48 protein-coding genes (1 of these 48 only partly in view) are annotated in these 48,734 nt (G+C 45.7%); 8 read left to right on the top strand and 40 right to left on the bottom strand.

All coding sequences use genetic code 11. The features are described 5' to 3' along the window. Positions 1-404: 404 nt before the first annotated feature. Complete coding sequence (locus tag AC1DLM_RS17815) at positions 405-752, top strand: DUF3889 domain-containing protein (protein ID WP_477570720.1); 348 nt, start codon at positions 405-407, stop codon at positions 750-752. Here the strand turns inward: AC1DLM_RS17815 and AC1DLM_RS17810 are convergent. From AC1DLM_RS17810 to AC1DLM_RS17790, 5 genes are all read right to left on the bottom strand, one after another. Beyond that, positions 747-2,066, bottom strand: coding sequence for a replication-associated recombination protein A (locus AC1DLM_RS17810; RefSeq protein ID WP_441989953.1), 1,320 nt, complete (start codon positions 2,064-2,066; stop codon positions 747-749). The genes AC1DLM_RS17815 and AC1DLM_RS17810 overlap by 6 nt on opposite strands. Positions 2,067-2,211: 145 nt before the next feature. Then, positions 2,212-2,964 carry a tRNA threonylcarbamoyladenosine dehydratase gene (locus tag AC1DLM_RS17805; protein ID WP_441989954.1) on the bottom strand — a complete coding sequence of 251 codons (753 nt, stop codon included), beginning with the start codon at positions 2,962-2,964 and terminating at the stop codon, positions 2,212-2,214. Positions 2,965-2,988: 24 nt separating this feature from the next. After that, positions 2,989-4,770 carry an aspartate--tRNA ligase gene (gene aspS, locus AC1DLM_RS17800; protein WP_477570719.1) on the bottom strand — a complete coding sequence of 594 codons (1,782 nt, stop codon included), beginning with the start codon at positions 4,768-4,770 and terminating at the stop codon, positions 2,989-2,991. A gap of 43 nt (positions 4,771-4,813) precedes the next feature. Beyond that, positions 4,814-6,079 (bottom strand): histidine--tRNA ligase, encoded by a 1,266-nt coding sequence (hisS, locus tag AC1DLM_RS17795; protein ID WP_477570718.1) that lies wholly within the window; start codon positions 6,077-6,079, stop codon positions 4,814-4,816. A gap of 431 nt (positions 6,080-6,510) precedes the next feature. Beyond that, positions 6,511-6,819, bottom strand: a complete 309-nt coding sequence (locus AC1DLM_RS17790; protein WP_056610440.1) for a winged helix-turn-helix transcriptional regulator — start codon at positions 6,817-6,819, stop codon at positions 6,511-6,513. 157 nt (positions 6,820-6,976) lie between these two features. On the opposite strand from AC1DLM_RS17790, the gene AC1DLM_RS17785 reads away from it, so the two are divergent. Beyond that, positions 6,977-7,369, top strand: coding sequence for a DoxX family protein (locus tag AC1DLM_RS17785; protein ID WP_056610438.1), 393 nt, complete (start codon positions 6,977-6,979; stop codon positions 7,367-7,369). 298 nt (positions 7,370-7,667) lie between these two features. Continuing rightward, positions 7,668-7,988: a hypothetical protein gene (locus AC1DLM_RS17780; protein ID WP_477570717.1), complete on the top strand. Its 321-nt coding sequence runs from the start codon at positions 7,668-7,670 to the stop codon at positions 7,986-7,988. Positions 7,989-8,087: 99 nt separating this feature from the next. Here AC1DLM_RS17780 and AC1DLM_RS17775 read toward each other — a convergent pair whose 3' ends face one another. The 10 genes from AC1DLM_RS17775 to AC1DLM_RS17730 form a co-directional block, all read right to left on the bottom strand. After that, on the bottom strand, positions 8,088-10,055 hold the full coding sequence (locus AC1DLM_RS17775; RefSeq protein WP_477570716.1) for an FAD-dependent oxidoreductase: 1,968 nt from the start codon (positions 10,053-10,055) through the stop codon (positions 8,088-8,090). Positions 10,056-10,190: 135 nt separating this feature from the next. After that, positions 10,191-10,364: a hypothetical protein gene (locus tag AC1DLM_RS17770; protein WP_157256822.1), complete on the bottom strand. Its 174-nt coding sequence runs from the start codon at positions 10,362-10,364 to the stop codon at positions 10,191-10,193. Between the two features lie 84 nt (positions 10,365-10,448). After that, positions 10,449-10,889 (bottom strand): D-aminoacyl-tRNA deacylase, encoded by a 441-nt coding sequence (dtd, locus tag AC1DLM_RS17765; protein WP_441989958.1) that lies wholly within the window; start codon positions 10,887-10,889, stop codon positions 10,449-10,451. A gap of 22 nt (positions 10,890-10,911) precedes the next feature. Further along, positions 10,912-12,990, bottom strand: coding sequence for a RelA/SpoT family protein (locus AC1DLM_RS17760; protein ID WP_477570715.1), 2,079 nt, complete (start codon positions 12,988-12,990; stop codon positions 10,912-10,914). Positions 12,991-12,999: 9 nt separating this feature from the next. Beyond that, positions 13,000-13,512 (bottom strand): adenine phosphoribosyltransferase, encoded by a 513-nt coding sequence (locus AC1DLM_RS17755; RefSeq protein ID WP_057311658.1) that lies wholly within the window; start codon positions 13,510-13,512, stop codon positions 13,000-13,002. Next, on the bottom strand, positions 13,509-15,959 hold the full coding sequence (gene recJ / locus AC1DLM_RS17750) for a single-stranded-DNA-specific exonuclease RecJ (protein WP_477570714.1): 2,451 nt from the start codon (positions 15,957-15,959) through the stop codon (positions 13,509-13,511). The genes AC1DLM_RS17755 and recJ overlap by 4 nt, the downstream gene beginning before the upstream one ends. 66 nt (positions 15,960-16,025) lie before the next feature. After that, positions 16,026-16,976, bottom strand: a complete 951-nt coding sequence (locus AC1DLM_RS17745; RefSeq protein WP_441989961.1) for a cation diffusion facilitator family transporter — start codon at positions 16,974-16,976, stop codon at positions 16,026-16,028. Between the two features lie 65 nt (positions 16,977-17,041). Beyond that, positions 17,042-17,968, bottom strand: a complete 927-nt coding sequence (gene secF, locus AC1DLM_RS17740) for a protein translocase subunit SecF (protein WP_441989962.1) — start codon at positions 17,966-17,968, stop codon at positions 17,042-17,044. Then, complete coding sequence (secD, locus tag AC1DLM_RS17735) at positions 17,958-19,193, bottom strand: protein translocase subunit SecD (protein WP_477570713.1); 1,236 nt, start codon at positions 19,191-19,193, stop codon at positions 17,958-17,960. Before secD ends, secF begins: the two co-directional genes overlap by 11 nt. Before the next feature lie 98 nt (positions 19,194-19,291). Further along, positions 19,292-19,576 (bottom strand): post-transcriptional regulator, encoded by a 285-nt coding sequence (locus tag AC1DLM_RS17730; RefSeq protein WP_441989963.1) that lies wholly within the window; start codon positions 19,574-19,576, stop codon positions 19,292-19,294. Between the two features lie 203 nt (positions 19,577-19,779). On the opposite strand from AC1DLM_RS17730, the gene spoVB reads away from it, so the two are divergent. After that, positions 19,780-21,345: a stage V sporulation protein B gene (gene spoVB / locus AC1DLM_RS17725; RefSeq protein WP_477570712.1), complete on the top strand. Its 1,566-nt coding sequence runs from the start codon at positions 19,780-19,782 to the stop codon at positions 21,343-21,345. Between the two features lie 11 nt (positions 21,346-21,356). On the opposite strand, the gene AC1DLM_RS17720 is transcribed toward spoVB, so the two are convergent. Both AC1DLM_RS17720 and AC1DLM_RS17715 read right to left on the bottom strand, forming a co-directional pair. Next, positions 21,357-22,043 (bottom strand): DUF421 domain-containing protein, encoded by a 687-nt coding sequence (locus AC1DLM_RS17720; RefSeq protein WP_441989965.1) that lies wholly within the window; start codon positions 22,041-22,043, stop codon positions 21,357-21,359. A gap of 104 nt (positions 22,044-22,147) precedes the next feature. Next, positions 22,148-23,476 carry an ArsB/NhaD family transporter gene (locus tag AC1DLM_RS17715; RefSeq protein WP_477570711.1) on the bottom strand — a complete coding sequence of 443 codons (1,329 nt, stop codon included), beginning with the start codon at positions 23,474-23,476 and terminating at the stop codon, positions 22,148-22,150. 181 nt (positions 23,477-23,657) lie between these two features. Between AC1DLM_RS17715 and AC1DLM_RS17710 the strand changes: the two genes are divergently transcribed. Beyond that, positions 23,658-24,038, top strand: a complete 381-nt coding sequence (locus AC1DLM_RS17710; protein ID WP_441990030.1) for a TIGR04086 family membrane protein — start codon at positions 23,658-23,660, stop codon at positions 24,036-24,038. 95 nt (positions 24,039-24,133) lie between these two features. Continuing rightward, positions 24,134-24,973, top strand: coding sequence for a phosphatase PAP2 family protein (locus AC1DLM_RS17705; RefSeq protein ID WP_477570710.1), 840 nt, complete (start codon positions 24,134-24,136; stop codon positions 24,971-24,973). 61 nt (positions 24,974-25,034) lie between these two features. Here AC1DLM_RS17705 and yajC read toward each other — a convergent pair whose 3' ends face one another. From yajC to AC1DLM_RS17665, 8 genes are all read right to left on the bottom strand, one after another. Then, a complete protein-coding gene (yajC, locus tag AC1DLM_RS17700) occupies positions 25,035-25,343 on the bottom strand; it encodes a preprotein translocase subunit YajC (protein WP_056610408.1) in 309 nt (102 codons plus the stop codon). A 15-nt stretch (positions 25,344-25,358) separates the two neighbouring features. After that, a complete protein-coding gene (gene tgt, locus AC1DLM_RS17695) occupies positions 25,359-26,498 on the bottom strand; it encodes a tRNA guanosine(34) transglycosylase Tgt (RefSeq protein ID WP_173115401.1) in 1,140 nt (379 codons plus the stop codon). Positions 26,499-26,547: 49 nt separating this feature from the next. Further along, positions 26,548-27,627, bottom strand: coding sequence for a tRNA preQ1(34) S-adenosylmethionine ribosyltransferase-isomerase QueA (queA, locus tag AC1DLM_RS17690; RefSeq protein ID WP_441989968.1), 1,080 nt, complete (start codon positions 27,625-27,627; stop codon positions 26,548-26,550). A 9-nt stretch (positions 27,628-27,636) separates the two neighbouring features. Beyond that, a complete protein-coding gene (locus tag AC1DLM_RS17685) occupies positions 27,637-29,856 on the bottom strand; it encodes a SpoIID/LytB domain-containing protein (protein ID WP_477570709.1) in 2,220 nt (739 codons plus the stop codon). Between the two features lie 167 nt (positions 29,857-30,023). Then, the gene (gene ruvB, locus AC1DLM_RS17680; RefSeq protein ID WP_441989970.1) at positions 30,024-31,031 is read right to left on the bottom strand and encodes a Holliday junction branch migration DNA helicase RuvB; all 1,008 of its coding nucleotides are present in this window, start codon (positions 31,029-31,031) and stop codon (positions 30,024-30,026) included. A gap of 32 nt (positions 31,032-31,063) precedes the next feature. Next, positions 31,064-31,693, bottom strand: coding sequence for a Holliday junction branch migration protein RuvA (ruvA, locus tag AC1DLM_RS17675; RefSeq protein WP_056610398.1), 630 nt, complete (start codon positions 31,691-31,693; stop codon positions 31,064-31,066). Further along, a complete protein-coding gene (gene ruvC, locus AC1DLM_RS17670) occupies positions 31,690-32,190 on the bottom strand; it encodes a crossover junction endodeoxyribonuclease RuvC (protein ID WP_441989972.1) in 501 nt (166 codons plus the stop codon). Before ruvC ends, ruvA begins: the two co-directional genes overlap by 4 nt. Before the next feature lie 222 nt (positions 32,191-32,412). Then, complete coding sequence (locus tag AC1DLM_RS17665; protein WP_477570708.1) at positions 32,413-33,075, bottom strand: BofC C-terminal domain-containing protein; 663 nt, start codon at positions 33,073-33,075, stop codon at positions 32,413-32,415. Between the two features lie 517 nt (positions 33,076-33,592). On the opposite strand from AC1DLM_RS17665, the gene sigW reads away from it, so the two are divergent. Then, entirely contained in the window at positions 33,593-34,204 is a 612-nt protein-coding gene (sigW, locus tag AC1DLM_RS17660; protein WP_056610392.1) for an RNA polymerase sigma factor SigW, read from the top strand. A gap of 71 nt (positions 34,205-34,275) precedes the next feature. Here sigW and AC1DLM_RS17655 read toward each other — a convergent pair whose 3' ends face one another. The 5 genes from AC1DLM_RS17655 to AC1DLM_RS17635 form a co-directional block, all read right to left on the bottom strand. Continuing rightward, the gene (locus AC1DLM_RS17655; RefSeq protein WP_477570707.1) at positions 34,276-35,553 is read right to left on the bottom strand and encodes a LysM peptidoglycan-binding domain-containing protein; all 1,278 of its coding nucleotides are present in this window, start codon (positions 35,551-35,553) and stop codon (positions 34,276-34,278) included. A gap of 198 nt (positions 35,554-35,751) precedes the next feature. Beyond that, positions 35,752-36,618: a prephenate dehydratase gene (gene pheA, locus AC1DLM_RS17650; protein ID WP_441989975.1), complete on the bottom strand. Its 867-nt coding sequence runs from the start codon at positions 36,616-36,618 to the stop codon at positions 35,752-35,754. Continuing rightward, the gene (gene thrB, locus AC1DLM_RS17645) at positions 36,615-37,592 is read right to left on the bottom strand and encodes a homoserine kinase (protein WP_441989976.1); all 978 of its coding nucleotides are present in this window, start codon (positions 37,590-37,592) and stop codon (positions 36,615-36,617) included. The genes pheA and thrB overlap by 4 nt, the downstream gene beginning before the upstream one ends. Positions 37,593-37,761: 169 nt before the next feature. Then, positions 37,762-39,048, bottom strand: a complete 1,287-nt coding sequence (locus tag AC1DLM_RS17640; protein WP_477570706.1) for a homoserine dehydrogenase — start codon at positions 39,046-39,048, stop codon at positions 37,762-37,764. A gap of 34 nt (positions 39,049-39,082) precedes the next feature. Continuing rightward, positions 39,083-39,535, bottom strand: coding sequence for an ACT domain-containing protein (locus tag AC1DLM_RS17635; protein WP_056610603.1), 453 nt, complete (start codon positions 39,533-39,535; stop codon positions 39,083-39,085). Between the two features lie 197 nt (positions 39,536-39,732). Here AC1DLM_RS17635 and AC1DLM_RS17630 point away from each other — a divergent pair, with 197 nt between their 5' ends. Further along, positions 39,733-40,242, top strand: a complete 510-nt coding sequence (locus tag AC1DLM_RS17630) for an NUDIX domain-containing protein (RefSeq protein WP_441989978.1) — start codon at positions 39,733-39,735, stop codon at positions 40,240-40,242. 65 nt (positions 40,243-40,307) lie between these two features. On the opposite strand, the gene AC1DLM_RS17625 is transcribed toward AC1DLM_RS17630, so the two are convergent. From AC1DLM_RS17625 to AC1DLM_RS17580, 10 genes are all read right to left on the bottom strand, one after another. Then, entirely contained in the window at positions 40,308-41,291 is a 984-nt protein-coding gene (locus tag AC1DLM_RS17625) for a C40 family peptidase (protein ID WP_441989979.1), read from the bottom strand. Positions 41,292-41,451: 160 nt separating this feature from the next. After that, entirely contained in the window at positions 41,452-42,528 is a 1,077-nt protein-coding gene (locus AC1DLM_RS17620) for an anthranilate phosphoribosyltransferase (RefSeq protein WP_477570705.1), read from the bottom strand. Between the two features lie 161 nt (positions 42,529-42,689). Beyond that, on the bottom strand, positions 42,690-43,994 hold the full coding sequence (obgE, locus tag AC1DLM_RS17615; RefSeq protein ID WP_477570704.1) for a GTPase ObgE: 1,305 nt from the start codon (positions 43,992-43,994) through the stop codon (positions 42,690-42,692). 15 nt (positions 43,995-44,009) lie between these two features. Further along, entirely contained in the window at positions 44,010-44,765 is a 756-nt protein-coding gene (locus tag AC1DLM_RS17610; RefSeq protein ID WP_441989982.1) for a Spo0B domain-containing protein, read from the bottom strand. A 188-nt stretch (positions 44,766-44,953) separates the two neighbouring features. After that, the gene (rpmA, locus tag AC1DLM_RS17605; RefSeq protein ID WP_477570703.1) at positions 44,954-45,268 is read right to left on the bottom strand and encodes a 50S ribosomal protein L27; all 315 of its coding nucleotides are present in this window, start codon (positions 45,266-45,268) and stop codon (positions 44,954-44,956) included. A 4-nt stretch (positions 45,269-45,272) separates the two neighbouring features. Next, the gene (locus AC1DLM_RS17600) at positions 45,273-45,626 is read right to left on the bottom strand and encodes a ribosomal-processing cysteine protease Prp (protein WP_441989983.1); all 354 of its coding nucleotides are present in this window, start codon (positions 45,624-45,626) and stop codon (positions 45,273-45,275) included. An 11-nt stretch (positions 45,627-45,637) separates the two neighbouring features. Then, the gene (gene rplU / locus AC1DLM_RS17595; RefSeq protein WP_028555793.1) at positions 45,638-45,949 is read right to left on the bottom strand and encodes a 50S ribosomal protein L21; all 312 of its coding nucleotides are present in this window, start codon (positions 45,947-45,949) and stop codon (positions 45,638-45,640) included. 156 nt (positions 45,950-46,105) lie between these two features. Next, a complete protein-coding gene (locus AC1DLM_RS17590; protein ID WP_477570702.1) occupies positions 46,106-47,269 on the bottom strand; it encodes an Rne/Rng family ribonuclease in 1,164 nt (387 codons plus the stop codon). 23 nt (positions 47,270-47,292) lie between these two features. Beyond that, positions 47,293-48,168 (bottom strand): M50 family metallopeptidase, encoded by an 876-nt coding sequence (locus AC1DLM_RS17585; protein ID WP_477570701.1) that lies wholly within the window; start codon positions 48,166-48,168, stop codon positions 47,293-47,295. Beyond that, a protein-coding gene (locus AC1DLM_RS17580; RefSeq protein ID WP_477570700.1) for a peptidoglycan DD-metalloendopeptidase family protein crosses the window boundary here: on the bottom strand, positions 48,161-48,734 show its 3' portion. 296 nt of this gene lie beyond the right edge of the window; only the last 574 of its 870 coding nucleotides appear in the window; its start codon lies off the right edge, out of view; its stop codon occupies positions 48,161-48,163. Before AC1DLM_RS17580 ends, AC1DLM_RS17585 begins: the two co-directional genes overlap by 8 nt.

The raw sequence follows: 48,734 nt of genomic DNA, 5'->3' as shown, positions 1-48,734 counted from the left end.
TTGATGCGTTGCTCATCATAAAGGATATTGCTTTTCATACATTTCATTCCCCCTCACCGATATTGTACCTTATTGCATATTGATGACTCCAATCCAATTAGGGGGCTTCAGAGTAAATGCTCTGAATTAACTGGAGGAAATCCAGCTATTTGGATTTTGAGGGGATTTTCCCAAGAATTAGCTGTACAAAATACAGTTAATCGATGCAAGTAGCGGATAAGCAAAGGAATTTCATATCATCGAGCCACGCAACAGGTTCGGATTTCGAGCTAAAATACCAGGCTTTACAACTTTGTATTTGCTGTTATTTACCGTTCACTTTGGCGCATGCAAGCTCCGCCTGTCGCACACGCTAAGCTCGAAAGGTGTGAGCGATACTGAGCAAAATCATAGCTATTTTACTCATGTTTGGCTTCAGCTGGGTAGGATCTTCATCTGCACTTGCAGTAGACGCCAACCAACATGGCAATGGCGGTCAGACCGTAAGGGCGCCTATACAGGACCCCTCTTATGCCAAGTGGAGCCGTCTTGCTTTTCACGAAGCTGGTAAGGTGTACACGTTGCTAGATTACAAATATATCGGAAAGTCCAACGTGGCACCAGGTGTCGTACAACAGCAGTTCCGCTTCTGGGTCAAAAAGAATGGCGCTGAATTCCCACTCATCGTCTCCATTCGTTATGATCCCGTTACAGAAAAGGTATTTACCATTCTTATGGAGCAAGAAAATAGAGGGACTCTACGGATTCTATGAATCTGTAGGCGTCCCTCTTCTTTTATGCTGATTAAGCTTCATCTTCTCTTCTGTGCCTTGATTGGTTGCCGCGAAAATCACTTCATGCTGAATCTCATCCGGCAAGTATTGTTGTCGTACGAAATGCCCTGGGTAATTATGCGGATACATATAGCCTTTATGACCGAGCTTTTCCGCACCTTTGTAGTGTGTATCACGCAGATGCAGCGGAACTTCCGCTGATTTCACCCGCTCCATCAACTCCTGTGCACGCATGATGGCGAGCGGGATCGAGTTGGACTTCGGACTTTCCACAGCGAATAAAATTGCCTGGGAAATGATGTACTTCGATTCCGGCCAGCCGATCTTATGGTAGGCATCCATCGCCGTAACCGACTGAACCATCGCCTGCGGATTGGCGAGTCCGATATCTTCACTGCAAGCGACGATGAGACGCCGCAAGAAGGTCATAGGATCCATGCCGAGCTTCTCGACGGCATAGAGGAACCAGAACAGCGCGGCGTCGCTAGAGCCGCGCACGCTCTTGTGAAAGGCGGACAAGACGTCATACTGCGTCGACTCGTCCGCTTTCACGATCGGGCGGCGGATCGACTCCTCCGCCACCTCGCGCGTGATATGAACCGTGCCGTCCGGTTCAGGTGAAGTCGTCAGCGCTGCGAGTTCCAGCGCGTTCAGGGATCGGCGGATGTCGCCATTGGCCATCTGCCCGATATGCTGCAGCGCCTCCTCGTCCACGTGGAGGCGCATGAAGCCGAGCCCCTTCACGGGATCGGCGATCGCTCTTCGCATAGCGATGAGCGCATGCTCCGCCGTGAGCGGCTCGAGCTGAAACAGCGTCGAGCGCGACAAGAGGGCCCCGTTCACATGGTGAAAGGGGTTCTCTGTGGTCGCCCCGATGAAGATGAGGATGCCCTGCTCCACAGCAGGAAGCAGCGCATCCTGCCGCGAGGTGTTGAAGCGATGTACTTCGTCCAGAAACAGCGTCGTTTTACGCCCGTACATCGCTTTAGTGCTTTTGGCCAGCTCAATGATTTCACGAACATCCTTCACGGAAGCATCCACTGCATTGAGCTTCATAAATTCGCCTTGGGTCCGATTAGCGATAATGTTCGCTAACGTCGTCTTCCCTGTCCCTGGAGGTCCGTAGAGAAGAATCGAAGTCACTTGATCAGCTTCAATCGCCCGTCGGAGGAGCTTGCCTTTGCCGACAATTTGTTCTTGGCCGATATATTCATCCAATGTCGTTGGCCGCATCCGGTCGGCGAGCAGCTTGCCCACTGGATCTTGGGATGACGCATATGTAAACAAATCCATGATTAGTTTCCTTTACTTGGTGCTAAAAGTTGGTCTGTCCATTATACCTTGCCTGGATTGGCATGTCATGTCTAGTCAAATAAAAAACTCCTTCCAATGCGAAAAAAGGGACACCCATTTTCACGGGCATCCCTCATTGCTAAGATTACTTCTTCCCACCAATCGCAAGCAAATCCTTCACAGCTGCACTCACCATGATAAGCCCCGCTACAGGAGGTACAAAAGAATTACTCGCAGGCGGCTGCTGCGCCTTACGTCTATCAGGTGCATCTGCAGGCACGATTTGCTCTGTAACGTCTTCCCGTGGCTTCATTGGCTCTTCCATCGAGAATACGACCTTCACGCCCTTCTTGATGCCTTCCTTGCGCAATCGTTGACGAATCACGCGGGCGATCGGATCCATACTTGTCTTCGAAATATCAGCAATTCTAAATTGCGTAGGGTCCATTTTATTGGCTGCACCCATACAAGAAATCATCGGAATTTTGCGTTCAAGACATTGCTTGATCAGATGAATCTTGTAGGAAATCGTATCACTTGCGTCGAGTACATAGTCGATCGGATAAGCGAATACTTGCTCATACGTTTCTTCTGTATAGAACATCCGGAGAGAAATAACGTCACACTCGGGGTTTATCAAAAGGATACGGTCTCTCATCAGATCAGCCTTAGGCTGACCTACAGTTGTCGTAAGCGCATGGATCTGACGGTTAATATTCGTGATATCGACAACATCCTTGTCGATTAGAATTAAGCGTCCAACGCCAGATCTTGCCAAAGCTTCAGCCGCTATGGAGCCGACACCGCCAATACCGAGTACAACAACGGTACTATTTTTCATTATTTCTAGACCCTCAGGTCCAATCGATAGTTCAGTGCGCGAAAATTGGTGAAGCATGGGAACACTTCCTCTTCAAAGTTCTTAGGCTTTCGCAGCAGGCTGCTTAAGCGCTAAGCGAATCGATAGTTGTTCTAGTTGTTTGTCGTCAACAGTTCCCGGAGCGTCCATCAACAAGTCTGTTGCGCTAGCTGTTTTCGGGAATGCGATCGTTTCTCTCAGGTTCGTACGGCCTGTGATTAACATTACCAAGCGGTCAAATCCGAAGGCAAAGCCACCGTGTGGAGGCGTACCGTATTCAAATGCTTCCAGCAAGAAGCCGAATTGTTCATACGCTTCTTCTTTGGAGAAACCTAGCGCTGTGAACATTTTCTCTTGCACATCACGTTGGTAAATCCGCATGGATCCGCCGCCTACTTCGTAACCATTCAAGACAAGATCGTAAGCTTGCGCACGAATTTGACCTGGATCTGTATCGAAGAAATGAATGTCCTCTTCGTTCGGACGAGTGAACGGGTGATGTTCAGCCACATAGCGTTTCGCGTCTTCATCATACCCAAGAAGTGGGAAGTCTACGACCCAAGCATATTTGAATACGGAATCATCGATAAGACCTAGTTGACGACCGATTTTCAGACGAAGGTTACCTAGCACATCAGCAACGACTTTCTTTTTATCCGCAGAGAATAGAAGTAGATCTCCCTCTTCTGCGCCCAAACGCTCGGTCAACGCTGCGATTTCAGCTTCGTTGAAGAATTTCACGATAGGCCCTTTGAATTCGCCGTCTTTCACTTGAATCCAAGCAAGACCTTTCGCGCCGTAACGGGCTGCGAATGGAAGAAGATCGTCGATCTCTTTACGACTCCAAGTCCCACAGCCTTTGGCATTAAGAGCTTTAACCTGACCGCCACCGTTCACTACGCTCGCGAATACTTGAACACCGGAAGTGGACACGATATCGGATACATCTTTCAACTCAAGGTCGAAACGAAGGTCCGGCTTATCGGATCCGTATTTCGCCATTGCATCCGCATGGGTAATCCGTTGGAACGGACGCTCGATTGTAACGTTAGCTGTTTCTTGCATCAATTTCACAACAAGCTCTTCGAGAATATCAAGAAGCTGATCTTGAGATAGGAAGGAAGTCTCGATGTCGACTTGTGTGAACTCAGGCTGACGGTCTGCACGAAGATCTTCGTCGCGGAAACAACGAGCGATTTGGTAGTAACGCTCAAGACCACTAACCATCAACAATTGCTTAAAGATTTGTGGGGATTGTGGAAGTGCAAAGAACTCACCAKGGTGCACGCGGCTTGGTACCAAGTAATCACGAGCGCCTTCTGGTGTACTTTTTGTCAAAATCGGTGTTTCCACATCAATGAAGCCTTGAGAGTCCAAGAAATTACGGAACACGTTGGATGCTTTGGAACGCAGCATCAACGTACGTTGCATTTCCGGACGACGTAGGTCAAGGTAACGATATTTCAAACGAACCGCTTCATCCACTTCCACGCCATCTTCGATGAAGAACGGAGGTGTTTTCGCTGCGTTCATGATTTCAATATCGGTTACTTGAATTTCGATTTCACCTGTCGGGATGTTTTTGTTCACTGTTTCAGCATCACGTTCTACGACTTTCCCTTTAACTGCAAGCACGTATTCATTACGTGCACGGTCTGCAATCGCCAATGCGTCGCCAGAGAAATCCGGGTTAAACACCGTTTGTATTAAGCCACTGCGATCGCGTAGGTCGATGAAAAGAAGGCCGCCAAAGTCGCGTCTTACTTGCACCCACCCATTAAGTATTACCGTTTCGCCTACATGGGCTTTTGTTAGCTGCCCACAATGATGTGTTTTGAGCATCATGATTGTTATTTCCTCCTCGTAGTGTCCATATTGGTGTAGTTGTTTATTCGAATAGTGTCTTTGCAGCGTTTGAAGCAAGATCCACTAAACTTAGCGTGATTTGATTTCCTGTTTCCATCTTCTTCAGCGTAATTTCGCCGCGTGCCAACTCATCGTCACCAAGAATCGCCACATAAGTAGCTTGGAAACGATCAGCGGACTTCATTTGAGCCTTCATCTTACGGCCCTGATAGTCCTTCTCTGCTTTTAAACCTTGAACTCTAAGCTGGTGCAGAAGTTTTGTAACTTCTTTCTCCGCGGCTTCACCTAGACCAATCAAGTACACATCAAGCGGCTCAGGCTTCGGAATTTCAACCCCTTGCGCTTGCAATACGAGAAGAATACGCTCTAGACCAAGTCCTAAACCTACACCTGGTTGATCTGTACCATGTCCACCGATCTGTTCGACTAGACCATTGTAGCGTCCGCCTCCACCAATCGTGTCGATCGCACCGATACCTGCTGCCTTATATTCAAACGCAGTGTGCGTGTAGTAATCCAGACCACGCACAAGACGAGGGTTAATACGGAATGGAATCTCCATCGCTGTTAAGTGCTCTTGTACCTGTGCAAAGTGAGTGCTGCACTCTTCATCCAAGAACTCCAGGATGTCAGGTGCGCCTACACCATGCTTTTGATCGATTTTGCAATCGAGAATACGCATTGGATTACGGTCGTAGCGCGACTGACAATCCTTACATAGCTGATCCTTCACTGGAGCAAAGAAAGCCTGCAACTGTTCACGATAAGCCGTTCTAACCGCAGGTGTGCCCACGGAGTTAACCTCCACGGTTACCTCTTTGAGTCCAATCTCTTTATAGAACGTGTAGCCAAGCGCGATCACTTCTGCATCAATGCTTGGATCCACGGAGCCGAAAGCTTCAATACCGAACTGGTGAAACTGGCGGTATCTCCCCGCTTGCGGCTGTTCATAGCGGAACATAGGTCCCACATAAAACAACTTTGTCAGATCAGGGATACCATACAGTTTGTTTTCCACATACGCTCTAACGACCCCCGCCGTACCTTCAGGGCRAAGTGTCATGCTGCGGTCACCTTTATCCAGAAAGGTATACATTTCTTTTTCGACGATATCTGTTGTTTCTCCAACCCCGCGCGAAAAAAGCTCAGTACTCTCGAAAATTGGCGAACGGATTTCTTTGTAATTAAAACGTTGACACAAGTCTCTCGCTTTGGACTCTAGGTACTGCCATTTCTCCACCTCGCCTGGAAGCAGATCTTGTGTACCTTTCGGCTTCTGAATACTCATCGAAGTAACCTCCCTTTTTCTCTACTTACATGCCTTTCTAAAAGCAAAAAATCCCCCATCCCCGACTTACGTCAGGGACGAGAGATTTGATTAACAAATTCACCCGTGGTACCACCCACATTCAGCATGCTATGTTGCTTGCTTACGCAATCAAACACATCTTGCTCTTTGCGGTTAACGCCCGCTATTCGCACAACTACTACTTAGCACATTAACTCATGGCTGTTCCCAGTTGGTCCTCGGGGAGGTCTGTTCATTCACTCATCATGGGAAGCTTGCAGCCTAGGCTTCCTTCTCTGTACATGTGGGGGCGAATTACTGTGTCCCTTCAATGGATCACATTCGTATGGAATTACATTATGGTTATTGTAAACATTGGTAAGGGCAAAGTCAAGAGACAACCATACTTACTATGCGCCCTCAACCTATATTTAGTTAAAAGTGTCCGCCCATTTCTGTACTTCATCCATAACAGGCTGAAGTCCTTTCCCTTTAGGCGTTAATTCATACTCAATCCGTACCGGCGTCTCTGGATAAACATGTCGAATAATAATCTCGGCAGCCTCGAGCTCCTTGAATCTTTCTGAGAGCATGCGATCACTCATACTTGGGATTAATACGGAGATATCTTTAAACCGCTTAGGCCCGGATAGCAATACATTCACGATAAGTCCTGTCCAACGTTTTCCCAGAAGTTCGAATGCATGCTCGAATTTGGGACATAGTTGATCATTTTCCATCTTAATCATCTCCTTCGAGTTCTTGCCGATTACGGCACCAACCACTTCTGTAATAACTATTTTAACATAGTCGCTTGACAAAAGTAAGTGCTTCGTAATAATATACTAACATAAAGTAAGTTGTTAAACAAAATATATCAATAGAGGAGATGTTAGTATGGCATTAGGACTTCTTATTATTCGTTTGGTGATTGGGTTAACGATGGCGGCACATGGTACACAGAAATTGTTTGGTTGGTTCGGTGGTTATGGACCCAAAGGTACAGGCGGATTCTTCGAATCCATCGGGATCAAACCAGGTGTCATGATGGCGGTTGTTGCTGGTTTAATCGAATTAGGTGGCGGTCTGCTCTTCGCCGCTGGTTTATGGACTGAAGTTGGCGCAGCTCTTATTATTATTACAATGATCATGGCTATTATTAAAGTTCATGGCAAAAACGGCTACTGGGTAACTTCCAATGGATTTGAATATAATTTAGCTTTACTAGTCATTGCGCTTGGCGTTGCCTTAATCGGTGCTGGTGACTATTCCATAGATGCACTTATGTAATAAATAAATTCGTAAACCGTCCAGCTTAGACTGTGGCGGTTTTTCTTTGTATACAAAGAAAATAGCCTGCAGCACGGGGCAGCAGGCTTTCAAAGTTTATATTTTAAAGGGGGTCGACTATTAGTATATCCCTCCTAGATTAAAGGAACATGAAGCTCGTATTACAATTTGATTACACCAAAATATCGTTTACTTTCAAGCATTTTCATTTCGTTTCATTCGTATATTCAGGCTATTTTCACATATACATGTACAACAAGGCGGATGGCCTTGAATATAACATCTGGAGGCTGTAACAATGACACTACAAAACGAGTTTCAAGAGGAACGTCAAGATCTCGTGGTGCTTTTCTCTGAAGAATCCGAAACCGAAGCCGAAACTGCTGACGATGAAGTAGCTAACGAAGAAGCAGCCGAAGAAGAGGCCATTGAAGAGTTAGATACGGATGCTGAAGAATCGGAAGAAGAAGCGGCTGATGAGGAAGAAGCAGAAGCTGAGGAATCAGAGGAAGCTGAAAGCGAAGAATCCGCAGACGAGGAGGCAGAAGCTGCCGACGAAGAAGAATCAGAGGAATCCGCTGAAGCAGAAGCGGACGAAGAAGCTGCCGAGGAAGACTAAGAAATGTAACCGTCATCATCTTTACACTCATCGCCAACTACAAACTAAGAGCCTTACAGCCACATCTCCTGCGGCAATAAGGCTCTTTATTGATGTAGGCTAAGGCTTACCTGTCAAACCAATCTTAACGTCACGAATCATCATGTACATGTCTGCATTGGTCAGTTTTTGCTTATCTGCAATGCCATTAATCGTAGTTGCTGTTAGCAGTTTCCCCTCAACGAGCTTCGCTTGCGCTTCAGCAGCCGTGCCCTTAATGCCAAGTGCTTGCGTGAAGGTATAGCTAGCTTGCTCGAGAGTCAACGGAATTTTGTCCGCACTGTCCATCTTCGCGATGGCTTGGTTAACATCGCCTACAAATGCATCCGGCTTCATCTTCCTTGCGCCACCAACCACATTGACCATTCTCTTCGGATTGGCCGCGTCGTCTAGACGGAAGTTATTATCATAAGCACCAGATGCCAATCCAAGCATCATTGCCGTTTTCAAACCTTCGAATGACTTATGTTCCATAAATGGCTGAGGTTTAATGGTCATCGGCTGAACTTCCATGCCTTGCTTGTTCAACTGAGCCTGCAGCTTCGCTATCATGTCCTTGGATGCAGAAATCTGACGGAACGTCATATTCTCTGCTTTCGCCAAACTCACCGCAGCTCCAGCTGCCTCACCCTCTGCCATGCCCGTCGGCATAACACGAGCACTTCCATGTGGCAGTGTATCATAACTTGCCGCTCTGCCTACAACGAGTAAACCATCAATCTTCTGTGGAACGATACTGCGGAATGGAATTGCGTATTGTTTCGGCTTACACACGACATTACCTGAGTCTGTAGGCGCTATACGCTGGATATCAACGGGATAAGATCCGAAGCCAATGCGATCCCACTGATCTGCATTTGTACAAACATCGACGATACTCAATCGGTATTCACCCTGCATATGTCGGGTCTCCCTCACATAAAGCTCGGGTGCTGAACCATCGAGCTCAACGGTTGAGAATTCCGGGAACGTTTTCTGCATATAAGCAACAATATTCGGCAGTTCCTTCTTCCCAATGTCGAATGCTTCTTGAACCGACTTCGGATCAAAGGTGTCTACGCCAAAAATCTGTAAGGCATTAATTAACACCGTATTGTTATTTTGCCTCCCCATATTGAGGCCTCTCATTTTGGCTCTATCCTTGTTAAGTGCAGGATAATTGCTCATTTCACTGTATCCAAATACACTCACATCTGTAACACCCGTACCCGAATTGTCATCCCCATTCAAACGGTTGGCCATCAATTTCCATACTTCAGGTGTGACATTCTTCAATCGAAACGCCAGTGTGACGGCCATTTTCGATTTTGGATCTCCGATATCCTCATGTCCCATGGTAAAAGGAACCCCTGCTGCTGCTGCGAAGTCACCATCTTGTGTCGCATCAATGACGGACGCGGCTTTGACAACTTGCGTACTGCCATTCTCAAGTGTGATCGTCGCCCCCTGCACCGCATTTTTATTTTGCGATAGCAGCGGATCAATTTTCTTCGTTTTCATCAAGACATCGATATTCTTTTCATTCTTTACGGCATCGTAGAAGGCATTGGCCGCTGTATTCACATCGAAGGAATCGCCTTCCGTTTTGGCATACCATTCCGAGAAATACCCTTTATTCCATACATCATCCTTGCCGAGCAACGTTTTGCTCGTGGAATAATTCATGTCCAAGGAGTTAATCCAGCCGAGCGTCATCAATCCGCCAAAGATCTCACGATCCCGACCATCAACAAGCAGCGTGCTTAATCCATTCCGAGCTGACGAAACCGCTGCGGCAATGCCCTCCGGGTCCGTACCAATTACAATGACATCATAGGCTTCTTTCGCCTTTTTTACCGATTTCACTTCTTCAAGGGCTTGTTGCTGATCACTATGTCCTTTGGCGCCGTTCTTATGGTGATTATATTGATAGTACATGGCGGCTGTTGCAGCAACCAGCGTAAGTACAATCAATACTACCATTAACCATAGCCAACCTCTGGATGTGGATTTGTTACGATTTGAATTTGCCATTACGACTTTAAGCACCCACCTTATCTCCTGCATGTCTTACAATAATTMCATAGGCTAGTTTACCACAATTTGATGGAGGAGAGAAATTCTACCTTTGGTACAAATAAAACCACGCAGGGCTGGTGAACAGCACACACGTGGTTTTATGAATTACCGGAACGATTTCTTTGGGATACTCTTCATTTTTTCCTGATCAGAAGTGAATTCTGCACTGATTTCAACATCCGCAAAGGCATTTCCTTGACTCATCCGCTCAGCCATAGAGGAATGGAACAATTGCTGTATCGGGGCAGTCATCATCTTTTCTTTGATGGATTGACGCATCTGTAGGCTCCTAACCGCTAGTTTATACTTGTCTAGTATAACCAGTGACTAGGCTGCCTATCCTGAATCCTTCGCCCAAGTAGCTTATTTGCTATCGATCATCAAGGTAACAGGTCCCCAATTCGTCAGGGAAACATCCATCATTTCACCAAATGCACCCGTTTCAACTTGTAACCCCTGCTCTCTGAGCATTCTGTTGAATTCCTGATACAATGGTTCTGCTTGTTCTGGCCTCGCTGCTGACATGAAATTAGGCCGCTTGCCTTTGCGACAATCCCCATATAGCGTAAATTGTGACACTGACAAAATGGCTCCCCCTGTCTCAAGGACAGACAAATTCATTTTACCTGTTTCGTCTTCAAAAATTCGAAGCCCGGCCACTTTATCCGCAAGATACTTCGCATCTTGTTCGGTGTCTTCATGGGTRATGCCAACCAACAGCATAAGCCCCTGCTCAATGCGACCGATCGTTTGATTATTGAACGTTACTTCCGCGCTCTTACAACGTTGAACAACAACTCTCATCGTTCCTAAATCCCCTTACTAGCTAGGTCTGCATAATCCTTTGAACGGAATAAATATCTTTGACGCGTTTTATTTTTTCGACAACAGATTGAAGATGATCAATATTTTTTATCAAAATCGTCATATGAATCGTCGCCATTTTGTTCTTATCGGAACGCCCAGAAACAGCTGAGATCATCGTCTTGCTCTCGGATACAGCTTGCAGCACTTCATTTAAGAAGCCGCGGCGATCATGGCCTGTAATCTCAATTTCCACATTGAAATTAGACTCAACAGCCTCTGCCCAATCCACTTCAATTACCCGTTCTTCCTCGCCCATACTCGTCGGAATGTTCGTGCAGTCCGAGCGATGAACAGAAACACCGCGTCCTCGAGTAATATAGCCAATAATGAAATCCCCTGGAACTGGATTGCAGCAACGAGCGAATCGGACTAGCAAGTTATCTACACCTTTGACGCGTACACCGTTTGTAGGACGGCTTTTGCGCTCCGTGGATGGGGGTGCTTTGACCTCTTTCACTTCACTGCTCAGCTTAATAATCTGAGCTTCTTCCGCTTCCTTACGCAGCTTCTCCGTTAGCTTGGTACATATTTGCGCTGCCGTAATGCCACCAAAGCCAACCGCAGAGAGCATGTCTTCAATATCGCTAAAATTAAACTTCTTCGCCGCTTCCAGCATTTTATCATCGCTCATTAAGGTCGGAGGATCGATGGCTAAGCGTTTAAGCTCACGTTCAATCATATCCTTACCTTTTTCAACGTTCTCTTCACGCTTTTCTTTCTTAAACCACTGCTTGATTTTACTGCGTGCGTGGGAGGATTGGGCGATTTTGATCCAATCTTGACTTGGCCCATAGGAATGCTTAGAAGTTAGGATTTCAATAATATCACCGGTTTTGAGCTTATGATCGAGCGGAACGATCCGTGAATTGACTTTGGCACCAATAGTACGATTGCCGATTTCTGTATGAATCCGATAGGCAAAATCCAACGGAACTGCACCTGCTGGAAGCTCGATAACTTCCCCTTTTGGCGTAAAGACGAAAACAAGATCAGAGAAGAAATCCATCTTCATGGATTCCATGAACTCAGACGCATCGTTCGTTTCATGCTGAAGCTCCAGAATTTCGCGGAACCAGCTCATTTTATCCTCGAAGGTGCCGGATGGAACAACAGTGCCGCCTTCTTTGTAAGCCCAATGTGCGGCGATCCCGAACTCGGACGTACGATGCATTTCCCACGTCCGGATCTGAACCTCTAGCGGCTCACCCTTCGGCCCAATAACGGTCGTGTGCAAGGATTGATACATATTCGGCTTCGGCATCGCAATATAATCCTTGAAGCGGCCAGGCATCGGTTTCCATAACGTATGAATGATACCCAAAGAAGCATAACAATCTTTAATGCCGTCAACAATGACGCGCAAAGCCATGAGATCATATATCTCGTTAAATTGCTTGCCGCGGGAGCTCATTTTCTTGTAAATGCTGTAAAGATGCTTCGGCCTTCCCGAAATATCCCCCTGAATTCCCATCTCATCTAACTTCTCTTTGATGCTGTGAATGACATCTTCAATGTATTGCTCACGCTCAGTCCGTTTCTTCTGCATGAGATTCACGATCCGATAGTATTGCTGCGGATTCAAATAACGGAGGGCAATGTCCTCCATCTCCCATTTGATTGTGGAAATACCGAGCCGATGGGCAATCGGGCAGAAAATCTCCAGCGTTTCTTCCGCAATGCGGCGCTGGCTTTCTTCCGATTGATACTTGAGTGTCCGCATGTTATGCAGACGATCCGCAAGCTTAATCAGAATAACCCGAATATCCTGCGCCATAGCAACGAACATTTTGCGGTAATTCTCATTCTGTTGCTCTTCTTTGGATTTGAACTTAATGCGCTCCAGCTTCGTCAAACCATCAACGAGCATCGCACAGGTTTTCCCGAATTTATCTAAAACAGTTTCCAATGAAACTGTCGTGTCTTCAACCACATCATGCAGAAGCGCGGCAATCACCGAAGTGACATCCATCTGCATATTCACCAATATATCTGCAACAGCGAGTGGATGCAGAATATAGGGCTCACCTGATTTGCGCACAACCCTGTCTTAATATTGAACAAGTGAAACGACATCAAAACCTTCGAATTTGCTGCGGCCATCCAAGTACGTAAGCTCGATTAAGAAAGCAGCTCCGACGATTTCTCCACCAAGCTGTTTGATCAAATCAACGGATGTTTGAATCGTTCCGCCTGTTGCAAGCAAGTCATCCGCAATAAGCACTTTCTGTCCAGGCTTAATCGCATCCTTGTGCATAGCTAGTTTATCTTTGCCGTATTCAAGGGCATAATCCGCTTCGATCGTTTCGCCAGGCAATTTGCCGCTTTTGCGAATTGGAATAAAGCCCACGCCGAGTGCTGTAGCTAGAGGGGCACCAATGACAAATCCACGCGCTTCCGGACCTGCAATTACGTCAATTTCCTTATCTTGGATGAGTTGTTTTAATTGCTCGATCGCTTCTTTGTACACAGGGCCGTTCTGCAACAGCGTTGTTATATCTTTAAAACGAATGCCTGGCTGTGGAAAATCCGGGATAACGCGAATATAATCTTTGAAATTCATATGATTTCCTCCAATGTAGACTCTGTTTTTATTTTTATGTTATCAGCGATCCATTGCTCCAGCTCTTTCGCTGAAGAATACATTACAATGGCTTCAACTTCTTGACGATGCAATCGATGCTGGTACAATCGTGAGGTTGTTAAATCTCGTTTGGCCGGAGTAGCACTTAATGTAACCATATTATCATGTTTGACGACAAATTCTAATTCCTCAAAAACAGATAAAATAAAATGAATCATGCCGAGTGATAATCCTGACCGTTTACTGAAAGATGTCATCATCCTGGTATCTTGCAGTTGAAGTGATTTCTCCTTCTGCAAGGTGCCATAGAGCATCTTAAACATATCCCTTGAAGGCAACGTATTGCCGCTGTCCTGCCCTAACTCAGCAAATACGGGGTAGCACCGCATCATTCCTGTCGCCTGCTGAAGTACTGATTTCAAACTATCAATACGACGAGGCAACGTGTACAGAACGACATCTTGCAGCTCATCAAACGCCATTCCGATCGCAGCCTCATTGGCTGGCCTCACGTGTCCAGTATCCTGCACGATCCAATACGGCACCTGATGCCCGACTTGTGCAGCTACGGCTTGATACAACGCTGCATCCGCTTCATCAAACAGTACGATTCCAGGTGAGCGCAGTGTCGCCGATGGTCCTGCTAAGAGATTGCTCACAAGCGATGCAAGCTTCAGGTGCAATTGTCCGGTGCCACGCCAATCAAATACTTGCGTGTGCGGGATTCGCAGATCCTGCATGATGATCTGCGGCTTTCTAACACCATTCCACTCATTAATCGAGAGCTCGCCCAAGACATCTACCTTTGCCGAGGGGGCAATTAACGCTGCTAAACTACCTTTGCCAAAACCCACGGCTTCTACCGAACAGCTGACTTCATCCTTAGCTTGAGATAATCCCAGCTTCAAATGCTGTTTTTCTTTGCCCATGGTCCGAATATCTTCAAGTCCTAAATCCRTGAACATGAACTTAGGCGATGGATTCCCCATTCCGAATGGTGCCAGTAATTCTAGCCCCTCAATGCTTGCAATCGGGACATCAGCTAGGTTGCACGCATTATCTACACGTAATACAGGTACGAAGTCCTGATCTGTTAACGTTGCCGCTGCAAGCTCATTTAGTCGAAGTGCGAAAGCTTCCAGATGGCTGCTATCCAAGCTCATCCCTGCCGCTGCTTGATGACCACCGTAGTGGTCCAATAGATCCTTACAAGCTGTCAACGCCTTGTGCAAATCAAAGCCGGCAATGGAACGTGCAGAGCCTTTGGCCATACCCTTCTGCGGATCAATGCTTAACACAAGTGTAGGTCGATAGAATTTCTCCACAATCTTGGAAGCTACGATCCCAACGACACCAACATTCCAGTTCTCTTTAGCTACGACGATGACTTTATCCAAGCCCTTCGCTCGCTGCTCCTCAGCCATCGCAAACGCTTCTTGGACCATATCCTCAACAATTTGTTGACGCTCTTTATTCAGCATATCCAATTCGAAGGCAATTTGCTCTGCTTCTTTTTCATCTGTTGTGGTCAACAGCCTAACAGCAATGTCAGCCGCTTCTAAACGACCACTCGCATTAATTTTCGGAGCGAGCGAGAAACCGATGTGACCTGCCGTAATCTCTTTCCGTTCAATGCCCGACACACCAATCAGCGAACGAAATCCAACATAGTTGGAATCCTGCATGCGCGCGAGACCCATCTTCACAAGCAACCGATTCTCACCTGTGAGCGGCATAAGGTCGGCAACTGTTCCAAGTGCAGCGAACTCAAGAAGTTCCTCTGGGAATCGTTCCAGCAACGCATGTGCAAGCTTAAATGCCACACCAACACCTGCTAATAGCTTGTAAGGATACGGACAGCCTGGCTTCTTAGGATTAATCACCGCCAGGGCATCAGGCAGCACTTCTGGCGGTTCATGATGATCAGTCACAATGACATCTAAACCAATTTCATGGCAATACGCAATTTCTTCAATGGCACTTATTCCTGTATCCACCGTAATAAGCAACTGGACACCTTGTTCCTTGGCCAAGTCCATTGCAGCACGGTTCAATCCATAGCCTTCACGAATCCGATGTGGAATGTAAGTATCGAAATGCGCCCCTAACCCTTTTAACAAATGCGCCATTAAGGAGGTACTGCTTACTCCATCTGCATCATAATCGCCGTAAATACGAATGAATTCCTTATTGTGTAAGGCTCTGCGAATACGCTCCACTGCTGGCAGCATCCCATCTAACAAATAGGGATCATGGTAATCACCGACGCCACCTTGCATAAATTGTTTGGCCTCAGACACGCTGTGAATATCTCGAAGAACTAGAATACGGGCTACCAAGGGATCCAACTGCAGCTCACGAACAAATTCTTCAACAAGCGCCTCATCCGCATTTCCAATGTTCCATCTTGCCTTCGGTGCTAGCACTTGGTGGCTCCTCCTTGGTGTTTTCCTATGAAAATTTCACGGTACGTCATCTTCGAAAACAATGATTTAGTGTAAAACAGACGGCAGCTCACTTGCTTCCACATCTGCTTGCTTATAGGGATAACCTGCATCGTAAGGATTTACATGTATGTATACATGCGATACATGATGGTATTGCTTCATCAGCTGTTGTTTAATCTTCTTAGACACCTCATGTCCTTCCCAAACAGAAAGCCTAGGATTCACACTGATCGTCATGTCGATGACAACATAATGCCCATGTTCTCTCGCGTTCAAATCATCAACCGTAATCACACCATGAATCTTTTGAACAGCTTTAACGAAATCAGCTGCCTCTTCCTGGTGAAGTACTTTTTCTGTTGGTGTAGATATGGTTTTGCTGACTAACGAGAATCCCATTATACCTATAAAAAGTGCAACAATGAGTCCAGCACATGTGTCTACGTAAGAAAATCCGTTAAATCCGATCGCTTGAACCAGCATCGTCAAGAGCACACCAGCAACGACTACAAAAGAAGAGTATATATCGGAACGGCGTCTTCGCGCATTGGCAATAAATTCCTCAGATCCTAACTGCTTGCCCAGTTTACTTAAGAAGTGGAACATCGCTTCCTTCGCAAGCAGCGAAAGAACGAGAACAGCAAAGGTCGTCATAGTGGCATCATACTTAACCTGGTTGATCAAGGATTTAACCGATATGACACCTACTTCAGCACCAATCAATAAGATCAAGACAATGAATAGTAGGGAACCGACTGAAATTTGTGGATCCAACCCCCGGAAAGAAGCTGCAGCAAGCTGCACTCTCATTGTCCTTACTCTGTTGATGGCAGCAGCAACCACACAAATTCCTGCTCCCGACTGCGCCGCAGCTGCGATCAGAGAATTACTATGTGCTTGAAAGCCAACGATCCCCATCAGACAAGCCAACACGGTAAGTACAAGTATTGCTGACCAAAGCGCGTATTCTGTCTTACGAAATCCCTCATCATTCACGTGGACATTCCCCCTGAACGGATACAAAGGCCGCGCAACAATCACGCGGCCGGTTATTATGGTTATTACGCTGCAACTTTCTTTTTAGAACGTGATAAAGAGTTTCTTTTGAACAAATACCACAAGGAACATGCAATGAAGACGGAGGAGTAGGCACCGCTCGTTAAACCAATTAACTTGGCCAAAGCGAACAACTTAATGGACTCGCTTCCGAACAGATACAAACAGCCTGCAGCAATTAACACGACGAGTACAGTATTAATATTACGTGCCATCGTTTGCCAGATACTATCGTTAACGAGTGCTACTAGATCTGCATCTGTCTTCAGTTTAGCAAAACGCAGGTTTTCACGAATCCGGTCAAAAATAACGATCTTGTCATTAATGGAATAACCGATTGTCGTCAACACTGCCGCAAGGAACGGAAGGTTCACTTCGAAGCGGAAAATGGCAAACATCGCGATAACGATGAACGCATCGTGTAGAATAGCGATAATCGCAGCCAAGGCAAAACGCCATTCAAAACGGATACTGACGTACAAACAAATGAGTACGCTGGAAATCGCAACGGCATAGACAGCTTTCAACAATAACTCTTTAGCAAGCTGTGGATCCACGGTGTTAATTTCCTTCGAAACTTCTGCGCTATAGGCTGTTGCAAAAGCTTTTTGGATTGTGTTCACCGTCGCATCGTCCAGCACGTCATCGAAACGGATAGACACACGATCGCTATTATTACCACCAATTGTAGGATCCGCATATTTCGACTTCACTTCACCGCTGGTGTTCAAGCCATGCAGGATTTCCTCAACCTTCGCACTATCCAACTGCTTACCGACAACAAGATCGATATTCGTTCCCGCTTTGAAATCGACACCGAAATTCATGCCTGAGGTTAACAGAACTACTAACCCGATGATAAGAACTGCAGCCGATATGATGAAAAATTTATTGCGATTTTTTACAAAATCGAACTTTTGCTTAGAGTCCACGGATGTCTGCCTCCTTCACACCGAAATAACTTGGCTTTTTCAGCAAATTACCCCGGATAATAAGATGTAGCAGCCATCTGGAGAACAACACGTTCGTTAAGATACTGATAATAATACTCATCATCGTAATAACTGCGAATCCGCGAATTGCACCGTTACCTACATAGTACAGCACGATACCCGCGATTAAATTCGTTACGTTCGCATCCATAATCGTACGGAAGGAATGTTTCGTCCCTGCTTTCAAGGAGGAAAGGATACTCTTGCCTGCACGGATTTCTTCGCGAATTCTTTCGTATGTGATAATGTTCGCATCAACGGCCATCCMCGCTCCTAAAACAAGGGCAGCAATACCAGGCAACGTCAATGTGGCATTCATAAAGTCGAAGATCGCGAGTAGAACCCAAACATACGTAATCAAAGTGAACGCCGCTACTAGACCTGGAACTCGGTAGTAAAGCACCATGAACAAGAAAATTAAGATCGAAGCGATTAATCCCGCTCTTGCTGTCTCATGCAAAGAAGCTTTACCTAATGTAGCATCGACACGTTGTATGTATTTCTCTGTTAATTTAAGTGGCATAGCCCCTAAATTAATCATCTTTGCTACTTTGGTAGCTTCGGCAACGTTCRTTTGTGTAATGATTGCGGAGTCGCTGTCAATTGGGAAATTAACGGACGCTGTGGATTGCACGACATCATCCAAATAAATAGACAACGTGCTGCCAACCAGCTTCGTTGTTACTTCTTTGAATTTCTCTCTGCTTTTCATTTTGATCTCAACGATCGGTTGCTTCGTATTCGGATCATAGCTTAATTTCGCTGCGTTCTCGACGAAGTCAGTTCCGTTCATGTAAACCGTTCCATCAGGACCTCTGAATGTAAGTACAGAAGGTTTGGACATCAGGGTACGAACTTCTTCTTCGTTCTCAACCCCTGCAAGACGAACACGGATACGATCCGATCCTTCTGGGTACACCTCTGGTTCAGCAACACCAAGAGAATCCGCACGTTTAGCAAGACTTTTTGCAGCTTCCGTAAGCGTTTCCTTCGTTAGGGGCTGTCCAGCAGTAAGCGGCTCTGCGGTGTACAATATTTCAAAACCGCCTTTTAAATCCAATCCAAGCTTAATACGATCTACAAGCCCAGGGCTCGTTATTCCAACTGCGCCAAGAACAATGACAACCGTTAGAAAAAAGAACGAAATTCTTTTCCAATCCAGCATCTGTTGCTAGTCTCCCTTCAATACTCAATATGCCTATTATACTCAGGTCTGAAAAACGAGTCAATTTAAGTCGTTTCACGCAAAAAATAAGCCCATTCTTAGAATTGGGCTCCTCTATACATACTAATCGTCATCCAGTTCATAAACGCTGTAGATTTGAGGGACAAAATGTCATTTACGATTTGATGGAGAGAGGGCAACCCGGTTTTGCGGTATCTATCACTTACACAATCCCATATATCCTTGCCAGTCACATGCTCGTATCCAAGCAGAATAAACTCTTCAACCTTGCTCAAACACAAGCTCTCGATGATTTCATTCAACTCTTGATCCGACATACCTGGATGCTCTTCTTCACTTCCGTTATCCTGTGCGTCATTCATGGGGGATCCTCCTAAAAGTTTTGCTTTAGCAAAACTATCTACGTAAGCATAAGCTAATGCATTCGTTTTACCTGTATGTTATATACTTCGATAGTCACCTCGGAATTTCCTGCCAAATGCGCACTTGTCCATAAAATCTTAGCATGAGCTTGGACAGCTCGCGCATAGTCATAGGTATGACATTATCGGAAGAGGGTATGGCAGTGACCAAGCAGTCGTTTATTAGAGGTACAATGATCCTGCTCGCCGCAGGCATTTTGAATCGCATACTTGGCTTCATACCCCGAATGACTTTACCGCGCGTGATCGGGGCTGAAGGCATTGGTATTTATCAAATGGGCTGGCCATTCCTGTCCGTTATTTTAACTATCATTACCGGAGGTATTCCCGTTGCCATTGCCAAGCTGATTGCAGAAGCAGAAGCCGAGAAGAATGAGACCCGGATTCGCAGCATTTTACGCATATCGCTAGCCATCACGATATCACTTAGCTTCATTTTTACAGTTGTCTGCCTGCTAGGAGCCTCATGGATCACGTCTCATTTACTGACGGATTCCCGCGTTTACTATACTTTCCTATGTATGAGCCCCATGATACCCATTATTGGCGTCTCTGCCGTATACCGCGGTTACTTCCAAGGCAGACAAAATATGATTCCTACTGCAACCTCGCAAATTATGGAAACGTTGATTCGTATTGTCATGGTTCTCGTCTGTTCCTATATGATGATCCCTTATGGCATCGAATATGCGGCAGCAGGTGCGATGATTGGCGTCTTGGCAGGGGAAATTGGCGGACTAGCTGTATTGGCAATTCATTTTAGATGGGATAAAAAAGCAATACCCAAGCCTCCACTTGCTCAAATCGGAACGAAGAAAACAACAGGTCGACTCTCCAATCTGCGCAGAATCTTACGTATCTCAATCCCGATCACAGGAAGCAAACTCATCGGTGCTAGCTCCTACTTACTGGAGTCGATCTTAATTGCTCAAAGCTTGGCGATCGCCGGCATTACCACATCACTTGCAACCGCCCAGTACGGAGCCTTACAAGGTATGATCATTCCCATCATCCTTCTACCGAGTGCACTAACCATGTCATTATCCATTTCTCTGATTCCCTCATTAAGCGAAGCTGCCGCCCGCAAAGACCTCAAGACTATCCACATGCGTTTGCATCAATCGTTAAAGCTCGCTTTAGTGACAGGTGCCCCGTTCTCTGTATTGATGTTTGTACTTGCTGAACCGATTTGCAAGTATCTGTACAATCAGCCAGATGTCAGTGTCATGCTGAAGATGATGGCACCGATCGCGATATTCATTTATTTTCAAGCTCCGCTACAATCTGCTTTACAAGCATTAAACAAGCCTGGAGCTGCTCTAATCAACACCTTAATTGGCTCGACAGTCAAGTTATTCTTAATCTATTGGTTAGCTAGCAAGCCTGAAATGGGCATACACGGCGCTGTATTCGCCATCAATGTGAATATCGTTTTGGTTACACTGCTACACTGGAATAGTGTCGTTCGTCTACTCAAATTCCGCATGGAAGGCAGCAGTTTCGTGAAAATTGGCGCGGCCATGCTTCTCACAGGTGTTGTTTGTTATTTCATCATGTACACACCTTGGGTGTCCGTGACCTGGATTCGATTTGTCTCCTCCTTATTGTTAGGGCTCTTTTMCTATATCTTTTTCATCACGGTTTTCCGACTCATCAGTCTGAAAGATATCGGTCGACTGCTGAATATGGGCAAAAAAATAATACGTTGAATCACTGCTTCTCATCTTTTGCGATCAAGAAACATTCTGCCGCGATGATCAATCGAACAGTAGAAGATTTCTTTAAAATCCCTGACCCCTTGTTCTTGGAGCTGGTTTTTCAACCAAAACCTCGTTTGACCGATTTTCCCTAAGTTATCGTCTTGTACTTTACCATCCATAATAAGAGGCAGGGGCAAGCCTTCGTAACGAATGGTTTCTTTTAACTTCGTAACTTCGGGCCCTGTCTCTTTTCCATCTTTTTCTTTCTCGAATACGCTTAATTTCCCCGAAGGCTCCAGGATAGCAAATTCCACATCCGCCACGTTCATAATTTTATTTTGTCTTAACTGCAGCATCAGATCATCTAAATTATAACGATGCTTCTTCATTTCCTCGCGGTTAAGCATTCCCTTTTTGATGAGAACACTCGGCTTACCATCGAAAAGCACACGAATTGTGCGACTTTTTAGGGTGATATAGGCAAGCAAGACTTGAATTAGCACCAACGTCCCCATGGGTAAAATCCCATCCATAAGAGGTTTCTTCGTATCCTCAATAACGAAAACAGCAATTTCCGCAATCATGATGGAAATTACAAGATCGAAAAGCGACAGTTTGCCGATTTCACGTTTCCCCATAATACGAAGCATGAGAAAAACAACAAAATAGATAAGCACCGTACGCAAAAAAATGGTCAGAATTTCCATCGCAACCTCCCTGATCTAAGCTCTAGCTTGTTCTCGGAGTTCACTGGTATTCTGACCGCGCACGCACCTCATCATGCAGATATTACTTATTCAATTGTTGGCAATTACAACAAGAATAATTTGAAATATAACGTAGAAACCAACAGCAGCACGAAACAAATCGGGGCAGCAACCGCCACGTACTCACTTTGCTTTAACTTTACACCATCATGATAGGTAAAAGATGCCGCGTATAAGCTCGCGATTGAGCTCACTAGTGTCACACCGCTTCCAATCCCGCTTCCGACGATCAGCGCCCACCACATCGGCTGAATTGACGTCTCTACAAGCGGCTTCATCCCGTCAACAATCGGAATCATCGCAGCAATGAATGGGATATTATCCATCATCGCTGTACCAAAACTATTCAACCATAACATTAGAATGGATAGGAACGGGATGCTCCCTTGGCTTAGCTCTAGTCCTTTATTTGCAATAAAACCTGAAAAACCTGCATACGTTAAGCCCCCAACCATGATGAAAAGTCCCAAGAAAAAGAGCCATTGTGTTTCTCTCAAGTGATGCCATACCGCTCCATAATCCTTGTTTCTAATTACCTCAAAAATATCTTTGTAATTCATAGCAAGTAAAGCAATAGCCCCGGAGGCTGCAATGTAGGCTGGACTCCATGCTAGTACACCATGAAGGGATAGCCCAATTAGGGTCAACCCTGTAATGATGCTGCTTCCCAAGACGAATTCTCTATTGGGAGATAAATAGGAGCTTGGCTTTATGCTTAACAGCTCACGCATGTGTGCTTCAGCCGCTACTAAGCGCTTTCGATAGATCAACCACATAATGAGATAAACGACGGCCAACAGCAAGCAAATCAGAGGAAACAATTTAATGAACATTTCCCCCGCCGAAATATGCCCTGACGCCCCTAGCATACGGCTTGGTATATTCCCCATAATCGTTGCTGCACCGCCAATATGTACGGATAATAACATCGAGATTAGAAATGGAGCCGGCAGCAACCTCATTTTTCTAGACGCAATAATGATGAAAGGAACGATGACAACAACAGCCATTAAACTATCCAAGAGCGCAGAGATCAGCGCCGCTAGCAGCGAAAGACTAATGATAACCGTAAGCGCCCGCATGCGATATTTTCGAACAAATGAACTTACGATATACGAAATAATGCCAGTTTTCTGAAAAAGGCTCGATAGGATGAAAAGGCTCACGAGATAGATTAATATCGGCCAACTCGCGTAGGTTGTTAGTGCTTTCTGGAGCGGTACAATGCCTAAAATCAGCATCAAACAAGCCCCACCAAGCGCGGTATACGTACGATCCCATTTTTCAATTAATATACAAACGTAAGCAGCTGCAAAAATAAGCAGTGCGGMTACTGCTTGCCACATCACCGGTCCTTGAGAGAATTCAGTCATAAATAATCACACTCCTAAAAGTTTTGAATAGCCCACGCACGCGAAGCGCAGTATTGCAGCGTCAAAACTCGCTATCTGCAGCATACGCTTTAAATAGTTTGTACTAATTCTATGTGCTTGGCCATACAATGATGATAATGAAGCGTTCGAATATAGGAAAGGAATGATGCCTGTGAACCCTATGAAAACGGTCAGTCAGGTTCGAATAACATCGCCATTATTTTCAGGACTTGTCTACTCATTTAGTATGATGACCATTGGAACTATTGTGACCTCCTTGTTTTTGCTTTTAACCAGCACACAAGAAAGTTCCTTACACACTTTAACAACCATCATCCACGCGGTCTCCTTATTTATTGGAGGATGGGTTTCAGGTAAACGGGCCGGTAACCGCGGCTGGTATCACGGGGGCATGGTCGGCATCTTCTATTTCATTCTCATTTTCTTAGTCGGTTTTCTGGCATTCGATGCAGGGTTGAATCTTCAGTCCCTTCAATTGCTTGGCATTTTATTCGCATCTGGGGCGCTCGGTGGCATACTTGGTGTAAATACTCAGAAATAAGTCTTTTCCGTGAAGATAGCACTCCCCCCCGTTGAATGTGGTATAATGTCATAGTTATTGCCGCACAAAACTTCCAATAAATAGGGGGATACAACTTGAGCCCTTTTCAATCTATGACGCATGCGACAGTTTATATTGTACTAACAATTTTCGCTTTTGTAATTATTGCAACGCGAAAGAGCCCATWCACCATTGCCAGTAGCTTAGTTCATGAAATATTTACTTCACGCAAGTTTCTTTTTCATTTCATCGCGTTGCTGATGATCCTCATGTTTAACAAGATGGAGATGGCAATCGAGAAAGGCATGCAATACAAAGCCGATTTCACGAAGTCGATCTATGGCATTGAGGGTGACTTTGTAGCGACGATCCAGAACTTTTTCCATAATGATATTCTTACCGTCGTATGTAGTTATTTCTATGTCATTATATTCCCATCGATTATGATTACTTCCATTGCTATTTACACGTATCAGAAGAATCATAAACTTTTCTATGCGGTCTGTTATGCACTCATGTTCAACTATATGATTGCTATTCCGTTTTATCTCTTCTTCCCGGTTAACGAAGTATGGTTTTTCCATCCTAAAGTAGATCTTCTAATTCTAGATGTGTTCCCAACTTTCGAGCAAGATTACAGACCATTATCTGGACTCGATAATTGCTTCCCAAGTTTGCACACATCCATATCCGTTTCAATGGCCGTTATCGCGGTGAAAAGCCGAAACACGTTTTGGAAAATTTTCGTGCCCTGCTCAGCAGCCTTTATTATTTTCACAATCTTCTATCTAGGCATTCACTGGTTGTCCGATATGTGTGCTGGTGTCGTACTCGGTGTCGTAGCTGCTCGAATGGGTCTGCGCATTGCTGAAGGTCGTCTGATCCTTGGTGAGCGTGCACTCCTTAAACGCCCTGTAAAGAATAACGAATATTAATTTCAAGTATATATGCAAATAAAAAGCGAGAGCCTATTATAGGACCTCGCTTTTTGTTAACTTATTCCTTAGTAGCAGGCGTTTGTGCAACTGCATTAACTGCAGAGCGATCAAAAGTCATTTTCGTTGCATCGTTGACACGAAGTACGCAAATGTCATCTGTGATTTCTACAATCGTGCCATGAAGACCGCCAATCGTAACAACCTTATCCCCTTTTTTCAATCCTCCGAGCATTTGACTACGTGTTTTCTGTCTTTTTTGCTGTGGACGAATAAGTAAGAAGTACAGAACTACGAACATAAGCACTAAAGGTCCGTATGTATACAAATATCCTACTGCACCAGTGGTACCTTCTTCAGCTAGAAACATAGGTATCCTCCTCTCTTAGAATCCTCTTTCATTATCATTCAGCCCGTAAGCGGCAAAGAAGGTATCGCGGAAATCAAGTAATCGATCTTCCTTAATGGCTTCTCTAACTTCACGCATAAGCTGTAGTAGAAAGTGAAGGTTATGAATCGTCGTCAAGCGAATCCCGAATGTTTCATCTGCTTTGATGAGATGTCGAATATAGGCGCGACTGTAATTCGTACATGTATAACAAGAACATTTGGCATCAAGCGGGCCGAAGTCCGTTGCATATTTCGCATTACGAATAACTAGACGACCAGAGCTTGTCATACAAGTCCCGTTTCTAGCAATCCGCGTCGGTAATACACAATCAAACATATCAATGCCTCGGATAGCGCCTTCAATCAATGCGTCCGGCGAACCAACCCCCATCAAATAACGGGGCTTATTCGCAGGCATAAGTGGTGTTGTGTAATCTAGCACTTCATACATCAAGTGCTTAGGCTCACCTACACTCAGTCCACCAATAGCATACCCCGGGAAATCCATGGAAGTCAACTGCTCCGCGCTCAGCTTGCGTAGATCCTCATGCATGCCACCTTGGATGATCGCAAACAGGCCTTGATCCTGAGGTCTCGCATGACTTTGCAGACAGCGCTCCGCCCACCGCGTCGTACGCTCTAGGGATTTCTTCACGTATTCGTATTCCGCTGGAAACGGCGGACATTCGTCGAAGGCCATCATAATGTCAGAACCCAGTGCGTTCTGAATTTCCATCGCCTTCTCTGGAGATAGGAATAACTTATCACCATTCAAATGCGATTTGAATGTGACGCCTTCCTCTGTAATTTTACGCATATTGCTCAAGCTAAAAACTTGAAACCCACCACTGTCCGTTAGGATCGGTCGATCCCAATTCATGAACTTGTGCAACCCGCCAGCTTCTTTCACAATCTCATGTCCAGGACGAATGAATAAGTGGTAGGTGTTGCTTAAAATAATTTGAGCGTCCATCGTTTTCAATTCTTCCGGACTCATTGTTTTCACAGTTGCCTGTGTACCTACAGGCATGAACGCCGGCGTTTCGATAACGCCATGCGGGGTGTGAACGCGGCCTAAGCGAGCGCCGGATTGTTTACAGGTTTTAATCGATTCATATGTTACTGCTGCTGTCATGATATCCACTTCCTATTCTAAGCTTGCTTTTCTTGTTCAATCGGATGATTTAATAAATCAACATGGCGTCGCCGAAGCTGAAAAATCGGTACTCTTCCTTCACAGCTTCTTCGTAGGCTCGCATCACATTGGCCTTACCAGCCAGTGCACTAATGAGCATAAGCAATGTTGACTTCGGCAGATGGAAATTCGTTAACAACGCATCTACGACACCAAACGTGTAGCCAGGATAAATAAAAATGGAAGTCCAGCCTTGGGAAGGCTGAATGAGTAAAGGTTGGCCTTCTTGGTAACCTGGCTGTTCGCGGCTTAATCCTGCTGCTGTCTCCAACGTTCGTGCAGATGTTGTACCAACTGCAATAACACGTTTCCCCGCTGATTTCGTCTCATTAATTAATGCAGCTGTTTCATCGGATAAAATGTAATATTCAGCATGCATCTGGTGATCTTCGATCTTATCCACAGACACAGGGCGGAAAGTGCCTAGACCTACGTGCAGCGTCACGAAGGCTAGTCGGACACCCTTGTCCTTCAGTCTCTCCAAATAATCAGCTGTAAAGTGCAAACCTGCCGTTGGCGCGGCAGATGATCCTTCGTGCTTCGCGTAGACGGTTTGATATCGCTCCCGCTCTGATAACTGCTCCTTGATATAAGGCGGAAGCGGCATCTCGCCTAATCGATCCAGGATTTCATTGAAAATCCCAGTGTACCGGAATTGCAGAATACGAGCTCCCATGTCGCCAACTTCAACGACTTCCGCAGTTAATAGAGGCTCGCCACCTTGGTCAGCCGCAGTGCCGAATACCGCAACAGAGCCGAGCTGCATGCGTTTCCCTGGCTTGACTAGTGCTTCCCAACGGTCTTCGCCGAGCGGCTTAAGCAGCAATAACTCCACTTTAGCGCCCGTGTCTTTCTTCATACCAAAAAGCCGCGCTGGAATGACTCGTGTATCATTCATCACGAGTAAATCCCCGGCTTCTACATAGGATATCAGATCTTCAAATGTGCGATGAGCGGTTTCGCCAGTTTCTTTGTTCAGTGTAAGCAATCTAGACGCCGTGCGTTCTAGCAGCGGCGTCTGGGCAATCAAAGATTCAGGTAATTCAAAATCGAATGCTTGTACTTCCATGTTAGTTATTCATTCCTTCGTTATGTTGACCCCAGTAAAGTACGTCTGAAGTATTTTTTTGTAATCGTAGCCCTTCTCTGCAAAGCCTTTTGCACCCCATTGCGACATGCCTACGCCATGACCAAAACCTTTTCCACGGAAAATAATTTGGTTTCCTTGAAAGGCAGTTGACCCCTTAGATGGGATGCTGGATGTAGACGTAGATGACACTGTTCCTGTCAACACGGGCTTACTAATGCCCGTACTGCTTAGCGTCATTAAATCCGTTTTCTTCACAGCTGTTGGCTGCGTTTGCTTCCCGGATAACACATAGACGCTGTCGGATGGTGAACTGCTCGAAACCACACCTGAGCCGCTCAAGATCGCAATGCTGGTACCGTTTGAAACAGATGGGCTAGTACCAGTATAACTGCCTGCTCCTTCTATTTCAAACAGCGTACTCGGTAAACCACCCAGTACCGCCCGAATGGCGTCTGGATTGTCCACCTTCACGACAACTCCGTTCGCCTTCAGCTCGATTGCTCGGCCAGACGGGCCTCTCTTGGAAACTTCCAGAGAAGTTAATTCACCATTGATAGGAATCTTAGCAGCTTCAAGCTTACTCTTGATTTCACTTAAGCTATAAGGACCTCTTATCCAAGAGTAAGCATTCGATTCTCTCTCTTGACCAAGGATGACAACTTTTTCTTTGGTTGCCAGCTTAGCTATGGCAGGATTCGCGACATTATCCACATAAGGTGCTACCCGTACGTTAACATCTGCCTCTGTAGCTTCGTAAATAGCTTTACCTGCCTTGTCCTTCTGTCCACTATCCTTCACATACATGCTATGTACAAAACCGATTCTGCCGTCTGTCAGTTGAATCTGATACCAAATGGCTTTGCCTTGTTCAGCCCCTTCATCCGGGCTAGCAACGCTTCGCAAATAATCAACCGAATTGCCCCAAGCCTCCGTAGAATCTGCTGTTATCCCCCCCGCATTAGAAGCAAATACAGGTGAGATCAAGCCGCGCTTGTTCGAAATTACTTCATCTTTCGTTGCATCCACCGCTAGATTGCCAGCAGTAAATTCCTTATCTATGCCATAGTAGGCCTGTTCAAGCGTTGTATCCGTTACTTGTGCAATCTCGTACTTGTTTCCTTGAACGATCGCATACGTGCGTGCAGCTACAGCTTGAGCCTTCAACGCTTCTGCTGGCCATTGTGAATTAAGCTCTGCACCAATAACGCCATATAAATATTGTTCCATAGGAACTTCATTGACCAATGCTAATCGATCGTGATACGTGCTAATCTCCATGTCGCCACGGAAACTTCGGTCCATGCGTTCTTTCACAGCGATTCCCTGTTTCTTAGGATGAATCACTGTTTTCTGCTCACCAACAGCAGTCACATAATGAGCCACAGCAGCTGCGGGATTGCTTGAGGTGGTTACATCCGATCTGCGGATCAAATAGGCTGCCTTCGTGTTCGCTGGTTGAAGAGGCGTATTCGGTGCAGCTTTCAATGCAGCTTGCTTTACTAGCTCAAGCTTGGCATCCGTTGCCTCGCTCCCTAACCAAACACTATAGCCCACTTTGCCGGCCCCATCCGCCTGTAAAACGAGCTCAGCTGCAACACCAGCCCCCGTGTACACGGCGATTTGCTGCTGTGCTGCGGCCTCTGATGCATACGTCCCCGCACTCCAATGGAGCGGACCACTGACAGGTGCTGCCGATTTCGTTAGAGCAGCAACCGTAGGGTCCKTCAATGCCCCAGCTGCTGCATTTTCGGCTTCAGCCTGCGTGGGCAGATTCCCGTAATACACTTGATACACTATTTTACCAAGCTTGGAACGACTTAACACGAAGCTCTCCTCTGCCATAGCAGCCAGTTTGCCGTTCAAGGTCCTAGCCGTAGTGAAGTCTGACGTTTCCAGCATCATCACACTAAACTGATCTAATGACATCCGAATCGTTGTATCCGAAATGGAAGCCCATGGCTTCGCCTCCGAATTCGCTGAGCTCCGCACGCCAATATCAAATCCACCTGGCGATGAGAGTGAAACTAGCGGTTCTATCTTCTTATATTTGGCAGCATTAATGACAAGGGCAACACGAATCTGATCCAAATGCTTAATCCCATCGGCATTCACTTCGGATCCTCCATATAAAGTGGCTGTAAACGTTAGTGCTGCTGCCGTTATGATGGCAATTCGCTTTGGGTTAACTAGCTGATGTCTTCCAAACATAAAGGTATCGTATCCTTTCTTACGCTATCATCTAGTAATGTAGACTCTAGCAAGAGACAGAAGTTTTGTTTATTCGCTGAAAAAAGACAAAAAAAGCTCTTGCCCGCCCTTCCAGCAGCGGCAAAAGCTTACAATTGTCATTTCATGTTGGCTGATCTTTAACTGATTTAGCGTTGCTCCGGTACGGGTAACCCGAGGTGGCGGTACGCTTGCGGCGTTACGGTCCGTCCTCTAGGCGTGCGCTGCATAAAACCAATTTGAAGCAAATACGGCTCATAGACATCTTCAATGGTTTGGCTTTCCTCACCAATGGTTGCTGCGATCGTTTCAACCCCCACAGGACCCCCTTGGAAGCTCTGAATAATTGCGCGCAGCATCTTATGGTCAATTTCATCCAATCCCAGATCATCCACTTGCAGGAGTCTTAGCGACTCCTTAGCAAGCTCCATGGTGATGATGCCGTCGCCTCTCACCTGTGCAAAATCGCGCACCCGCTTCAACAATCGGTTCGCGATACGCGGAGTCCCGCGCGAGCGCATGCCGATCTCGCGCGCAGCATCACCAACGATGCCGACCTGCAAGATGTCGGCTGTCCGGCTGACGATGTAGCTGAGCTCATCGACCGTGTAGAACTCTAACCGACTTACGACCCCAAATCGGTCGCGAAGAGGCGCAGAGAGCAGCCCAACGCGTGTCGTGGCGCCTATCAAGGTAAATGGCGGCAAGTCGAGACGCACAGATCGTGCGCTAGGCCCCTTGCCGATGATAATATCAAGGGCAAAATCCTCCATCGCTGGGTACAGCACCTCTTCCACCGTCCGGTGGAGTCGGTGGATCTCATCGATGAAGAGCACATCCCCCTCCTGCAAATTCGTCAGGATGGCAGCAAGATCTCCGGGCCGCTCGATGGCAGGCCCGGAGGTTGTACGAATATTCACGCCAAGCTCATTGGCGATAATGTTGGAGAGCGTTGTTTTGCCGAGTCCAGGCGGCCCGTACAGAAGTACATGATCCAGGGCTTCTTTCCTCATTTTCGCAGCTTCAATATAGATCTTGAGGTTCTCCTTCGCCTGCTTCTGGCCGATATATTCAGCCAAAAAACGCGGACGCAGACTATACTCGACCACATTGTCTTCCATCATAAAATTAGCCGATATGATCCGCTCATTGTCCATGGTGCCCCTCCTTCCTTTGCACGTTCAGTTGCTTACATGGTGAATAAAGCTTGCAAAGCAAGCTTCACCAGCACATCAACTGAATCCGATGGCCCTGCTTTAGGCTTCACTTGCAGCCATGCACGATCGACTTCCGCTTCGGTATAGCCAAGTGTCATCAAGGCTTCCTTCGCTTCGCTCCAAGGCAGCCCGCCTTCTGTTAATTGTGCCGATCCGACAACACTTAATGCGACAGCAGCCTCCGGACTAGAGAAGCTCACAGAGCCTAGCTTATCTTTCAAGTCTAGAATAATCCGTTGAGCTGTTTTCTTCCCGATACCAGGAAGCTTTGTCAGAAACGCCAAATTTTCTTGACTTATCGCTAGTATGACCGCTTCAGGTCTTCCACCTGCTGCCAGAATGCCGAGTGCTACTTTGGGACCAATCCCACTAACATCCAGCAATAAGCGGAATAAGGACTGCTCATCCCGCGTAATAAAGCCAAACAGAAGATGAGCATCTTCCCTTACATGATAATGAATGAACATCGTGACATCTTCATTCTCTTTATGCGAAAGCGCATAAGGGTTCGGGCAAAAAACACGATAGCCCACACCATTCACATCGAGAACCGCATAATCACTTTCACGCAGAGCTACTTTACCTCGTAAGAAATCTATCATCGTTTGACCTCGTTTATTCTAGATTGAAGTGCGGAGGAATGTGCATGACAAATAGCGATAGCGAGCGCGTCAGCAACATCGTCTGGCTTCGGTATTTGGGACAACTTCAACAAAATCTTAACCATTTCCTGCACTTGCTTCTTCTCTGCATTCCCGTAACCTACCACGGCTTGCTTGACTTGAAGTGGTGTATATTCAGCAACCGGCAGCCCAGCTTGCACGCCCGCAAGGATCATTACACCCCGCGCCTGGCCTACGGTGAATGCCGTTGTTACATTTCGATTGAAAAATAGTTTCTCAATGGACATCACATCTGGTTTATATTTCTCTATCAATTGTACTGTAGCGTCATAGACATCCTTCAATCGGATACCTGGATCCGTGTGTGCTTCCGTTTGAATCGAACCATATTGTACCGGAACTAGTTTACTGCCGATTTTATCAATAAAGCCAAACCCTACGATCGCGATCCCTGGATCAATCCCTAGAATACGCAAAGTATTTCTCTCCCATCCGAAATAAACGGCTACGCCTTCCTCCTGGGACGGGAGCGTTTATGGTGAAATATAGCTAACTTATAATGTGAAACATATAAATGCTTATATTTTAAAAAAGCGAACATATGTAGTCATTTCCATTATAGCAGATAACAAAAAAAAGAGATAGACTCGGGAAATCCCGAAACTATCTCTTGAGCTTTATCTATGGTATTGTTTGAACTAAGGACGTGACATTGCACCTTCCGTAACTTCTATGGCATAATCGCTGAACGTTGATAATACGCTATTATACTCCTCTATATCCGTTACTCGAATTCCATCGTGGAGTTGTGCCACCGTATCTCTTGGTAAACTGCTTTCTAACTGCTGAATATTGAGTTGGAAAAAGGTGCGTATAATGTGATTGTTTGCAGGAGTTCCATTGAATAACGACAAATTACTGCTGCCGTCTATTCCGAATACTRCTTTTTCTTTGCAGTCTGGAGATAAATCTTCAATGTTTTCCGTAAAAACAACCTCGCCTGTCCCTTGAATGCTTAACTGCCAACTCGGATGTTGTCTCTGCAGTGAAAGTAGTTCTTGTGATGTGTGCGAACCCAACTGACTGCGTTCTTCACCACAGACATAGGACTTGAGCAAATAGCTTTCTCTGCGATCGGAAATGGCTTGCAACAATTTCGTTGCTTCCTGAAGACGTTCATCTTCTTCTGGTGTTAGACCAGTGATCGTCGCGCGAGTGGCAATTTTCGAGTTGTAGGGGGCATTATCACCAAATACGGACCAGGTAACCATAACAACCAGAACGAATATCCCTAAGGTCAACCAACTTCGCTTCCAGCGTAGTCTCTTCTTCAATTGCTTCAAGAACCGATGTACAATCACGTTATCCCCTTCTTCTTGTTTTTTCGTATTGTATCCATTTGCAGGAAGCACTATACATCATTTACCATAGAAGAGAATCAAACCAATCAAGACGGATGGTGAATTTACCATGAACGGAAGAAAACCAATTAAACGCACAACTCTCCTCATTATCGGCGTCGTTATATTGTGGGGAAGTGTAGCTTTATGGAACGAAATCCATAAAATTGGACCAGGCAACTCGAATACGAATACAACCTCTGTCACCCAATCAAATCCGAGTCCCCATAGCTAGCAGAGAGACTTTGACTTCGTCAAAGATCCCTATAAAATGTCACGAAACTTACATGATTTCGGTAACAATTGGTTATAATCGGACTCTCGTTCTCATTTGAATTTGACTGTAGCCACAGAAATGATATAGTCAAAGATAGATAAAACTCTCATAGGCATACAGGAATGACGATATATATGATATAAGCAAATGAGACTGGTCTACACCTTTTTTCTAAACGACAACTCTAAGGAGGGAAACATCATGAATGTGGCAGAACTTCAATTAATTCAATTATCCAGACGAGGCGATCGCAACGCTTTCGTGGAGTTAGTCGAGCTCTATCGTAGCAAAATACAAAAGCTTGCGTTTAAGATGCTGCATAACCGTCCTGATTCTGAGGATATTGTGCAAGAAACCTTTATCCGCGTCTATTTGAATTTAAACCACTTTGATGAAAGCCAGAATTTCTCAACCTGGATTTATCGGATCGGAAAAAATGTTGCCATCGATTTGCTACGCAAAAAAAGGCCCGTTCAATCCCTTGATGCGGAGCTCAATGATTTTGATGATGATTACAGCTACTACAGTAAGCTTGCCAGTCAAGATCAATCGCCGGAACATGCCGTGCTTCAAACCGAAATTCAAGAGCATATGCACGCATCCATCAACAAATTAGCAGACAAATATAAAGGTATTATTACGCTGTACTATCTAGAGGAGCTTTCTCTTCAAGAAATTAGCGAGCGTCTGAACCTGCCGATTACGACTGTGAAAACTCGTTTACACCGGGGACGTGAGCTTCTTCGCAAAAAATGGGGAATGAATTTCGTTATTGGTTTAATGACCTTCTTCACATTGGGCATGATCGCTTAATTGACATGCAGAATAGCAATAAGCCTCAAACCACGATATAAATCGTGATTTGAGGCTTATTTTTTTGAAACTTAGAAATTAATCCACGGACCCGGTTTGCTCGATTCCCGCTTCTCTATACCCCGTTCTTGTTGCTGTAAGAACGCACTCAACGCTGAGGCTCCTGATAATTTTACTTTTCGTGTTGTGCGGCTTCCACTTGTTTTGGGTTTAACTGATTTTTGCTTATCGCGAATGTCAATGTCAATTTCCGCTTGCGTATCTGTAACCTGCTTTAGTTCATGGGTATGAACTTGCGGCAACAAAGATGATTCTTCATAAGGAGCGTGGTGGCCTGCACCCACATAACGAATACCATAAGGATCATGTTGGAACGCATATTGTTGCGCCATAAGATGATCATACGGCATTGGAGGTGGATAAAAGGCAGGCATTACCGGCATCTCCTGTGACGCATTGTCCCAAGGGTTCCCCATAGGAACATTCCCGTAATGAGCTGGATAGTTCATCCAAGGGTGTTCATTCATAGAAGGTCCGCCACACCCACATCCCTCATCGACTGAAGTGACTGGAGCTACCATCGTCGGAAGCTGCTCACACGGCTCCTCCTGATACGGAGGATACGAAGGATACGGAGGATACTCTGGAAGCGTCATTGCCTCATGGTGCTGCTCGGGGTAAGCAAAAACTTCTGTGGCTGTAATATGAAATTGTTGGAACGGATGTACCGCTTGCCCATAGGGTTGATGGAGTTCATGATCTTCCATGACGGGAGCTGGAATAACCGGCGCTGGCGGCATTATTTGTGGCATGGCTGGAACCGTTTCCCCCGTAGATAACGGAGGTGCCTCAACGACAGGTTGTTGTGGGCTTGCGATAATTGGCTGTTGATAAGCTTCTGTTGGCGGCATTGGCTCAGTCATTGGCACGGGAGCAAACGGCTCTGTGCTAAGCTTTGATGGATTGTGGTGCGCGTGGTGCATGCCATGCTGATTACTATGCGTATGTCCCTGCTGCATTTTAGGGACAAAAACCACATCCCCCGTCATAAGTACATTTGGATTCTTAAGATGTGCATTCGCTTTAATCATTGCTTGCAGTGGTACATCCCACGCCTTTCCAAGCTTCCATAAACTGTCACCTTGCTGTACAACATGCTTATAGACATAATCAGATGCAGGTGGTTCAGCAGGTTTAACTGTAGATGGAATTTTCACTTTCATCCCAATCTCAATCTGATTTGGATCAGCTATTTGCGGATTAAGTGCAATAATCTGGTCTAGGGTGGTGTTGTATTTTTTTGCGAGCTCGTACAGGGTATCGCCTTTTTTGACAATATGGATTTTCAAAACCCTACCTCCTTAAAGTTTTCTACAGAAAACTGGCTTGTAAGCATTTCCTTCGCGTTTCTCTTCCAATCGCCATAAACTTGGCCGCGTCAGCATCGCTTATTCACAATAATGATATTACAGTTTATGCACGTTCCTAGGCTTTTGCCCCTTTCGTACAAAAAAAATCCCTCGCGTCATAAACGCAAGGGATTTACCTTAGGATCCAATATACGGATAGCTTGGATAACAGCCCAAAATTCGAACCTGACATCCAATGGCTTCGATCTCTTGTATAGCTGAACGCAGAAGAACTGAGTCCATCGTACCCGCAATATCGATATAGAAATAATAAATGCCAAGCTTCTTCTTCGTCGGTTTCGATTCAATCTTGGAAAGATTAATTCTCCGCCAAGCGAAAGCGGATAGAACTTGGTGCAAAGCACCTGGATAATCCTCTGGTAGTGTAACCAGAATCGTCGTCTTCATATCCTCAGACGGCATCAACTCCGACGCTTCTTTACCAACAAGCAAGAAGCGAGTCATATTATCCTTGTGATCTTGAATCTCACGTTGCAGCATCGGCACACCATAGTTCATTGAGGCAATGGCCGTTCCAATCGCAGCGACTGTCGGGTCCTGAAGCGTAGACACGATGCGTACACCCTCAGCCGTAGAGCTTACTTGCTCAAACTCGGCCTCACGCAAATATTGCTTCATAAATTGATTGCATTGAGCAGGTACAACTTGATGAGAAAGTACCTTGCGAATGTGACGATAGGGATTCAAACCGTCAACTTCTGCATCGGGATTTGGGTAACCAATGAGATTCATATCGATCGGAAATACCCATTCTGCTCGAATCGGAAGATCAACTTCATGAACGAGCCAATCCACGTGGAGATGCACAGAGCCTTCTAGCGTATTCTCAATGGGTATCACACTTAAATCGGTTTCACCCGATGCCGTTGCATTGAAAACCTCAGAGATCAGCTTGTACGAGACATATGTAAACTTCTCACCTAGAAAGTGACGTGTAGCTTCTTCCGAGAACGTACTGGGGCCAAGAATTGCAACTCGCTTCATGCCAACACCTCATTTTCCACTAAAGATAGAAGACTCTCATCTCCGCTTTGAAGGGCTGTTGTCGTCACACCTTCTTCGCTCGGCTTCAGCCATAGAAGCTGGGCTTCAATGCCTTCTTTCGCCAACGTGTCGCGAAGGAACGCCTCTAGCTCTGTCTTTTTCTCACTACGTGCGTCGACCAGTGCTAACATGGTTGGACCTGCTCCGCTCAAAGCAACACCAAGCGCGCCATGATCCTCACATTCATTCAATAGTGTCTTCATACCAGGGATAAGCGCCGCGCGATAGGGCTGATGCAATCTGTCCTTCATCGCAAGACGAATCATCTCCAAGTTTCCCGTGCTTAAGGCAGCAACCAGTAACGAGGAGTGACTAAGATTGAACACGGCATCCTTCATCGATACATGCTGTGGCATAACGCCTCTCGCCTTTTCCGTGGATAACTGGAAAGCTGGTATCGCCACCAGCACTTCCAAGTTGTGATCAGGCTCAATACGTATCGACTCTGCCCTTGATTCGTCCCAGAAGGCAACGACAATTCCGCCATATAGGCTTGCGCCGACATTGTCAGGGTGCTTCTCCAGACGCGAAGCGATTTGGAACAGCTCATAGGTTGAGAATCGATTCCCAATAAGTGCGTTTGCTCCTGCAAGCGCCCCTACGATTGCCGAAGCACTGCTTCCTAAACCTCGTGTAAGTGGAATTTCGCTATACATAGAAATCTCAAGCTCTGGATGCGAAACGCCAGCTTTATCAAACACCATTTGAGCTACTTTATAGATTAAATTCGATTTATCCGTAGGAATTCCACTCATCTGATCGCCGATCAATTGAATTCTTGTCTGATCAGAGATCGCCATATCAATCCAAGCATATAAGTTCAAGGCCATCCCCAAGGAGTCAAAGCCGGGACCTAGATTCGCAGTGCTTGCCGGTACTTTCACCCTTACCTTTTGTTCTGTCTTGTAGCTCATTTCGAAATTGCGCCTCTCTTCACTCAAAATAAACGGCTACGCCGTCCTTCGGGGACGGGAGCGTTTTATGGAGAAATATAGCTCTAATAATTATGTGAAACATATAAATTCCTATATTTTAAAATAAACGTCGAACGCACTCCTCCTAGGACGAGTGCGTTACCGATTTCTAGCCTTCTACACGATATACGCTCTTAATCGCATGGATAACATCCATGGATTCGAATTGATTCAATACATTTTTCATGCTCGCTTGATTGGCATCATGTGTAATAATGATGATTTCTGCTTTCGGGTTCGATTTATTCGGATGTTGGAAGACCGATTCCAAGCTAACCTCATGCTCTGCGAAAATTTGTGTAATTTGGGCAAGTACGCCTGCTTTGTCTTCAACATGAAGTAAGATGAAGTTTTTGGAAGCGATTTGTTCGTCCGTTTTAAGCTTCTTCTCTTTGTAAGGAGCCTGTACCGTACGTCCATTAATACCTAATTTCAAATTGCGTACAACAGCCACTAGGTCAGCTACAACGGATGTTGCTGTTGGAAGTTCACCTGCACCCGCACCGTAGAACATCGTTTCACCAACTGCTTCACCAGTCACATAAACGGCATTGAAAACACCATTTACGGAAGCTAGTGGATGCGAGCTTTTGACCATAGTCGGTTGAACACTGACCGAGATATGACCATCATGATTCTCAGCAATACCAAGCAATTTTACTTCATACCCTAACTTTTTACCGTACTGGATATCTTCCTTCGTTACCTTGGAAATACCTTTAGCTTCCACATCGCTCAATGCGATATTGGCATGAAAACCAAGCGTTGATAAGATTGTCATTTTGCGAGCAGCATCTAAGCCCTCAACATCTGAAGTTGGGTCTGCTTCTGCATAGCCCAATTCCTGTGCCTCTTTCAAGACATCGGCATATGCTGCGCCTTCTTGACTCATTTTAGTTAAAATGTAGTTCGTCGTGCCGTTCACAATCCCCATAATCTTCGTGATGCGATCGGAGGAGAAGCCTTCAACAAGTGCACGAATGATTGGAATCCCGCCTGCAACACTCGCCTCATAAAAAACATCACAGTTATTTTCAGCGGCTTTGGCCAAAATTTCAGCCCCATGCATCGCCATTAGATCCTTATTGGCTGTAATGATATGTTTGCCGTTCCCCAGTGCTGTTAGAATGTGGGCTTTCGTTGCTTCAACGCCACCMATTACTTCAACAACGATATCGATCTCACTATCGCCAATGACGTCCCAGACGTTCTCTGTAAGCTTATCTGCATCAACAGAAATGTTACGATGTTTGGATTTATCTTGTACAAGAATTTTTGCAATTTCAATAGCTGAACCTGTTTGACGTTGCAAATCTTCTTGATGCCCTTCAACAATACGTACGACACCTGTTCCTACAGTACCTAATCCTAGTAAACCAACCTTGATGGGTTTCATTTCATTACCTCCTGAATTGTATGCTAATCAAATCTTAACTTCCTTGACCGATGACCATGGCACGCTTGACTCCGTCTTGCGCCCCTAGGCGATCCACAATTTCCCGGATCTCCTCGCCCATGGAAGAAATCTCTAAGGATATAACGACATTCGCCATACCTTGTAATGGAATCGTTTGGTGGATAGTCAGTACATTGCCATCCAAATTAGCGATGAGTGCGAGTACGCGGGACAATATCCCAGACCTATGCTCCAAATCCATCGAAATCGTAATGATGCGTTCGCGCTCTAGCTTGCTAAGTGGATGAATACCATCTTTATACTTATAGAAGGCGCTTCTGCTCAGCCCAACTTGTTCGACGGCGTCGTGAATCGTCTTCACTTCACCCCGTGCAAGCAACTCCTTGGCCTGCGCTGTCTTCAGAACACCTTCTGGAAGAATGTCTTCACGGACTAAGTAGTACCTCTCAGGTCCGATGTGCTTCATGGTTGGAAGAAACTCTTTGCTCTCCGGCACCTAACTACCGTCCTCTCCAAAAAGACTAATGTTTCCCTATAGAGGACATTATATCGAAACATGCCTTGTGAAGCAATAGGCAAAATGCATCCAAGCATTCGCCTTTGCAGCCCCTTCCTTTTCTATGATAAGCTGAAACGGAACTAACGAAGGGAGGGGATCTCTCCATGATTACATTACGAATGATGTCTACCGCACTTTTATGGAACAAGCATGACGAGCTCCTCATGATGAAACGCGCGTTAAACCGCACCCTCTCTCCCGGCTTATGGGCGGCAATTGGGGGTCATCTCGAACCGCATGAAATTAGCCAACCAAGAACGGCTTGCTTTCGTGAAGTTTGGGAAGAAACCGGCATTGAGCAAGACGAGATTCAAGATTTACATCTGCAATATGTCTTACTTCGGCTCAATGGCCAAGAAATACGCCAACAGTTTTTCTATGTCGGTAAAACAGATGTGAATCCACGAATCGTTACATCGGAAGGTGATCTGCATTGGATTCACAAAACAGCTGTCCTAGATCGTCCGATGCCCTATATTTTCCGCTGCTTACTCGAACATTATTTCAGCGTAGGCCGGACTTCCCATCCGTGGATAGGCTCTGCAGGGATTCAATTAGGGACAGATACACCTACGATTCATTGGAACCCCTTATTGGACCCGATGCAAATTTAGTCCAACCCCCGACTTGGAAAAGAGCAGACAACGATTTCTCGTTGCCTGCTCTTTTTGTAGCATTCTTATAACGCACTGCCTCCGAATAGGAAGCGATATTCCCAATGCCGATTCGCGATTGAATCAATTCGCACGCCGCCACTTTCTTTGGAATACGTCGAAAGGATTTGACCATCGCCTAAATAAATAGCCACATGGGTAATCGTTTGTGTAGACTTATTAATTCCTGCATAGTTGGATTGCGCTGTTCCTTTATAAGACATAAAGAACATGAGATCGCCAACTTTGAGGTTATGCCAATCCGTTACATTGTGTCCGAGCGATTTCACATACGCACCTTGACCTCTTGAATCAGACGGTAATTTCAATCCAATTCCGTCCAAAAATGCCTGACGTACAAAATCGGAACAATCAAACGTTGCGGTGCTATCACGACTGGACCCATATTCATATGGCGTTCCTATGTATTTCTTACCTGCTGCTATTACCTTTTGAATCTTTTCGCTTGTTGTCCCACCACCTGTGTTCGTACCAGGAGACGTGCTTGTACCTGATGTTGATATGTAGGTAGGACTTGTGCTTATGTATCCTTCACGACCATCTGATGCCTTGATTTTATACCAATACGCATTTACTTTCTGCAGGATTTGAACGGTTTCTCCTGTCTTCAGATAACGGATTCGCGTTGCATTCTCATTAGCCGCGGTGCGGAAGCTCACGCTTGCGACGATACGTCCTGTCCCTGTTGCAGGTGACGTTGTTTGATCGTTTGCTTTTATGTACTTCGAACTCGTCGAGACATAACCGATCTGACCGTTCGTCACTTGAACTCTATACCAGTAAGCATTCACTTTCTCAATAATGGAGACTGGCTCTCCAGCTTTTAAATACCGAATACGTGGTGAATTCTCGTCTGGACTTTGGCGGAAGCTCACACTGCTAACGACTTCACCAGTAGTTGCAGCAGAAGCTGCTTTAGGGAATGGGACTGTAACAGCACCAAATAGTAATGATGGGATAAGAGCAAAAGCAAGTAGTTGTTTCTTCATGAAGTAGGCCTCCTAGCGTTTTGTACTTACGAATCCTGATGACACTAGTAAATGGTAACATATCCATTGATTAAGTTTTAGCTGTAACATCTACCAATTTGCCTACCCMCATAAAAAAAGCCCCCCATTTGCTGTCTACTCACAGCTTTTTGGAAGGCCTTTAACCTATTTTCGAAGAGGAATCATCACTGTCGGCAAGATCTTGCAATTTCAAATACTGACTCTGATCAATCCAGCGCTGCATGATTTTATGCGCTTCTTTCCGCTGTAGTAGAGCTTCGGCAAGCTGAAAGCCCTCTTCGTAGCTATCTACCTTATCAAACCATTTCAATCTTAACCCTGTATTGAAAATGACGTGATCACGTTCACGTTTGACCTCTGTTCCATCCTCGCCTGTAATAATGCGTTTCACCATGGAAATCTGATCTTCTTTCGCCAGATGAGGTAGAGGTGTACTCGTAAAGCCAAATTTCTGCGGCTCAACACTACGGGACTCATCTCCCCAGGGGGTCACGATCCGGATCGTGCTATTCTCATAAAGGGGTAAATCCTCTGAGCCATCAATGCCGCTTATAATATACGCTTGTTGAAAACCCGAACGCATCGATATCGGAATCAGGGATTCCATTGCTTTGCGCTGTTGCACACCGATAATTAAGTTCGTCGACAGCACAGGATTTAATACTTTCTCTATCGTATCAATGACTGTTCGTATACCCAATTGTTCTCGCACCGGCTTCAACCGTCCAATTGGCGGACACAGTTGCTCTGTAGGTAGAAATCCGATGTGCAAATGAAACAACATGGATTGCCAAGCCTTCACAGAAAGTTGCAAGGTAACACCTAAGCCTTCTACGATCTCTTTCAGTGCAGTCCCTTGGCGAGACGGAAGCGCATCACCACCTTGCATCACCTGGGTGAATCCCACTGAAGCAAGCAGCAAGCTGACAGGCAACGTAACAGGGAATCGCTTTCTCCCTTCCGTAGGCCCGATTGAATTAAGCGAGTTAGGCTGAGTATGATAATTCAAGGAATAGCCGCGATAGACATCGATAAAGGCCATCAACTCTTCATCTGCTTCCCCTTTCATACATAGCGCCATTAGGAATGCTGCGCATTGCGCATCTGTTGAATCTCCTTTCGCCATTTCGCCAGCAGCTTCTACAGCTTCATCGTAGGTTAAATTCCGCATTCGCGTCTGATCCGCCCCCATCGCTTGAATCCATTTCTTCATCATACTCCCCCTTTCTTATGTTCATTTTATGTTATATTTACTTACATTATTTTTGTGATATATCTAAAATGGTAATGCTTTTAATAATACATGTCAAGTATAATGACATTAAATGGGTCAGAACAAAAAAAAGCACCCATCCCTTAGGGATAAGTGCTCTTGTATTATAAATTGTTTTCGTCAAACTCGAAGTCAAAGTCACCAATTTGAATCGTTTGTCCATGTACGGCGCCACGCTTACGCAACTCATCATCAATCCCCATGTTACGCAAAATACGAGCAAAACGCGCGATTCCATCTTGGGTCGTAAAATTCGTCCGCTTAATCAATTTCTCAATCGACGGGCTCTCAATAACGAATACATCATTATCACGACGAATCGTGAAGTCATTCTCTTCGCGTTTCTCAAAGCGATATACTTTACGCTCTTGTGTCTCAGCAACTCCCTCGACCTCTGGGGCATTCGGGATACTTTCCACGATGTCAGAAATCTTATAGAGCAACTCTTGAACGCCACCGCGCGTCAATGCCGAAATCGGATAAACGGCATAATCCTTGCCGTCAGCAGCCAACTGCTCTTTGAACAAGGCCAAGTTATCTTCCGACTCTGGCATATCCATTTTGTTGGCTACAACGATTTGAGGACGTTGCTCTAACTTCGCATTATAGAGCTTGATTTCTTCATTGATTTTGATGAAATCCTCATAAGGATCACGTCCGTCCGCAGCCGACATGTCCACGACATGTACAATGACTCGCGTCCGCTCTACGTGACGTAGAAACTCATGGCCCAAGCCTACACCTTCGTGAGCGCCTTCGATCAAACCTGGCAAATCTGCCATCACGAAGCTTCTGCCATCCCCAACGTCAACTACACCTAGGTTAGGGGTTAACGTTGTAAAGTGATACGCTGCAATCTTAGGCTTCGCGGCAGAAACGACAGACAATAAAGTTGATTTACCCACGCTCGGGAAACCTACAAGCCCTACGTCAGCCATTACTTTCATTTCTAAGATAACCCAACGTTCAACGCCTTCTTCACCGTTCTCCGCAATCTCAGGAGCTGTCACGCGAGCAGTTGCAAAGCGCGTATTCCCTCTTCCGCCTCGGCCACCCTTCGCAACAACGACTTCTTGCCCATGACGCGTTAAGTCAGCAATCACTTCTTGCGTGTCATCATCAATAATGGTTGTCCMAGGGGGAATACGAACGATCATATCCTCTGAGTTAGCTCCATGCATCGATTTGTTACGGCCTTTCTCGCCGCGTTCTGCTTTAAAGTGCTTCTGATAACGGAAATCCATCAATGTCCGTAGGCCTTCGTCTACGCGGAAAACAACATCACCACCGTTGCCTCCGTCACCGCCGGCAGGACCACCCTCCGGTACATACTTCTCCCGACGGAAAGCAACTAAACCGTCACCACCGTCTCCGCCTTTTACAAAAATCTTCGCCTTATCAACAAACATTTCTACACCTCAACTTTATATATGAAACGGCAATCGCAGCGTGACACTTGCTTCTTCTTCATGCCAATCATCATTCTCAAGCAAGTTCTGTGAACCTTTCGATGAAAAACGTGCTAAAATCGATTGCTCAAGTTGTTCCCGATTATAGGGGCCTTGATATACAAAATCAAGCAGTAAGCCATCTTCTTGAACATCAAACTCCAAGCTGAGTGTGCCACTTTCCCCATCTTCGAATGCCGTATGTTCCTGGATGCAGGCCACCATTTGCCGAACCAATCGTTCAATCAGTCCGTGCTGAATCGGGAGTTGTCCAAGATTAATTTCTTGCTCAACTTCCACTTTCAGCTCTAGCGTCTTTGACTGCACACGGAATTGAAGCAAGTAAGCAATAAAAGAAGGGATTCCCAGCTTGGAGAGATTGCTTTCCTGCTGCATAGTCATTTTTATTTTTTCCATATATGGCCGTAAATTATCAAACTTCTTCATTTGAATGTAACCAAATAAAATCTGGGTATCATTCATCCAATCATGCCGCAAGCGATTTACAACAGCAATCAGCTTCAGATGATCCTCTTGCTCCTGCTGCTTCAGCGTAGAAAGCCACTTTTCTTCCATTCTGCTTACTTCTAGTCTCCAAGCTGTATACCCACTTACGAGAATGATTAGTAGAAATGCCACTCGAATAATCCACGGTTCTGTAACCAACAAGCCAGTCAATCCTATGAGCACAAGTGCTAATATATAGACCTGTGCGCTGCCCAATTGCTTCATTATCCGCTCGCCCCGTTCTCTGCTTTGTAACCGTTCATCCAGTATATCATGCTGCCTGGAAAACTTCACCAAACAAACGAGAAAACCCCCGCCCCGGACCATCCGAAATGAGTGATCACGGTTAGAGGTTTTTCCTTGCATATTGAGAAAAAATCCCTGGATGAACTCTCGCTCACCAGGGATTCTAATTACGCTTCTAGAGCTGCAGCTACTGGAGCTACATCAACTGGGTATACGCTCACTTTTTTGCGATCGCGGCCCAAACGCTCGAATTTCACTACGCCTTGTACCAAAGCGAAAAGTGTATCATCCGAACCGATGCCTACGTTCGTTCCTGGGTGAATTTTCRTACCGCGTTGGCGGTAAAGAATGCTTCCAGCAGTAACAGTTTGACCGTCAGCACGTTTAGCGCCAAGGCGCTTAGAGTGTGAGTCACGACCGTTCTTTGTGGAACCTACCCCTTTTTTGGAAGCGAATAATTGGAGATCCAATTTCAAAAACATGGTGTTATCCTCCTTTGTGATAGATTGTTTCAATCGTTATATAGTCACCGTAAGTTTGTTCAATCGTTTGTAACATAACGACCATCGATTCTATAATTAACTGCACTTGACCCCAAGTTTCAGGCATGGTACGCGCACTATCTGGGATGGTTACATCCAGCAGTCCAGGCTCCATTTCGTGAATGGGAATCACACCGGTTAAGGATTCTATCGAGTTACATGTACCAACGGAAATCGCTGATACCGCGGCGCAGACCAAGTCTTTGCCAGGCACGTCATATTCAGCATGGCCTTCAACTACAAAAGAAAGAATTTGAGGTGAATCCGGTGCAAGACGTTCTATGGTCACGTAGATCATAGGCTTGTCTCTTACGCTTGGATTTTCTCAACTACTACTCTTGTGTACGGTTGACGATGACCTTGCTTTTTGTGATAGTTCTTTTTCGGTTTGTACTTATAAACGATGACTTTTGCGCCTTTGCCGTGTTTTTCCACTTTCGCGGAAACTGAAGCACCTGCAACCAATGGAGCACCTACTACTAGGCCATCTTCTTTGGAAACCAAGAACACACGATCAAAAGAAACAACCTCACCCTCAGCAGCGTTCAATTTTTCGATGTAAAGAACATCGCCCTCTTGAACTTTGTACTGTTTACCACCTGTTTCAATAATTGCGTACATTTTCATTACCTCCTCATGTCTCAGACTCGCCTTGTGCAGGTGACGGAACAGAACTACATCCATTCGCGTACTTCGACCTGTTTCGTGCGGTTACAGCATGCCTAAACAACACACTCCGAGTATTATATCACAGTTATATTTTCATATGCAAACCTTTTATTTGCGTTTCCGAGTCATWTCCAACAAGCCTAACTTGGTCCAACCTACAATTGTCGTCTTAGAACGATCCTTGCGCACAGCTTCCGCCATATTCGCCATGACCTTCGCTCGATTGTCTTCTGCATGCATGTCAATAAAATCAACAATAATGATGCCTCTTAGATTTCGAAGCCGCAAGAGCCTAGGGATTTCGATTGCTGCTTCCCGATTAATATCTGTAACCGTTTGCTCCAAATCAATAGAACCCGTGTACCGTCCCGTATTGACATCAATTACTGTCAGCGCTTCAGTTTGATCGATGATTAAATACCCGCCGCTAGGGAGCCAGATTTTGCGACGAAAGCTCTGGTTCAGCTCTTCCGTGACGCCGAAATGATCGAACATGGGTGTTCTACGGTCGTAGAAAGCGATGCGGCCACGCCAACCCGGCTGCTGCTTGCGTAATAAGGTTCTCATTTCTTCAAAAACCTTGTTATTGCTCATCCACACTTCTTGAACTTCAYCCGATATCACATCTCGCGCTAGTTTGGGCAGTAAATCCAGATCTTGATAAAGCTGTGCGGGAACATGCGTTTCTTCTCTCTTCGCTAAAATGGTACCCCACACATCACGTAAATTTTGCAAATCGTCTCGAATAGCTTCTTCACTTTGACCGATTGCACCTGTTCGAATAATCACGCCTTCACCAGGCATAAGATTACCCTCTGCTAGCTGCTTTAGTCGCTGTCGCTCTGCTTCAAGATCAATTTTACGAGATATGGCAATATAATCCGCATCTGGCATATAAACAATCCAACGGCCCGGAATGGACACGTGCGTAGTCACTCTTGCCCCTTTGGTCCCCTGTGGATCCTTGCTCACTTGAACCATTAGCATTTGCCCAACTTCAGCAATATCCGTAATGGACGGCTTAATCTTAGGTTGCTTGTCCACATGAACGGGGAGGAGATCGTCTATATAAAGAAAGGCATTCTTCGCAAGTCCAATATCGACGAATGCCGCTTGCATGCCAGGAAGTACGTTAACGATGCGGCCCATGTAGATGCTGCCTGCCCGTTGAGATTCAAGCGGATACTGCGTGTCATACTCCACAAGACGTCCATCCTCTAGCAATGCCGCTTGTGTAAGCTCTGGGGCGCAGTGAATTATCAGTTGCTTCATACATGTTCACCTCAACAGTTATTTTACATGAAAAGATCGGAAACTGCACTCCCCGGTTTTTTCCCATCTAAATAACCGCCGACGATTTGCTGTTCGGGCAGCACAGCTTGGATGCGCCCTGCTTCATTCACAACATAAATTAAGTGGTATCGTTCTCGCATAAAAAGCTTCAATGTCTCCGCCATCGTAAGCTGCTTAGTAATTACAATCGGCTGCGCTCGAGTACCTCGGCTCAGCAACTGCCCTACTCGCAACCCGCGCCCCATTAGGAAACGTAGAAAGTGATAGGGAATCTGCCGGTAGGCGTACCAATTGGATACAAGTAGAAACAGACCTATAACTAGAATATTGATTGGCAGTTGCCCATGTACGAGCTGAATAATTGCCATAACAATGATTGATAAGCTTATGATCATACTGATCCAAACCGAATAGACAATGGTGTTATGAAACGACATGATATAGCCTAACAAGCCTTGCATGATTTTCCCGCCATCGAGCGGCATCACTGGTATTAGATTGAATAATCCGATCATGAGATTCGCTTCAATGAAGTAATCCCACCAGTTACCACTTCCAATATCCAGTGACTTCAATATCAACGCCAGCAGTATCATCCATACGTGTTGAAGGGGTCCCGCTATGGCGACGATCAACTCCTCACGAGTAGACGTACCCCCTAGCTCATCAACAATTAAGACACCACCAAAGGGAAGTAGTTGCACTTCTTGGACCCTCCAACCGAACCCTTTCGCCGCGGTTAAATGCCCTAGCTCATGGATAAGTACGATGCCGAATAAAGTGATTGCCTCTAGGAAATATCCCGTTATCGCACAGCCAATCATTATTAAGGTGAATAATGGATGAAATCGATATTTCGTCCCTGCCCATTTAATCAAAGGTGATCACATCCACCGGATTGATCGTCACGCCTTCTTTCATGACTGAGAAGTACAGATTCCCCTTTGTTGGATCTTTCGCTGAAGCTTTACCTATGGGCTCCCCTACCTTCATCCAATCGCCAACAGCTACAGTAACCTCACTTAGTCCACCATATAAAGATTCCAGTCCACCAGGATGCCGAATCATAATCGTCAATCCCGTATCCGTGGTTGTGCCTGCAAAAATAACCTGCCCCGTATCCATCGCATACACCGGAGCGAACTCAGCCGTGTTCAATTTGACTCCCTTATGGATTGTCCCATCGTATCTGATCAACACGCTTCCTTTGGCTGGTGCAAACAATGTACGCTTCGAGGTACTCACAATCACAGCTTCATTGCCTGCGCGATTAAAGCTTGGAATAAACGAAGGAGCTCCTCCGAACTTATCAGCATACCAAGCGGATAAAGCTGTAAAGTCATAAGACTGCGTTAGTGCTGCTGTTATGTACAGCTTCCCTTGATTTGCCCATGGCTTGTCTATGTGAAACATACCGTAAACAGATGCAAATAGGGCACCACTG

The sequence above is a fragment of the Paenibacillus sp. 01T442 genome, from assembly GCF_056398345.1.
The sequence above is the reverse complement of the archived record's forward strand: the minus strand, read 5'-3'. Positions and strand labels throughout refer to the sequence as shown.

What these genes read in the sequence shown, in the direction of transcription:
- AC1DLM_RS17815 (WP_477570720.1), top strand. Translation starts at nt 405, where the DNA reads ATGTTTGGCTTCAGCTGGGTAGGATCTTCATCTGCACTTGCAGTAGAC.
- AC1DLM_RS17810 (WP_441989953.1), bottom strand. Translation starts at nt 2,066, where the DNA reads ATGGATTTGTTTACATATGCGTCATCCCAAGATCCAGTGGGCAAGCTG.
- AC1DLM_RS17805 (WP_441989954.1), bottom strand. Translation starts at nt 2,964, where the DNA reads ATGCTTCACCAATTTTCGCGCACTGAACTATCGATTGGACCTGAGGGT.
- AC1DLM_RS17790 (WP_056610440.1), bottom strand. Translation starts at nt 6,819, where the DNA reads ATGGAAAATGATCAACTATGTCCCAAATTCGAGCATGCATTCGAACTT.
- AC1DLM_RS17785 (WP_056610438.1), top strand. Translation starts at nt 6,977, where the DNA reads ATGGCATTAGGACTTCTTATTATTCGTTTGGTGATTGGGTTAACGATG.
- AC1DLM_RS17780 (WP_477570717.1), top strand. Translation starts at nt 7,668, where the DNA reads ATGACACTACAAAACGAGTTTCAAGAGGAACGTCAAGATCTCGTGGTG.
- AC1DLM_RS17770 (WP_157256822.1), bottom strand. Translation starts at nt 10,364, where the DNA reads ATGCGTCAATCCATCAAAGAAAAGATGATGACTGCCCCGATACAGCAA.
- AC1DLM_RS17755 (WP_057311658.1), bottom strand. Translation starts at nt 13,512, where the DNA reads ATGAATTTCAAAGATTATATTCGCGTTATCCCGGATTTTCCACAGCCA.
- AC1DLM_RS17730 (WP_441989963.1), bottom strand. Translation starts at nt 19,576, where the DNA reads ATGAATGACGCACAGGATAACGGAAGTGAAGAAGAGCATCCAGGTATG.
- AC1DLM_RS17720 (WP_441989965.1), bottom strand. Translation starts at nt 22,043, where the DNA reads ATGGAAATTCTGACCATTTTTTTGCGTACGGTGCTTATCTATTTTGTT.
- AC1DLM_RS17710 (WP_441990030.1), top strand. Translation starts at nt 23,658, where the DNA reads ATGAAAACGGTCAGTCAGGTTCGAATAACATCGCCATTATTTTCAGGA.
- yajC (WP_056610408.1), bottom strand. Translation starts at nt 25,343, where the DNA reads ATGTTTCTAGCTGAAGAAGGTACCACTGGTGCAGTAGGATATTTGTAT.
- tgt (WP_173115401.1), bottom strand. Translation starts at nt 26,498, where the DNA reads ATGACAGCAGCAGTAACATATGAATCGATTAAAACCTGTAAACAATCC.
- queA (WP_441989968.1), bottom strand. Translation starts at nt 27,627, where the DNA reads ATGGAAGTACAAGCATTCGATTTTGAATTACCTGAATCTTTGATTGCC.
- ruvB (WP_441989970.1), bottom strand. Translation starts at nt 31,031, where the DNA reads ATGGACAATGAGCGGATCATATCGGCTAATTTTATGATGGAAGACAAT.
- ruvA (WP_056610398.1), bottom strand. Translation starts at nt 31,693, where the DNA reads ATGATAGATTTCTTACGAGGTAAAGTAGCTCTGCGTGAAAGTGATTAT.
- sigW (WP_056610392.1), top strand. Translation starts at nt 33,593, where the DNA reads ATGAATGTGGCAGAACTTCAATTAATTCAATTATCCAGACGAGGCGAT.
- pheA (WP_441989975.1), bottom strand. Translation starts at nt 36,618, where the DNA reads ATGAAGCGAGTTGCAATTCTTGGCCCCAGTACGTTCTCGGAAGAAGCT.
- thrB (WP_441989976.1), bottom strand. Translation starts at nt 37,592, where the DNA reads ATGAGCTACAAGACAGAACAAAAGGTAAGGGTGAAAGTACCGGCAAGC.
- AC1DLM_RS17635 (WP_056610603.1), bottom strand. Translation starts at nt 39,535, where the DNA reads ATGAAGCACATCGGACCTGAGAGGTACTACTTAGTCCGTGAAGACATT.
- AC1DLM_RS17630 (WP_441989978.1), top strand. Translation starts at nt 39,733, where the DNA reads ATGATTACATTACGAATGATGTCTACCGCACTTTTATGGAACAAGCAT.
- AC1DLM_RS17625 (WP_441989979.1), bottom strand. Translation starts at nt 41,291, where the DNA reads ATGAAGAAACAACTACTTGCTTTTGCTCTTATCCCATCATTACTATTT.
- AC1DLM_RS17620 (WP_477570705.1), bottom strand. Translation starts at nt 42,528, where the DNA reads ATGATGAAGAAATGGATTCAAGCGATGGGGGCGGATCAGACGCGAATG.
- AC1DLM_RS17610 (WP_441989982.1), bottom strand. Translation starts at nt 44,765, where the DNA reads ATGAAGCAATTGGGCAGCGCACAGGTCTATATATTAGCACTTGTGCTC.
- AC1DLM_RS17600 (WP_441989983.1), bottom strand. Translation starts at nt 45,626, where the DNA reads ATGATCTACGTGACCATAGAACGTCTTGCACCGGATTCACCTCAAATT.
- rplU (WP_028555793.1), bottom strand. Translation starts at nt 45,949, where the DNA reads ATGTACGCAATTATTGAAACAGGTGGTAAACAGTACAAAGTTCAAGAG.